The organism is Candidatus Chromulinivoraceae bacterium (assembly GCA_035478595.1).
Classification (GTDB): domain Bacteria; phylum Patescibacteriota; class Saccharimonadia; order Saccharimonadales; family Saccharimonadaceae; genus CAMLKC01.
On the sequence record DATIJL010000013.1, the window covers coordinates 1 to 47,979 of the forward strand.

54 protein-coding genes and 2 tRNA genes are annotated in these 47,979 nt (G+C 46.4%); 10 read left to right on the plus strand and 46 right to left on the minus strand.

Annotated features, from left to right (window positions below):
• Positions 1–184: 184 nt before the first annotated feature.
• From VLG36_04125 to VLG36_04140, 4 genes are all read left to right on the plus strand, one after another.
• Positions 185–766, plus strand: coding sequence for a hypothetical protein (locus VLG36_04125; GenBank protein HSW77960.1), 582 nt, complete (start codon positions 185–187; stop codon positions 764–766).
• A complete protein-coding gene (locus tag VLG36_04130) occupies positions 766–1,332 on the plus strand; it encodes a hypothetical protein (protein HSW77961.1) in 567 nt (188 codons plus the stop codon). The genes VLG36_04125 and VLG36_04130 overlap by 1 nt, the downstream gene beginning before the upstream one ends.
• A complete protein-coding gene (locus tag VLG36_04135; protein HSW77962.1) occupies positions 1,325–1,909 on the plus strand; it encodes a hypothetical protein in 585 nt (194 codons plus the stop codon). The genes VLG36_04130 and VLG36_04135 overlap by 8 nt, the downstream gene beginning before the upstream one ends.
• A gap of 202 nt (positions 1,910–2,111) precedes the next feature.
• Positions 2,112–2,681 carry a hypothetical protein gene (locus tag VLG36_04140; GenBank protein HSW77963.1) on the plus strand — a complete coding sequence of 190 codons (570 nt, stop codon included), beginning with the start codon at positions 2,112–2,114 and terminating at the stop codon, positions 2,679–2,681.
• On the opposite strand, the gene VLG36_04145 is transcribed toward VLG36_04140, so the two are convergent.
• The 10 genes from VLG36_04145 to VLG36_04190 form a co-directional block, all read right to left on the minus strand.
• Positions 2,678–3,139, minus strand: a complete 462-nt coding sequence (locus VLG36_04145; protein ID HSW77964.1) for an NUDIX domain-containing protein — start codon at positions 3,137–3,139, stop codon at positions 2,678–2,680. The two genes, VLG36_04140 and VLG36_04145, sit on opposite strands and share 4 nt — an antisense overlap.
• Positions 3,140–3,185: 46 nt before the next feature.
• On the minus strand, positions 3,186–3,761 hold the full coding sequence (gene ruvA / locus VLG36_04150; GenBank protein ID HSW77965.1) for a Holliday junction branch migration protein RuvA: 576 nt from the start codon (positions 3,759–3,761) through the stop codon (positions 3,186–3,188).
• Between the two features lie 50 nt (positions 3,762–3,811).
• The gene (locus VLG36_04155) at positions 3,812–4,159 is read right to left on the minus strand and encodes a hypothetical protein (GenBank protein HSW77966.1); all 348 of its coding nucleotides are present in this window, start codon (positions 4,157–4,159) and stop codon (positions 3,812–3,814) included.
• 115 nt (positions 4,160–4,274) lie between these two features.
• Positions 4,275–6,581: a PBP1A family penicillin-binding protein gene (locus tag VLG36_04160; protein ID HSW77967.1), complete on the minus strand. Its 2,307-nt coding sequence runs from the start codon at positions 6,579–6,581 to the stop codon at positions 4,275–4,277.
• A gap of 59 nt (positions 6,582–6,640) precedes the next feature.
• The gene (gene purF / locus VLG36_04165; protein ID HSW77968.1) at positions 6,641–8,074 is read right to left on the minus strand and encodes an amidophosphoribosyltransferase; all 1,434 of its coding nucleotides are present in this window, start codon (positions 8,072–8,074) and stop codon (positions 6,641–6,643) included.
• 63 nt (positions 8,075–8,137) lie between these two features.
• A complete protein-coding gene (gene ruvC, locus VLG36_04170) occupies positions 8,138–8,614 on the minus strand; it encodes a crossover junction endodeoxyribonuclease RuvC (protein HSW77969.1) in 477 nt (158 codons plus the stop codon).
• A gap of 14 nt (positions 8,615–8,628) precedes the next feature.
• Complete coding sequence (locus VLG36_04175) at positions 8,629–9,354, minus strand: YebC/PmpR family DNA-binding transcriptional regulator (GenBank protein HSW77970.1); 726 nt, start codon at positions 9,352–9,354, stop codon at positions 8,629–8,631.
• A gap of 102 nt (positions 9,355–9,456) precedes the next feature.
• A complete protein-coding gene (locus VLG36_04180; GenBank protein ID HSW77971.1) occupies positions 9,457–10,155 on the minus strand; it encodes a G5 domain-containing protein in 699 nt (232 codons plus the stop codon).
• Between the two features lie 427 nt (positions 10,156–10,582).
• Positions 10,583–11,764 (minus strand): cyclopropane-fatty-acyl-phospholipid synthase family protein, encoded by a 1,182-nt coding sequence (locus tag VLG36_04185; protein HSW77972.1) that lies wholly within the window; start codon positions 11,762–11,764, stop codon positions 10,583–10,585.
• A gap of 114 nt (positions 11,765–11,878) precedes the next feature.
• A complete protein-coding gene (locus VLG36_04190; GenBank protein ID HSW77973.1) occupies positions 11,879–12,295 on the minus strand; it encodes a VOC family protein in 417 nt (138 codons plus the stop codon).
• A 76-nt stretch (positions 12,296–12,371) separates the two neighbouring features.
• Between VLG36_04190 and VLG36_04195 the strand changes: the two genes are divergently transcribed.
• Entirely contained in the window at positions 12,372–13,145 is a 774-nt protein-coding gene (locus VLG36_04195) for a hypothetical protein (GenBank protein HSW77974.1), read from the plus strand.
• Positions 13,146–13,198: 53 nt separating this feature from the next.
• Here the strand turns inward: VLG36_04195 and VLG36_04200 are convergent.
• From VLG36_04200 to dnaJ, 9 genes are all read right to left on the minus strand, one after another.
• Positions 13,199–13,275: transfer RNA gene (locus VLG36_04200), tRNA-Lys, on the minus strand.
• Between the two features lie 316 nt (positions 13,276–13,591).
• Positions 13,592–14,068, minus strand: coding sequence for a hypothetical protein (locus VLG36_04205; protein ID HSW77975.1), 477 nt, complete (start codon positions 14,066–14,068; stop codon positions 13,592–13,594).
• A 5-nt stretch (positions 14,069–14,073) separates the two neighbouring features.
• Complete coding sequence (locus VLG36_04210) at positions 14,074–14,559, minus strand: DUF192 domain-containing protein (GenBank protein ID HSW77976.1); 486 nt, start codon at positions 14,557–14,559, stop codon at positions 14,074–14,076.
• Between the two features lie 56 nt (positions 14,560–14,615).
• A complete protein-coding gene (rimK, locus tag VLG36_04215; GenBank protein ID HSW77977.1) occupies positions 14,616–15,527 on the minus strand; it encodes a 30S ribosomal protein S6--L-glutamate ligase in 912 nt (303 codons plus the stop codon).
• The gene (locus VLG36_04220; protein HSW77978.1) at positions 15,527–15,973 is read right to left on the minus strand and encodes a RimK/LysX family protein; all 447 of its coding nucleotides are present in this window, start codon (positions 15,971–15,973) and stop codon (positions 15,527–15,529) included. Before VLG36_04220 ends, rimK begins: the two co-directional genes overlap by 1 nt.
• Before the next feature lie 39 nt (positions 15,974–16,012).
• Positions 16,013–16,999: a hypothetical protein gene (locus VLG36_04225; GenBank protein HSW77979.1), complete on the minus strand. Its 987-nt coding sequence runs from the start codon at positions 16,997–16,999 to the stop codon at positions 16,013–16,015.
• A 10-nt stretch (positions 17,000–17,009) separates the two neighbouring features.
• Positions 17,010–18,362: a tyrosine/phenylalanine carboxypeptidase domain-containing protein gene (locus VLG36_04230; protein ID HSW77980.1), complete on the minus strand. Its 1,353-nt coding sequence runs from the start codon at positions 18,360–18,362 to the stop codon at positions 17,010–17,012.
• 32 nt (positions 18,363–18,394) lie between these two features.
• Positions 18,395–18,904 (minus strand): GNAT family N-acetyltransferase, encoded by a 510-nt coding sequence (locus VLG36_04235; GenBank protein ID HSW77981.1) that lies wholly within the window; start codon positions 18,902–18,904, stop codon positions 18,395–18,397.
• Between the two features lie 25 nt (positions 18,905–18,929).
• Positions 18,930–20,033, minus strand: coding sequence for a molecular chaperone DnaJ (gene dnaJ / locus VLG36_04240; GenBank protein ID HSW77982.1), 1,104 nt, complete (start codon positions 20,031–20,033; stop codon positions 18,930–18,932).
• A 121-nt stretch (positions 20,034–20,154) separates the two neighbouring features.
• On the opposite strand from dnaJ, the gene VLG36_04245 reads away from it, so the two are divergent.
• Positions 20,155–20,490 (plus strand): helix-turn-helix transcriptional regulator, encoded by a 336-nt coding sequence (locus VLG36_04245; GenBank protein ID HSW77983.1) that lies wholly within the window; start codon positions 20,155–20,157, stop codon positions 20,488–20,490.
• Between the two features lie 63 nt (positions 20,491–20,553).
• Here the strand turns inward: VLG36_04245 and VLG36_04250 are convergent, their stop codons facing one another.
• The 8 genes from VLG36_04250 to VLG36_04285 all read right to left on the minus strand — a co-directional run bounded on the left by VLG36_04250 (position 20,554) and on the right by VLG36_04285 (position 27,418).
• A complete protein-coding gene (locus tag VLG36_04250; protein ID HSW77984.1) occupies positions 20,554–22,200 on the minus strand; it encodes an FAD-binding oxidoreductase in 1,647 nt (548 codons plus the stop codon).
• Positions 22,201–22,485 (minus strand): hypothetical protein, encoded by a 285-nt coding sequence (locus VLG36_04255; protein HSW77985.1) that lies wholly within the window; start codon positions 22,483–22,485, stop codon positions 22,201–22,203. It abuts the gene before it with no gap.
• Position 22,486: 1 nt separating this feature from the next.
• Positions 22,487–23,233, minus strand: coding sequence for a DNA repair protein RadC (radC, locus tag VLG36_04260; protein ID HSW77986.1), 747 nt, complete (start codon positions 23,231–23,233; stop codon positions 22,487–22,489).
• Between the two features lie 47 nt (positions 23,234–23,280).
• On the minus strand, positions 23,281–23,865 hold the full coding sequence (locus VLG36_04265; protein ID HSW77987.1) for a metal-dependent hydrolase: 585 nt from the start codon (positions 23,863–23,865) through the stop codon (positions 23,281–23,283).
• Between the two features lie 64 nt (positions 23,866–23,929).
• Complete coding sequence (gene dnaK / locus VLG36_04270) at positions 23,930–25,813, minus strand: molecular chaperone DnaK (protein ID HSW77988.1); 1,884 nt, start codon at positions 25,811–25,813, stop codon at positions 23,930–23,932.
• A 141-nt stretch (positions 25,814–25,954) separates the two neighbouring features.
• Complete coding sequence (locus tag VLG36_04275; GenBank protein HSW77989.1) at positions 25,955–26,212, minus strand: hypothetical protein; 258 nt, start codon at positions 26,210–26,212, stop codon at positions 25,955–25,957.
• An 18-nt stretch (positions 26,213–26,230) separates the two neighbouring features.
• Positions 26,231–26,698 carry a nucleotide exchange factor GrpE gene (locus VLG36_04280; protein ID HSW77990.1) on the minus strand — a complete coding sequence of 156 codons (468 nt, stop codon included), beginning with the start codon at positions 26,696–26,698 and terminating at the stop codon, positions 26,231–26,233.
• 15 nt (positions 26,699–26,713) lie between these two features.
• On the minus strand, positions 26,714–27,418 hold the full coding sequence (locus VLG36_04285; protein HSW77991.1) for a hypothetical protein: 705 nt from the start codon (positions 27,416–27,418) through the stop codon (positions 26,714–26,716).
• A gap of 73 nt (positions 27,419–27,491) precedes the next feature.
• Between VLG36_04285 and VLG36_04290 the strand changes: the two genes are divergently transcribed.
• Positions 27,492–28,136 (plus strand): nucleoside monophosphate kinase, encoded by a 645-nt coding sequence (locus VLG36_04290; protein ID HSW77992.1) that lies wholly within the window; start codon positions 27,492–27,494, stop codon positions 28,134–28,136.
• A gap of 1 nt (position 28,137) precedes the next feature.
• Here VLG36_04290 and lepA read toward each other — a convergent pair whose 3' ends face one another.
• The 9 genes from lepA to VLG36_04335 all read right to left on the minus strand — a co-directional run bounded on the left by lepA (position 28,138) and on the right by VLG36_04335 (position 37,592).
• Entirely contained in the window at positions 28,138–29,916 is a 1,779-nt protein-coding gene (gene lepA, locus VLG36_04295) for a translation elongation factor 4 (protein HSW77993.1), read from the minus strand.
• 18 nt (positions 29,917–29,934) lie between these two features.
• On the minus strand, positions 29,935–31,563 hold the full coding sequence (gene murJ, locus VLG36_04300) for a murein biosynthesis integral membrane protein MurJ (GenBank protein ID HSW77994.1): 1,629 nt from the start codon (positions 31,561–31,563) through the stop codon (positions 29,935–29,937).
• A gap of 19 nt (positions 31,564–31,582) precedes the next feature.
• On the minus strand, positions 31,583–33,439 hold the full coding sequence (ftsH, locus tag VLG36_04305; protein HSW77995.1) for an ATP-dependent zinc metalloprotease FtsH: 1,857 nt from the start codon (positions 33,437–33,439) through the stop codon (positions 31,583–31,585).
• A gap of 70 nt (positions 33,440–33,509) precedes the next feature.
• Positions 33,510–34,349, minus strand: coding sequence for a tRNA lysidine(34) synthetase TilS (gene tilS / locus VLG36_04310; GenBank protein HSW77996.1), 840 nt, complete (start codon positions 34,347–34,349; stop codon positions 33,510–33,512).
• A gap of 6 nt (positions 34,350–34,355) precedes the next feature.
• Entirely contained in the window at positions 34,356–34,529 is a 174-nt protein-coding gene (locus tag VLG36_04315; protein HSW77997.1) for a hypothetical protein, read from the minus strand.
• Positions 34,530–34,549: 20 nt separating this feature from the next.
• Entirely contained in the window at positions 34,550–35,185 is a 636-nt protein-coding gene (locus VLG36_04320) for a type II secretion system protein (protein ID HSW77998.1), read from the minus strand.
• Between the two features lie 30 nt (positions 35,186–35,215).
• Positions 35,216–36,454, minus strand: a complete 1,239-nt coding sequence (locus VLG36_04325; GenBank protein ID HSW77999.1) for a hypothetical protein — start codon at positions 36,452–36,454, stop codon at positions 35,216–35,218.
• A complete protein-coding gene (locus VLG36_04330) occupies positions 36,447–36,713 on the minus strand; it encodes a hypothetical protein (GenBank protein ID HSW78000.1) in 267 nt (88 codons plus the stop codon). Before VLG36_04330 ends, VLG36_04325 begins: the two co-directional genes overlap by 8 nt.
• A 246-nt stretch (positions 36,714–36,959) precedes the next feature.
• On the minus strand, positions 36,960–37,592 hold the full coding sequence (locus VLG36_04335) for a pentapeptide repeat-containing protein (GenBank protein ID HSW78001.1): 633 nt from the start codon (positions 37,590–37,592) through the stop codon (positions 36,960–36,962).
• A 104-nt stretch (positions 37,593–37,696) separates the two neighbouring features.
• Here VLG36_04335 and VLG36_04340 point away from each other — a divergent pair.
• Positions 37,697–37,773 (plus strand) — tRNA-Met (locus VLG36_04340).
• A gap of 63 nt (positions 37,774–37,836) precedes the next feature.
• Here VLG36_04340 and VLG36_04345 read toward each other — a convergent pair.
• The 6 genes from VLG36_04345 to VLG36_04370 form a co-directional block, all read right to left on the minus strand.
• Positions 37,837–38,211: a hypothetical protein gene (locus tag VLG36_04345; protein ID HSW78002.1), complete on the minus strand. Its 375-nt coding sequence runs from the start codon at positions 38,209–38,211 to the stop codon at positions 37,837–37,839.
• Between the two features lie 163 nt (positions 38,212–38,374).
• Positions 38,375–38,908, minus strand: a complete 534-nt coding sequence (locus tag VLG36_04350) for a hypothetical protein (protein ID HSW78003.1) — start codon at positions 38,906–38,908, stop codon at positions 38,375–38,377.
• A 124-nt stretch (positions 38,909–39,032) separates the two neighbouring features.
• Entirely contained in the window at positions 39,033–39,503 is a 471-nt protein-coding gene (locus tag VLG36_04355) for a hypothetical protein (GenBank protein HSW78004.1), read from the minus strand.
• A 70-nt stretch (positions 39,504–39,573) separates the two neighbouring features.
• Positions 39,574–40,170, minus strand: coding sequence for a hypothetical protein (locus VLG36_04360; protein ID HSW78005.1), 597 nt, complete (start codon positions 40,168–40,170; stop codon positions 39,574–39,576).
• 671 nt (positions 40,171–40,841) lie between these two features.
• Entirely contained in the window at positions 40,842–41,465 is a 624-nt protein-coding gene (locus VLG36_04365) for a class F sortase (protein ID HSW78006.1), read from the minus strand.
• 21 nt (positions 41,466–41,486) lie between these two features.
• Positions 41,487–42,419 carry an ice-binding family protein gene (locus VLG36_04370; GenBank protein HSW78007.1) on the minus strand — a complete coding sequence of 311 codons (933 nt, stop codon included), beginning with the start codon at positions 42,417–42,419 and terminating at the stop codon, positions 41,487–41,489.
• A gap of 389 nt (positions 42,420–42,808) precedes the next feature.
• Here VLG36_04370 and VLG36_04375 point away from each other — a divergent pair, with 389 nt between their 5' ends.
• Positions 42,809–44,419 carry a glycosyl hydrolase family 28-related protein gene (locus VLG36_04375; GenBank protein HSW78008.1) on the plus strand — a complete coding sequence of 537 codons (1,611 nt, stop codon included), beginning with the start codon at positions 42,809–42,811 and terminating at the stop codon, positions 44,417–44,419.
• Between the two features lie 13 nt (positions 44,420–44,432).
• Here the strand turns inward: VLG36_04375 and galE are convergent, their stop codons facing one another.
• The 3 genes from galE to VLG36_04390 all read right to left on the minus strand — a co-directional run bounded on the left by galE (position 44,433) and on the right by VLG36_04390 (position 46,275).
• Positions 44,433–45,455 carry a UDP-glucose 4-epimerase GalE gene (gene galE / locus VLG36_04380; GenBank protein ID HSW78009.1) on the minus strand — a complete coding sequence of 341 codons (1,023 nt, stop codon included), beginning with the start codon at positions 45,453–45,455 and terminating at the stop codon, positions 44,433–44,435.
• Between the two features lies 1 nt (position 45,456).
• Positions 45,457–45,987 carry a DUF2127 domain-containing protein gene (locus VLG36_04385; protein ID HSW78010.1) on the minus strand — a complete coding sequence of 177 codons (531 nt, stop codon included), beginning with the start codon at positions 45,985–45,987 and terminating at the stop codon, positions 45,457–45,459.
• A 117-nt stretch (positions 45,988–46,104) separates the two neighbouring features.
• Positions 46,105–46,275 carry a hypothetical protein gene (locus VLG36_04390; protein HSW78011.1) on the minus strand — a complete coding sequence of 57 codons (171 nt, stop codon included), beginning with the start codon at positions 46,273–46,275 and terminating at the stop codon, positions 46,105–46,107.
• Positions 46,276–46,573: 298 nt separating this feature from the next.
• Here VLG36_04390 and VLG36_04395 point away from each other — a divergent pair, with 298 nt between their 5' ends.
• On the plus strand, positions 46,574–47,389 hold the full coding sequence (locus VLG36_04395; protein ID HSW78012.1) for a hypothetical protein: 816 nt from the start codon (positions 46,574–46,576) through the stop codon (positions 47,387–47,389).
• A 129-nt stretch (positions 47,390–47,518) separates the two neighbouring features.
• On the opposite strand, the gene VLG36_04400 is transcribed toward VLG36_04395, so the two are convergent.
• A complete protein-coding gene (locus VLG36_04400; protein ID HSW78013.1) occupies positions 47,519–47,668 on the minus strand; it encodes a hypothetical protein in 150 nt (49 codons plus the stop codon).
• Between the last annotated feature and the right edge of the window lie 311 nt (positions 47,669–47,979).

Sequence of the window (47,979 nt, forward strand, 5' to 3'; positions counted from 1 at the left end):
ATTGGTAGAATAGGCCATGGCAGGCCTCCTTTCTGTATTTATTTAGTCGTAAACACAGTATACGGAGTGCCTGCTTTTTTGGGATAGATGGCTAACGCCATCTATCTTCTTTTTATGTTGCAAAGGTGGTGAGTTAGTACGTCGCTATTGATAAAAATATAAAGATATTTTAAAATATACTTACATGATTATCCAGATTATCGGTAACGCAAGCAATCTTACGGGAGACCTTCCCTTCTACCATACTATTCTTGAGGTTATTCATGATAGTGGTGCGGTCATTGCGCGCGATTGGATTAGTGCTGCTCAAAACCGCATCGATAAAAATATCATCAGAGATGACACAAAAGTCGAATGGGATGATGTTCATAAAGAGAATAGCGAAGCTATTACACGCTCTGATGTTGTCATTATCGAAGCCACCAACTACGGTTTTCAGGAGGGATTCTACACTGCACAAGCCTTGCAACAAAAAAAGCCCATACTTCTCCTCACACGCGAGAATATTCGAGGCAAGCTGGTATACGGTATTAAGCATAAACTTTTAACCACCGCACACTACGACAATAGCGATGATCTCAAAAAGATCGTAGCTAAATTCGTAAAAGCAAACACTATCAATACAAAGGATCTTCGGTTTAACTTTTTTATTGATCGACAAATCTATGGGTATCTACGTGAAGTTTCCTACGAAACTGGCAAAAATAAGTCAGAAATTATTCGTGAACTGCTAGAACAGGAAATCGATAAGCAGGAACCGGTGTAGTGATCGTTCATATTGCCGGTAGTCTTCGAGATTCAGAAGTTGACACCACCTATCTTCAGCAAATCATCGAGACGGTCCACGATCATGGTGCCGTCCTTGCCCATAGCTGGCTAGAAGCCGCCATTGCCCGGCAAAAGGAATCTATCGTTATTCCCGACTGGACGCCTTACGTCGAGGCAAATCTAGACGCTGTCATTCGAGCCGACGTCGTAATTGTAGAACTTACTCACTATTCGTTTTCCCAAGGATTTCTTATTGCCGCAGCTTTTGAACATAAAAAACCGGTGCTCGCAATATCTCGACACTCCACACACGGCGATACAGTTAGCGGCATTACCAATCCTCTTTTTACTTATAAACGATACTCCGACGGCACTGACTTGAAACAAACCGTCGATGAGTTCTTACGCAAGAATACCGTTTACACCCAAGATCTTCGGTTTAATATGTTTCTTACTCGTCAAATTTTCAAATATCTCGAGGAAGTCTCGCACGAAACTGGTAAAAGTCGCTCTGAGATAATCCGCGCGATCATTAAACGAAAGGCAGAGGGTAATCGTGGTTAACTTTACGACACAAGTACATGTCACCGGAAGTGCTCGTAAATTTGAAGACGACGCAATCTATCTGCAGGCGATTGTACAAGCGGTATACGACAATCATGCGATAGTCTTTAGGAACTGGCTTGAAGCAGCCGCAAGCCGCACTAAGAATAAGATCCATGATGATGACGTAGACTGGGAGAGCATCCTCAACGATAACCTAGATGCGATCGTAAAATCCGACCTTGTTGTTGTAGAGGCTACCCAAGCTCGTTCTAGTCAAGGCCTGCAAGCATACATAGCGGCCCAACATAAAAAACCAACGCTTATTGTTACCCGGTCACAAATTAAAGATCGATTTATTTCAGGTGTAGAGAATAAGTTTATAACCGTCCACCAGTACTCTAATACCGACGAACTGCAGACTATTGTCGCAAAATTCATCAAACAAAATAGCATCCCTGAAAAGGATCTTCGGTTTAACATGATCTTAGACCGAAGAATTTATAAATACCTTCGCGATACCTCTTACGAAACTGGCAAAAATAAGTCAGAAATTATCCGTGAACTTTTGGAGCGAGACATTAGTCGTCGTAAATAACTCAGAATCACTCAAGCAGCACTCACGCATCATGAAATTTGTTTTTATTCGACATTCAAAAACCGACCGTATGCTTGCCCATATTCTTCGAGAGCCAGCGAGGGTTGAAATACAGGAAACTCGACTATAGTAACAAAAAGCCCCTGTACGTATGACTATGTATGGACTATAATCATACATACAGTATAAGTGGAGTGATAGCATGAACATAGCCACGCAAATCAGCGGCAACATTCGACCCGGTAATAAGGCGCTTTTTGCGCTCAAAACCATGCTTGCTCATATAGGCATTAAAGTGACTCAATCCGTCCAGGATGAGTCACTTTTTCATAAGACCAATATGAAGGTTGCGTGGCAGCACTACGAAAAGGAGGTGGACTTTTACAAATCCATAGAACACTCGGCATTCCATATCATATACAATGACGGCCCGATCAGTAATGAGATCGGCCTTCAAGTTCTTTATGCAATGGTAAAAGATCGACCTATCCTTATGACAGGCCTGCCTTTATTCGCAGATGACCTCAACCTACTCATTCGAGACACGCTCACAAAACATGTACGTGAGTTTCACTCCATCAACCTTCCAGAGCTTGAACTTACCGAGCTAAGCAGACTACTTACAAAACTCAAACCTGTAAGCTATAGTCTATCGAAAAGCGAGAAGATTCTTATCAATGCTCGTATCAAGGGCTTCTTTCGAGATTTGGTCACCGAAACAGTAGTTCAAACAAGTTCCAGTGGGATTACGACACCCGCTCAAAAGGCCTAGATTATTCGTTTGAAATCCGGGTGTGCTTGTAAAAAATCGTGTACCTCTGCAAAATCATCAAATGCATGATGATACTCCGCAACTCTTTCAAGCGGCACAAATGCTCGTTCGAAAATCTCTAGCTGTGGAACATATTCTTTTACATTTACTACTCGCGAAACAAAAAGAGGCTGATATGCTTCGAGTGGATACCCGGCGTTCTCCGGTGACTCAAATAGCTTTTTAATTCGCCATCCGCCGACGTGGATAAGATCACCTAGCTCAACTGCAGCCTCTTCCATTGCTTCGCGTCGCACACACTCCTCGGCCGTTTCACCCTCTTCGCGGTGTCCGCCTAGTAGCCCCCAACCACGTTCTGGACGTGACATAACGAGTGCACTCTCATAAATTGCAGCAACCATACACGCCGTTATAAGTTCAACAGCCGGCATATCGCTGCCAGCTTCGAATTGAGCCAACGTTGAACTATCACTTCCCCAATATATTTTCTTAAATTGTTGCACTCTAACCCCTCAATGCTTGCGTTACGCGGTCGGCAGTAGAAAGATCCATAGGCACGCTTTCGAGTGCGCGGGTAGCATCGTTAAGGTTATAGCCGAGTGCCATAAGCGCTTCGAGCGCTTCGTCGGTATGTAGAAGAGTTTGTGATATGCCAACTGCGGACACATCAGTCCTCAGCGCTAACCCAACCTTATCGGTCAGATCTACGACTACACGTTCGGCGATTCGCTTACCAACACCGCTTGCTTTGGTTATGTATGTGCTGTCACCGTTCGCGATTGCATTACGCACCTGCTCACTATCTCCAAGACTCAAAATCGAAAGCGCAGCCTTAGGACCAACGCCCTGCACGGTAATCAGCATCTCAAACAATTTTTTAGCAGCTAGACTGGTAAAACCAAACAATTCCTGCGACTGTTCGCGAATGTGATGATAGGTATAAAACTTCATCGGTTCGTTTAGTAGCGCTTGTTCATAGTCACCCACCGCAACACTTACTTCATATCCCACGCCATGAACATCTACAATAACAGAGGAACCAAACTTTTCAGCAACAACTCCAGAAACATGTGCAATCATAGATACTATTATGACACACCCTCGCGCAAGTCACACATACTCTCTAATCCTCACTTGTTCCAGTCTGCTCGTTTCGCCTGCAGTTTCTCTAAAACTCCATCGATTAAATCTTGTTCCTTAAACCCAGCATACGCAAGAGTGGTCAATAGTTGAATTTGCGTATCTACAATCTCCGATAAAAGATCCTCTGGTACGACTTCCTGATCTTTCCACTCCCGACGGGGAAGTTCACGAACGACTTCCCATGCCTCCTCTTGAGTGTGATAGGCAAAGCTAAGGCACGCTTCCCAGTCACGTACAAGTGGCTTCATAAGGCCACGGTCCACACGCCTCTGTTGAGCCTCAAGTACAGCGGTAAATAATGACATGCCTTCACTATGGTTCGTCTGTTGATTCATATTTGCATGCTGCTTTCCGATGAAGAGTTTTTAATCATAACCTTATAATACATAAACATACAAACACGTGAAAGCATGCGTATCGTTTAATAAGACTAGACAATGAGAGTTCGTGTTATGGTTTTACCGGAAGTATGCCCGTACCACCAGATCCAGATCCGCCTGTGCCGGTTCCATTCGCACCACCAGTTCCAGTTCCTCCGGTTCCAGTCGAGCCCGTACCTGTTGTTCCGCCAGTATCCGCGCCGGTCGTCCCCGTACCCGCTGTTCCTGTTCCGCCTGCACCGCCAGATGTTGTCGTAGTATCGTTAGTTGTTGTCTGACTACTATTGGCGTTGTTGGATGGATTACTGGTCGTTGTATCCTGTGTTTGAGTTTCGGTTTTTTGTTGAGTCGTATCGCAAGTTGTAGTAGGCAATGCCGAAGCCAAGAAGTATTCGTTATACGTATTGGAACTCGAGCCGCTCGCGAGACTACCAGTGCCATAACAAACCGGTTTTTGAATTACACCAGAAGGAATCGGGAACGCAGTATTCGGAATTCCTTTCAAAGCCGTCTTCATCGTATTCACCCATATAGGACCAGCCATACCAGAACCACCATTCAACATTGGCTGATTATTATTATTCCCGACCCATACGCCAACTGCTAGTTGCGGTGTATAGCCAATCGTCCAAGCATCGCGGTCATCGTCGGTCGTACCAGTCTTAACCGCTGCAGTACGTCCAGAAACAGTTAGGGATGATCCGAAGATAGGCGCGCGTGCATTGTAGTCCGACAAGATACTCGATATAAGATACGCAGCCTGCGGACTAACCACCTGTTTACTCTTTTCGTCAGCCGTAAAAATCTTCTGGTTGTACTTGTCATTAATTTGCTGGATAAGAGTTGTGTCGAACTGCTGTCCTTGATTGGCGAACGCCGCGTAAGCATTAGTCATTTGCGTTAGCGGAGCCTCGGCTGCACCAAGCGCCAGTGACAATCCGTAATTTTTACTCGCATCAATACTACTGATTCCCATACGGTTAGCCGCCTGCACAGCCTTGTCTATGCCAAGCTTTTGTAATACTTCAACACTTGGAATATTGAGAGATTGACTAATTGCTTGCCGAACCGTTACACTTCCACGAAACTTCTTGTCAGCATCGAGTGGTTTGTAGCCGTTAAAGTCGGTCGGGACATCTTGCAGGATAGTGGCCGGCGTAATCACGCCTTCAGCCAATGCTTCACTATAGTAAATAGATTTAAAGCTCGATCCCGGCTGACGCGCCGTTGTGGCCATATTCACCTTACCCCAATCTGGGTTATTGTAATCAGCACTTCCCACGAGCGCGCGCACTTCACCCGACGTCGGATCTATTGCAACCGCACTGGCATTCGAGCCACCGTTGCGCTGAATATATGCCAGGTGATCATTAATATTGCCTTCGATGGTATGTTGTAAGGTTAGATCAAGCGTTGTCTTTACCTGATAACCAGAACGCATCACTTGCTCTTCACCGTATTTATCGTACAGCTGTTGCAGCACCATCTGGCTGAATGCCGGCGCCTCACCAGCCGCCTGAGCCTGGACGGGGGCGTAGGTCAGCTGTTCATTCAAAGCCGCTTGCTGTTGGGCCGCTGTAATATAGCCATTTTGAACCATCTGTTTTAACACATAGGTTTGGCGATCTTTCGCATAGGTGGGATTGCCTGTAACCGGCGAGTACGCGTTAGGCGCTGGAAGCACCCCGACTATCATTGCACTTTCAGCCAAGTCAAGATCTTTTGGTGCTTTATTGAAGTACGTTTTAGCTACTGACTGGATACCGAAGTCAGTTCCGCCCCAGAATACCGAGTTAAGGTACATATCAAGAATTTGATCTTTAGAATACCGCTGTTCAATGGCAATCGAGATTGTCAGCTCTTGGTATTTACGTAAAATCGTTTGCTGGTTAGATAGTAACGTTGCCCTTGCAAGCTGCTGTGTGATGGTTGAACCACCGCCGGCAATACTTCCCGAACTCACGTCACTAAATAGTGCGCGCAACGTGCCTGTAATTGAAAAACCGCCATCACTGTAAAAATTTTTATCCTCAGATGAAACGAGTGCTTGTTGCGTGTACTTAGAAATCTGGTCAAGCGGCACGATATCGCGATGTTCAGCCCGGCCTACGCTGTAAATAACCTGACCATTCTTATCAGTAAGCGCAATGCCGGTATTATTACTATTCATCAATCGCGTTTGATCACCGATATCGTTGTAGTAGTAAATGTACGTAATAAGCGGCGTCAAAATCAAAAACGCCAATATGGGCGTCCCAATCAATAATGCCTTTTTCTTTTTAGATAAACTCTTAAACCAGCGCCACGATCTTTTTGCCGATCGTTTTATGCGAGTAACGCGAGATACTCGCTTTGTATATCTTCCTCTACGGACCATGCACTTATTATAATACGTTAACCTTAAAGAACACTATAGCAAACCGCCGAGCGGTTATATTATACCGTAAGGGCTACTCGTTTATCTGTAGTAATTTCTCGTTGGTGGCTGCCAATCTCTATCGGATATTCGCCAGTAAAAACCGATACATCGAATGATTCAGGCGAACACTTGGTAGCCATGAGCATACCCTCAACCGAAAGATACCCAAGAGAGTCTGCCCCAATAGCCTCACAAACCTCTTCTATCGTCCGACCGTGTGCAATAAGTTCGGCCTGTGACGGCATATTTATGCCATAAAAGTTAGGAAACTTCACCGGCGGTGAACTAATCCGCACGTGGATCTCGGCCGCGCCGGCCTCGCGTAGCATCTCAATAAGTACGCCCAGTGTCATGCCACGTACAATAGAATCTTCAATAAGCACCACTCGTTTGCCGTTCAAAACGGTAGGGTCGGGGACTAACTTTTCACAGACAGCCTGCCTTCGCTCCTCTTGGTCAGGCTTAATAAATGTACGTAGACGACTAGAACGTTTAATTCCCTCCACGTATTTTAAGCCACTTTCCCTTGCATAACCCTCTGCTGCCGGGATCGCTGATCTCGGAACAGGCACTACAATAGTCGACGTAGTATCTCCCCCAACGGGCTGCTCACGCGCCAGTTGTACACCAAAGTCATACCTCACGTCTTCGACTATCCGTCCATATAAACGACTGTCACCACGCGCAAAATACACTAACTCAAAAATGTCCAACTTTGGGTTGGACTGTACTATCCGTACAGTCTCTATGCCCGCGCTACTAAAAACGATCAGCTGGCCTGGCGAGATGTCCGTTTGGTCAGTAGCCCCAAGCGCATCTAAGGCACGAGTTTCCGAGGCAACTGCATAACCACCGCCAGGTAGCTTGCCATACGAAAGCGGACGAATGCCATACGCATCACGAAAAGCCACGAGTTTTTCCTCGTGCAGTGCCACGCATGAAAAGGCACCAACCAAAAGAGGGAAGACGCGTTCCACTGCCTCCACTACTCCACTTCCCGCTTGCAGGTAATAACCTATAGCCGCATGCATCATGCCAGAATCATTCAACAACTCTATCGGCATATTTTTAGAAACCAAAAAATCAGCCAGTGATTTAATCACCGATAAATTACCATTATGAGCCAGTGCCCAACTCGTCTTAGCATCAGCAAACGGTTGAATATGCTCAAGGTCAGAGGCACTACCACTTGTGGCGTACCTGTTATGTCCAATCGCTGCCCTACCCTCAAGACTTTGGAGCGTAACCTCTGGATATGCTTCCACTACCAACCCTAGCTTTACATGGCGCAACAATTCGCCTTCATTATCCCACGTTACAATCCCCGTCCCATCCTGACCACGGTGTTGCAACTCTTCTAACATAGAAGCCGTGAGTCTGGCAGCAGCATTACTCCCCCATACTCCAGCTACGGCACATTTTTCGGATAATTCGGCACTCAGTCGGACCATTCAAAATTCCCCTATAAAAGCGTTAGAGTTTCATGGTAACATGCTTTAGTTTATATAGTAAGTTTACTGCCCCCGGCTCATCATAGAATACGTAATAGCTGCCGCTAGCGCATCAGCACAGTCGTCTGGTTTTGGTACTTCTTTTAGACCCAAATGTATTCGTACCATTTCTTGCACCTGCTTTTTATCTGCCTTACCATATCCAGTAAGAGTTTGCTTAATTTGCATTGGCGTATATTCCGCAATCGGCAGCTTTGCCTTACGACCAGTAAGTATAGCCACGCCCCTTGCCTGCGCTACGCTAATTGCCGTCGTTACGTTACGCGCAAAAAACAGCTGTTCTATCGACATTACCTCAGGTTTAGTCTCAGCAATAATCTCAGTAAGTCCATCAAAAATCTCTTCAAGCCGCTCGTCTATCGGTGTATGTGCCGGCGTAGTAATGACACCCGCCGTTACCATGCGTGCCTTACCCTTTATCACATCCACAACCCCAAAACCTAAAATGCCCGTGCCGGGGTCGATACCGATGATTCTCATAGCTTTAGTATACGTTACTCTTCAACATCAACAGTAATGTCAGCGTTGGTATGTACGTTTACAACGTCGTCAAGATCATCAAGCGCGTCCATAACTTTTAGCGCCTTGCGAGCAACTTCTGGATCACTAATTTCTACTTGTGCATTTGGAACGTACTGCAGTTCCGCTTCTTTTACTTCAAGCCCAGCAGCCATAATTGCTGTACGTACTTTTGCGAGTTCTTTTTGGTCAGTATAAACAATAAGCTCACCCTCATCTTCTATCGCATCTTCTGCGCCAGCATCAAGCACGGTCAAAAGTGCGTCCTCGCCACTTGCTGCAACACGAATTACACCTTTACGAGCAAATTGAAACGCAACACTGCCAGGTTCTGCCATTGTTCCACCATTTTTAGTAAGTGCAGAACGAACTTCTGGGTAGGTACGGTTTTTGTTGTCAGTTGCGGTCTCGATAATAATACCCATACCACCCGGGCCGTATGCTTCGTAGGTTGCTTCTTCAAGCGTTGCCGCATTTTTATCTGCAACGCGGTCAATAGCACGCTGAATATTAGCGGCTGGCATGTTTGCTTGCTTTGCTTTTTCAATTGCAAGAGCAAGTGCCGAGTTCATAACCGGGTCGACACCACTACGAGCAGCAATGGCAATTTGGTTACCAATTTTAGTAAATACTGCGCCACGCTTGGCGTCTTTAGCGCCTTTTTCGCGCTTAATAGTTGACCATTTACTGTGTCCTGACATTAAGATCTCCCGTGGTTACATCGAGTATATATTTTCTTTATTATAACAGATATAAACCACTCTTTCTAGAGGATCTTAGCTTACTTCTTGCAGCGTTAAACCCTACCCATACAACCAATGAGCCACACCCCCATGATGTGAACATGCGCCGCTACCAGTTGCGTTACTATGTGAACCGTCGTTACAAGTAGCCCCTATCCTACTAGTGGCTTGGGCAGGAGGTGTGTAAGTATTCGTACTAGGTGACGTGTATGTCTGAGCTGTCGGTGGAGCTACGTATGTTCCAATAAGTGTTACCCTTGCAACGGGCTGTGTAGTAATTTCGTTTTTCGTTTCTTTTCGAGCCGTTTCCTTTCCCTGTACATAAGTCACTTCGTAAGTAATAGTACGTGTACCATCAGCACCTACAACAGAAACCTTGGTTTTACCCGAAGGTAAAGTGTCTGTCTGCTGCTCGATAGAGCCAAACGGCACGACCTCTGTTTTGGTTTCAATTTTAGCGATCGGCTTTTTAGCGTCTTCTTCGATTCGACGCTGCTGATCAGCAGTAGACTTTGCCTGCTGCTGAGCCTGCGCGTCCGCAGTGTCTTGGGCTAACCTTGCCTGCTTAACACTAGCGGGTTCAGTGGCAGCCATAACAGTACCGAAGCTAAACATTGTAACTAGCATGACAGCAAGAGCCACCATAACAATAACCATACGTGAAACCGGTTTGTTAATATGTTTTGACTTCTGAAGATGGTGCGGTTTTATGAAGAAGAAAATGGTCGCTACGACAAGACCTATAAGCGTAAACATCATTAGTGTGCCACTTATATAGTAGATAGCATCCATGCTTCTTTGATCTCCCTTAATACACCGTTATAGGGGGATTATAGCATGAAGAATAGCTGCTAGAGGAAATCTTCTTATTTTTTAGTTTCACTAATACTTGAAGATCATTTGCTTTGGCTAGATAATCAGAGCATATGGAAATTATACAAATCAGATCTGCCGTAAATATAATCTTTTCCAGTCTTTCGGGATCAAGCCGCGTTAGTTATACTGCGTCAAATAATTTCTTAATTTTTATCGGTATTATTCTTTTACTCGCGCTAGCGAGTATCATCATTGTTTCTATCGTAAAAAAGATTCGTAACAAGAAAAAATAACTCCCGGGTGGAACTCTCACACCTTTCGGCGGAGAGTCCCACCCCATCCCACGTTCTCGGATGAAGGAGAGAGGACCTCAGTACAGATAGGCCCGAGTGAGGGGCCACTCGCCGTCGGCGGGCTTTCCCTTGGTGAATACCACTTGCGTCAGACCAAGCTGACCATAGCGGAACCCACCCTCGGACCCTGCGAGCCAGAAGTCCCGCATGCGGTAGAACGCCTCGTCGAACATCTCGACGATCCGCGCACGGTTCTTGCGATGTGCATCGCGCCACATACGCAGAGTCTCCGCGTAGTGCTGCCACAGGTTCTCACGGTCGACCGACCACAAACCGTGCGACGCCAGCCCGTCCTCGATCTCGGCGACAGTCGGCAAGTATCCTCCGGGGAAGATGTACTTGTCGACCCATGCATCCACAGGCCGAGACCGTTGCTGTGTGATCGTGTGGAGCAGCGAAACGCCACCGTCAACCAGCAGCTCCGCAACCTTACGGAAGTACTGATCACGGTTGCCGCGCCCCACGTGCTCGAACATGCCGACGCTCACGATCCGATCGAACGGCTCATCCATCGGTAGGTCCTGGTAGTTCATGAGTTCGAATCGCACCAGGTGCGACACACCCTCACGCTCCGCCAGTTCACGTGCGCCGGCCAGTTGTGCCGTGCTGAGCGTAATGCCCAACACTCGCGCCTTGTACTGCTTGGCGGCGGCGACGGCCAGGTGACCCCAGCCGCAACCGATGTCAAGCAGCCGCATGCCGGGCTGAAGCCGCAGCTTGCGGAGCACGTGATCGATCTTTTGGTGCTGCGCCTGCTCCAGGCCATCCTCCGAGTCCTTGAAGTACGCACACGAGTACGTACAGGTCGGGTCGAGGAACAGCTTGTAGTAGTCGTTACCCACACTGTAGTGGGTCTCGATGTAGCTCTGCTGAGCCTCCTTGTGGTTGCGGTGACGGCGGAACGGCTGACGTACAGCCACCGTAGGCTGATTCCGAGCCACCAGCTCGAAGAACAGCGGGAGCTGGTCTTCACTGATCTGGAGCTGCCCGTTGGTGTAGGCCTCGCCGATGGCGAGGCTTGCGTTGACGAGCATCCGTCGAACCATGCCGGGGTCCTTGATAGCGACCCGCAGCACCGGTTCGTCGACTCCCCTCACCCCCGCATAGCGACGAACTGAGTCGTCCCAGAACGTCACCTCCACGTTTCCTCGGCGCAGAAGTGTGCGGAGTACCTGATGTGCCAGATTCTTCTCGAGCACTGTTTTGCCCTTTCCTCATCCAGTCGGACATACTAAGTATAACTAAAGATGACTGGATAATAAATTACCGCAAAATCGAAACATTGCGGTAATTTACAGACTTGAGTGACCCGACTATTTTGCTGCGGTAATATTAACCATCCAAAATACACCAAATTTATCTATACACATACCGAACATGTCACCCCAAGGTGCTTTGCTAAGTGCTTGCTCTACTTTGCCACCTCCTACCAGCTTGTCGTAGTAGCCAGTTAGTTCCTCTTCGTTCTCACCGCTAAGCGAAAGACTCATATTTGTTCCGGCGATAAAGTCACGCATGCCAGTTGCAGCATCTGCAGCCATAATGGTGATACCGTTATCTGCAACAAGAGCGGCGTGCATAATTTCATCTGGTTTAACGCCATGGTCGGTCATGCCAGCTTCTCCGAATGTAGAGAGAGTGAGTTGTCCACCGAAGACTGTTTTATAAAATTCCATTGCCTCACGAGTGTTACCTTGAAAACTAATATATGGGTTGAGTTTTGATTGCATGCTTTTCTCCTTATTATGTTCATGTTTAATTATACTCGACTGGGCGATTTGCATCTGATTAGATATGATAAGAGATATGAACATGACACAGCACGAGGCCTGGCAAGTCCTTACAAAAGTACCCAAGCTAACCATATATTTTTGGATTATTAAAATTATTACCACTGCACTCGGTGAAGCAACTTCGGATTATCTGGTCAATACAATTAGCCCCTACATTGCAGTTGGGCTAGGATTTATTCTCCTTGTTATAATGCTTGCTTGGCAATTGACAACTAAAAAATATACTCCAGCGATTTATTGGCTCACCGCCTTAGCTGTAAGTATAGCGGGCACAATGGGCGCTGATGTCGTACACGTGGGATTTGGTATACCGTATGCAATATCGACCGCTTTCTATACGCTCGCTCTCGCTGCAGCCTTTACTCTTTGGTATCGCAGTGAGAAAACGCTATCTATTCACAGTATTTACACAAAGAAGCGCGAGAGTTTTTACTGGTTAGTGGTACTCCTAACTTTTGCACTTGGAACAGCCGCAGGCGACCTTACGGCCTTCACCTTTAATCTGGGATTCTTATTATCAGGTATTCTATTTACAGCCATTTTTGCAGTTCCATGTCTTCTTTACTGGAAGTTTAAACTAAACCCTATCGTAACTTTTTGGTTTGCGTATATTTTTACCCGACCAGTGGGCGCATCGTTCGCAGATTGGTTTGGTAAACCGATCTCGATCGGAGGCCTTGGCTACGGAGATATTGCAGTTTGTGCGTTTTTAATTACATTGTTTGTAATTTTTGTCGCATATGTTTCGATAACTCGCACCGACAGATTCTCAAAACTCGAAGGATAGCCAGCGATAAATAAAAAGACCTCCAAATAAAGGAAGTCTTTTTTATAATTTCATGGAGGGTCCAGTGGGGCTTGAACCCACGACACCCTGCTTAAAAGGCAGGTGCTCTAACCAGCTGAGCTATGGACCCATGTAGTAAGTACTACCAACGCGTTGGTAACTTTAAAAAGATATCACTTTTAAGGGGTGTTTGTCAATATTTAGACAAAACGCGCCTACTCATTTTCAAGTATTTGTTGCTGAAACGGAGAGATCTCGGCTTCTTCAGAAGCCTCCTCTAAGTGCAGCTCACAGTAGAGCTGACTTAGCGCTAACGCGCCTTGCAGTTTTTTGGGCCGCTCTTCTACCGTGGATTGATCACAATTTTCATGTATACATATAGACATAACATAACCATGATACTACACATACGATATGCGTAGACTGTGATCTGAGTCACAAAACGTCTAATGCTCCTTGTCTTTGTGATGACGGCGCGATGTTTTGGTAAAGAGAAGGTCAACTACCGCGAAGATAAGCCCGGCCGTCACGATAACAGCGCGGTACTGTACGAAGAATTCATATACTGGTTTACCAGTAGCGTCTATCACCAGAGCCGAACCAAGTGGCTCAAGTAGCAGCGCTATCGCCAGTCCGGCAAACGCCAGCGCACCAACCACCCGTTGGATCATATTTTTATATGTCGGACCGCTCGAAAGTAGCAAAAGAGCCGGTAGCAAGATAAGTACCGCCGACACCACACTCGAAAGAGGCGGTTTAATAATTTGAATACCAGTGTTGGCAATGATAGGCGTTAGGTCGCCCACCCATAGCGTACTGAGCATCGCTCCGGCGGCAAGCGCCAAGCTTGGTGCACCAAATCGTCGCTTAGTAAAAAACACGACAGCGAATAGTAGTGCAATAACGATCAGAAAAATCGCCACAAAGCTCAAAATTGTATCCCCTGTAGGTTGTTTTCATCAAACTGCGCAGTGGCGTTTATATCGATGGATTTTTGCCCTACTACACCAGCTGCAAGTTCTACTACGTAACGTGCATCATCTTTGGGCGCAAACTGTTGATACGGATAGCTTTCTGGTGGCACATTCTTGACGATGTATATCACCTGCTTGTCTTTATTGAGCCACACGATATCTATGGGAAAATTCATATCCTTCATGTTGATAGGCCATTTGCCGTCCGTATCATAAACAAAGATCATAGCGTTATCCACGCTTAGGCTTGGTGTACCTGTTAGGCCTTTATCGCGCGCAGCTTGCGTTTTAGCCACTTGAGCCGTGAAGATTCCATCACCAAGATGTAACGTCGTGTGCGGCTGTAGCTGCGGCCACAGGACGTACACAGCGGCCATAGACACGAGCATCAATACCAAGGCAATTACACCCCAGGACATGGCGTCTCTTCGTCGGCTCATATGCGCACAGCCCGCATTATCATAAGCCTTATTATAGCAAAGAAGCTAAAAAGGGGTTACGCGCCGATTTTATCTTTTTTGGTACGACGTTTAGCGTTCATCTCGACATATTCGATAATCGGACCTGCGACATCACGACCAGTTACCTTTTCGATGCCAAAGCCAGGACTGGCATTCACTTCAAGAATAAGCGGACCGCGCTCGCTACGCATCATGTCGACACCGGCAATATTAAGACCCATAGCCTTTGCAGCACGGATAGCCATTTTGCGTTCTTCTTCAGTCAGCTTAATTGGAGTGCCTTCGCCACCTTTGTGTAGATTAGAGCGAAAATCATCATCCAAGCTCTGGCGTTTCATACTAGCAACCACGCGGCTACCAACCACAAACACACGGATATCCGTACCAGCAGATTCTTTTACGAATTCTTGCAATAGTACGTTCGTGCCATCTTCATTAGATAGATAGAATGCCTGAAGTACTGATTTTGCAGCTTTTTTGCTTTCAGCTAGAACGACACCATTTCCATGAGTGCCACTGGCCAGCTTAATAATAACCGGCATACCACCCACTTTGTCGATGAGGTCATCAATGTCCGTAGAGTTGCGTGAAAAAACCGTTTTTGGAATGCCGATACCTGCCTTGGAAAGCAGTTGCATACTACGTAGCTTATCACGCGAACGGTTAATTGATATCGAGCTGGAAACGGCGTAGATACCCTGCATTTCAAGCTGACGAACGATAGCCGTACCGTAACGAGTCATATTTGCTGCAATGCGTGGAATAACTGCATCGAAACCACCGAGGTCTTCTCCGTGGTAGCTAATTGTTGGATTGTTTTGTTCAATAGACGCGTAGCAGTCACGGTATTTGATAACCGAAACTTCATGACCACGCTTAATAGCCTCTTCTTTGAGACGCTTTGTCGAGTAGTTACCTGGACCATTAGAAAGGATTGCAATTTTCATTAGTTTTCTCCGCCATCTGTATCATATTCTTGATTAATCTGTACGTCGACCAGAATGCCTTGTTCCCGTAGGAATCGGCGACCGATAAGTATCTCGCGCTGCATCTTTGACCTATTAGAGAGGCCAATGGTGATCGGATAAGCCTTACCCTGGATCGTAATTTCAGTGGTAATAATATACCGCCTAACAAGATGTCCCGTTGAGCTGCGTACCTGCGTCACTTCGTAATCTTCTGTTTCTTGTGTAAAAGATTCGTTTTCCGACGGGATAAACCGCAGCACCCGTCTCCCATCAGATTCCCGTTTATGCTCTTTAACATACGAGCAGTGCATTGCCCCAGAATAGGCACCAGTATCTATCTTTGCGACACAGTCAATAATGCCGTACTGCGGCAACGATACGTGTTCTACACAGCCAAAGATAGTGGGAGTATGGGTATTTGACATTCTAATACTTTAGCACATTTTGATGTAATAGTCAACTATCTACCCCTGTTGAAGAAATAGATCAATTTGGTCAGCCAGACGTGAAACCACGTCGAATTGCCGGCCATCGCGACAAGCATAGCACAATTTAAGTACCGGCGCAGTATTAAATTCTATTAGCCAGTAATTTTGGTCGTTTGCCGGCTGCGTGTAATCTTTACAGAAGACATCGGCCACAATAAACCCTGCTCCGAGCTGTTGCACTAGTGTCTCAACTTTTTTGATATATGTTTTATGCACTTCAGGGAACACATTGTAGATTGATGCACCGCCGCGAACCATTGTAGAGCGGTTAAGCTCTACAATTTCTCCTCTTATTGGGATGCGCTCGCTTGTCAACAAGGCCTCGTCAACAATTTCCTCCGAAAGAGATGGATACGTAATACGCTCCAGTTTGATCTGAAGGCGGGACTCGTTTTCCTCTCCAATAAGTTTGGCGATTGTTGAGATACCGTCACCAACAACCCTGGCAGTTTGGCGCAGTAATACTGCCTCGACCTTACCGTTCATCACAAGAAAGCGTAATTCCTCACCCTCGACTTGCTGCTGTACTAAAATCGTATCCGAAACTTGCTGTGCTTTTTTAATCGCTTCTTTAAGCGTTTCCAATGTGGTGATATTAAGCGTCAAACCACGACTCAACGACGAATTTGATGGCTTTACAATCACCGTACCGAACTCAGCCAATAAGGCTTCCGATATACTATCACTTGGTTCAGTCCTAACCAGCTTTGAATAAGGCGTAGGAAACTCATACGCAACAGCAAAATCATATGTCTCTTGCTTATTTACAGATACATCTTGTACATATTTAGAGTTGAAGGGGTACGTAATAAAGGAGGCTTTGGTTGTCCAACGCTTTTTCGTTGGACTCTCATAGGATACTACCAGGGGATTGTGGGACATTTCGCTCATGCGATAGCCTTTAGCTTGTAACGCTTTGTTGAGCAGCTTAAAAGAGGCAAATTGGTCGTCTTGGACTGTCATAGATCCTCCTTTATTTTGACGAGGTTTCGTACACGATTCGTTCGTGTGCTTTTGATGATGGGTCGTTTTTACCAAGGAGGACAAAGGTAAAACGAAGGTCGTCGCCTCTAATTTCTTCGAGATAGCGCCAGGTGTTCACAGCACCATTGTAGTATGCGAGGTCCTTAAACCAAGGGAGCTCATCTGTACCTCGGAACATACGCATCGTACCACCGTACGCGCTGTCTTGTGCTTTGTCGCGAGCTGTGCCCGTTAAATCATCACCCTTTAGAGAACCGAGAGCAGCGAGACGCCATTTAATCTCAAACGTATCTCGAAAATCTTTATTGTCATGATACGCAAGACCAGCTGTAATGTAATGATCAATACCCGCCTCGGAGAATTTCCCTTTAAGAGCTTGCTCCATAACAACTCCTAGACCCTCTTCAGCGTCATAGTAGTCGCTAAGACCGTTAGCAAGAGGTTCAAGATCTGTTTCTTCACCCATAACAGCGCGTAACATATGTACACCAAGTTCATGAACAACTAGTCCGCGCAACTGGTCTTGGCTAAGCTCACCGCGATCGTCCGGAATAACGATTCGCTTTTCAGTCGACTTAACATTAATTGACTTTGCAGACTCAACATCTACCTTCCAGTCCTCCGCTGCTTCGCCAAATTCGTCACGAATAATCTCTTGGAAAATCGCTTGAGTCTCTTTAACAGAAAACGTTTCTTTTCCTTCAGGAACATGGGCTAGCATGCCACCATATAAACCTTCGACAATTCCTTGAACCCATTCGATAGTTTCCTGTGAAGGGTGAAAACGTTCTGGTATTTCACCGCCCTCCGAAAAGCCCGTCAATGAGAAGAGCTCGTCACGAAGTGTCGCAGCTTCACCTATCAGATTTTTCTGGCTAATGGCGGCGAGTTTCTCTTGTAGCAGCGAACGGTAAGTAGCTTCATCCGGCGTACCATAGAGTTCAATATTAAGCTGCATATACTCTGAGCGAAGATGCAATTTTTCGGCTTCATCCTCTGTATTGTTTAGCTCATCGGCAAGCTCCATTAAACGAGTTCGGGCTTTGTAGCCCTCGATAAACTGATCATAGGCGACAGTAAATTTAGGATTAAGATCCCTCGCAGCGAGGATAGAATTTCCTACAGCCGCTATCTCTGCAGTTCGCTCGGTAAAATCAATCGCATCAAGTTTGTCATATGTATGATCGGGGTTTCGAACTTCACCTGCCAAAAATGCAGCCTTTTGCTCCTTAGCGTCTTGGGGTACAAAGTTGGTAATAAGCTTCGGCTCGAGCTCAAGCAACGCCTTGTAGCGCTCCGACAATGTTGTTTGCGGTTCTTTCTGCTCGATTGTCATTTCCATTACCTAAATTTTACCATTTTATAGATAAAAAGTCAACCAACCGTAAGCTCCATCGTTATCATTTTTGCCCCATAGAAGTCATTTTTGGTATAACCTGTCTTTTTAAAACCATACTTTCTGTAGAGAGTCTGAGCTCTAAAGTTATTCTCTACGACCGAAAGATAGAGTGTATCGCCTGGTTTTGCGACACTTAGCGACTCTTTAAACAAAGCCTTACCGATTCCCCTACCCTGATAATCAGGATCAACGAAGAGTCCCCTTTTGCGAATCGTACGGTCGTCGGCACGGACCTCTTTGGTGTAGCCAACTATCAACCCATTTGCTACAGCAACCCAGATATACCATGCAGGATCATCTAACTTGGGTAAGAAAAAATCGAAACGCCGCTGGCGAGCCGACTTCGACATTGCAAAATATTGGAGAAAAATCTTACGTTCTTGCTCGGGAATAAGATCTGTATACGAGATCTGGTGAACCTTACATGACAGACGGTATATTCCATCTATATCTTCTTTAACCGCTCGTCTGATGATTGGTTTCACTATACGCTCTATTGTAGAGATACGTTTAGAAAAATCCAGCCTTTTTACCGCTCTTAAATTCCTCGAGGAGGGCTTTCTGCTTTTTGTTCAACTTTGTTGGAATGTCTACGATAACACTAACAATATGCGCACCGCGAGAGTTAGCGCGCATATGCGGAACACCATGATTAGAGAGTTTAAAATCGGTTCCACTTTGGGTACCAGACGGAATTTTCATCCTGACCGTTCCGTCGACCGTTTCAACATCCATTTCGGTACCAAGAGCGGCATCTACCATAGAAACATGCTCTTCGCTAAGGATAATATCGCCTTCGCGCGTAAACTTCTTGTGTGCTTTTACGCGAATATGTACATACAAATCACCCCGCGAACCGCCCCCTATAGCCTCTCCACGTTCCTTGAGGCGAATTGTTGAGCCGTCGTCGATTCCAGCGGGAACCTTAAGCGTAATAGTTTGCTTACGGCGCTGCGTCCCCTTGCCCTTACAGACACTACAAACTTTTTCAGGGACTTTACCCGTACCCCTACAGTTCTCACATGTAGCCGCCTGCTGAATAGGACCAAAAACAGTATTCATAACGCGTGTTTGCTGACCCGCACCCTTACAGACCGGACAAGTTTTCATACTATGACCAGGTTCTACTGTTGTGCCATGGCAATGTTCGCATTCGTCATCCATATCGAGTGTTATTTCTTCTTCAACACCAAACACGGCGTTCTCGAACGAAAGTGCTATTGTCGTCTCTACATCGCGGCCGCGTTTAGGGCCTGTGTCTCGCTGAGCACCACCGCCAAAGAATTGACCAAAGATGTCACCAAGACCACCGTCACCAAAGTCAAAGTGGACATTTTGACCACCAAAACCTTCAAATGGATTACTACCGGTATAACCCCCGCCACCGCCAGGATTACCGCCCACTCCAGCATGACCAAACTGGTCGTAACGCTGACGCTTTTGCTGGTCTTTTAGCACCTCATAGGCCTCATTCGCCTCTTTAAACTTAACTTCGTCGCCACCCTCTTTATCTGGGTGATATTTAACGGCAAGCTTACGAAACGCCTTTTTTATTTCATCGGCGCTGGCGCTCTTAGACACACCCAAAACTTCGTAGTAATCTCGTTTATTCATCTTATATTATGATACAAAACTAGCACTTGGATGTCTAGAGTGCTAAGACAATTTGACATATAATATTGTTTATGTTATAATCCATAAGTTGTTACCGTCTTCTCTAGGGAGAGAACTGTACATGCACAAGATTAAGTTGCGCCGCCTGGAGCTTGACCTGTCGATCAGCGACGTGGCCGTCCTGAGCGGCGTAGCACCTGGCACTATCGGCAGCATCGAACGCGGTGGGCGTGTCTTCAAGATCAACTTCGAGACCGCCAGGACTCTCGCGTACGGCCTCGATACGCCACTACACACGCTGTTCTGCGAGACTGAGCTCTCCGATCTGGGAAGGCCTGCACTGACAGGAACCAAGATTGGCAAGCCCAAGACCGCTCGCATGGGTGTCATCTGCATCTCGTGCCACCTGGAGATCCCCCGGGCGCACAACACCTGCCCCACCTGCATCGCCGCCTGAAATACGGCGTGAGCTAGTCGGGGCACCCCCGCACTTCATGTGCGGGGTTTTCCCTTTTAGATGCTAAAAATGTTCGCGAATGTGACTAAAGCTAAAATCCCAAGTTGCGTCCGTCTTTTTGTGTGGATTAAAGATATCCTGCGGGTCGTAAAGGTGTTTAATCTCTCGCATATATCCAAGCACATTCGGGCTGTACATCTGCTCAAGCCATGGACCACGAATCAAACCATCTCCATGCTCACCAGAAACAGAACCTCCATACGATATAACTAGTGTATTTACTTCTTTCATGGCTGGCTCGAACTTAGCACGCTCTTTAGGGTCTTCGATTTTCATGAGTGGAATAACATGAAAGTTACCATCACCCATATGACCAGCAATGGTCGCAAATAGGTTATATTTTTTAATGATAGCGCGAAGTTGCGGCAAAAATTCGGTTAGGCGATTGGGCGGTACGACGAAGTCATCAATAAACGGTGCAGTATGCTTATCTTTAACCTTTTTACGCAGTAGGTTAAAGCTTTCGCGGCGCATAAGCCAGAATTTTCGTGACTTAGCCTCTGTGCTGTCTTCCTCCATGTAGGTAAATCCAAATCTCTTAAGATCAAGCTTAGCTTCGTGAATTTTCTTTTTGACTTCTTCTGGCGTAGCGCCAGTAAACTCAATCAGCAAAATAAGCTTTGGTATGCCACGAGCGATCATAAGACCATCTGGCAGTAGTTGCAACGCTGTTTTAATCCACGTCCACAGGCCCAACTTAGCGATAAACAAGAAAAAGAATCTGAAGCTAAGCCATAATGTATTGTCATCAAAGCTTTCGAAGGTTGCAGGCTTACGCGCAAGAACAGCCGGAATGACATCGCCAAGATTATCGAGTGTGTGCATATAGCAAACAAGCGTACCAGAGTGCGGTGAATGCGGCACTAGTCTGACTTTTGCCTCGGTAGTAATACCGAGCGTTCCTTGGCCTCCAATAAACAACTTGGTTAGATCGAAAATACCAGTCTCACGCTTCCAGACATTCCACAAATGATAGCCGGTTGAATCTTTCGTAACGTGAGGTGCAGCAGCCTGAATTTCGTCATAGTGAGAATCGAGTAGGTCGAATGTCTGACGGTAGAGGTTACCCTCAAAATCATCCTGCTCCATTTTGGCGTTCAACTCAGCTCGCGTAAGCGGCTTGAGCGTATACTCATTGCCATCACTTAGCACGACTTTCATTTCAGTTACAAAATTATCGGTTTTACCATATTCGAGCGACTTTTCACCACCCGAGTTGTTATTGACCATTCCACCCACTGAGGCAAGATCACGACTCGCTGGGTAACATGGTAGAAGACTACCATGTTTTAGGGTTTCCACTTCAAAATCCTTATACATAAGCCCTGGTTGAAAGTGTGCTGACTTTTCATCAACCTCATAGAGTTGATTCATGTGTCTACTCACATCTAAAACAATTGATTCGCCGATGGCACCACCAGACATGTCCGTGCCCCGGGAACGGGGCGTAATACTAAGATCCGGCATGATTGATTTGTGTTGCATAACAAAAGAAACAGCTGCTTTTATGTCCTCAGTAGCCTGCGGAAACACAACGACCTGAGGTTTCAGTTCAAATAAACTTGCGTCGTGACTGTAAAACTCACGAGTCTCTTCTGAGGTGTCGATTTCTCCCTTAAAAATTTTGGCAAGCTCTTTTGCTATATCCATCTATTGCTCCGATTGTTCGTTTTTGATGATCCGGAAATTATCCTGGAGATATATCAGGTCGGATACGATATCCTCGAGTTTAATCTTTAACTCGTAGCTTTCGGTGTCACGACTAATATCATCCAACTTGGTAGCGACAGTTACAAAATAATCACCTGAGACGACTTCAGCATCTAGTTCGAGTGCTTCACGGCGACTAATCTCTTGATCACGGACGAAGCGAGGCGAGCGCCAATTGCTTATACGACCAATAAAATTAGATATTTGATAAGTAGATGTATCCATACTATTCTTTCTCCTTACAGCTTATAAATGTGTCACCGGCAATAATCAGATGATCAAGCAAATCGATGCCAAGCACTTGACCGGCATCTTTTAATTGGGCAGTTGCACGTCTATCATCTTCTGTCGCCTCTAATGATCCTGATGGATGATTATGCGCTACGATAACAGCCACCGCACCATATTCGATAGCCGGCTGGAATACCTCACGCGGATGTACGATGTTTGCCGTCAAGCTACCAATAGAAATAATCTCCTCATGGATAACTTGGAAGCGACTATTAAGATACAGGCCTCTTAGTTGCTCTTTTTGAAGGTGCCCCATACTCTTAAGATGTTCGAATGCCTGCTCTGCCGTACGGATATAGACTGGCTTTCCACCTTTTTGTTGATAGGCACGACGACCAAGTTCAAAACTAGCCACAATCTGACATGCTTTTGTAATTGGGATATCAAGCGTCTCGGCTAACCGTTGCGGATTTCTTTCGTTTACAATTGCCTGTTCGCCGTACTCACGCACAACACGATGTGCCATGCTCATAACTTCTTCTTTACGAGTGCCGACGCCGAGCAGTACAGCAATTAGCTCAGCATGCGTAAGATTACTCGGACCCGCGCTTAGCAGCTTCTCTCGGGGCTTGTCCGCTAATGGCAGGTCGCGAACCCGCAAAACGTACCGCGTGTCACCCTCGCCGATAACCATATCGTTATCAACCATCGTATAGGCATCTGTTTCAATAAGCATAGGCATAATTATCTCTAACTATACCTCCACAAAGTGTAAATGTGAAGAGATAGCTAATATATGATGTGATTATGTAAAAAAGAAAGAAGCTGTGCGTAATGTGTACTCACAAGTACGCTAGCGATAATAAGAAGTACAGGAATAACAATCAGTGTTTCTGTCCATTTTCCCGTGGTCACACGAAGTTGTTTAATTGGTGGAAACCCAAACTTTACGGGGATAGGTAGTAGCCATGGAACACCCTCTTTGGTGATAGTATCCATAATCAGATGCGACAGCATACCGATCATAAGCGCCCACCACACGTACGTAACTTGCATGCTCGGCAAGAGAGGCTGCAGAAAATTCAGAAGCAGACGTGAGAGAAGACCGACAAGTACCAATCCCAGTAATGAGTGTGTTAAGAATCGATGGCCACCAAGCATTTTGCCGATGATTTTGCCAATAACCCCTCCTATAGGAAGATTACGCCAGAACGGTGCTGTTGGCTGATCTATATCTGGAATAATACCACCTATTTGATTCGCTAGTATCGCTATAACAGCCGTGGCAAGTGTAATAGTCGGGAGTTCTGGTAAAACTACAATAACCGCCAAAAGTGAGGTGGCTGCGGCAATGTCATGTGTACGAGCTTTCATATCTCTTTATTGTAATCTAAAAGCCCCACATTATGCGGGGCTTTTAGCAAGGCTACGAGAGAGATTATTTTTTCTCTTCGTCAACGACTTCGCCTTCTACAGGTTCGTCGCCCTTTTTGTCATCTTCTGCTGGTTTTTCTTCTTTAGCGGCAGCTTCGTAAAGCTTAGCGCCAACCGTTTGAAGTTTCTCCATCAATTCCTTAGCTGCTTTTTCAAGCTCTTCTTTATCATCTGAGTCTTTGTGCTTTTTAGCTTCGTCAGCTGCATCCTTAATGAGTTTTACGTCATCCTCAGAGATTTTATCCTTGTACTCGTCAGGCATTTTATCCGCTTGATAAATAGTGTTTTCGAGCGTATTGCGAGCATCAATAACTTCGCGCTTTTTCTTATCATCTTCAGCGTGCACCTCAGCTTCTTTTTGAGCCTTTTCGATGTCTTCTTTGCTCATATTGCCACTATCCTGGATAGTTACTGAGTTTTCCTTACCAGTCCCCTTATCCTTAGCGGTTACATGGAGAATACCGTTGGCATCGAGGCTAAAGGTGACTTCAATCTGTGGAACGCCACGAGGTGCTGGTGCGATACCATCAAGCACAAATTTGCCAAGACTCTTGTTGTCGGCAGCCATTTCACGCTCACCTTGCACAACATGAATCTCTACTTGTGGCTGGTTGTCGCTTGCTGTCGAGAATGTCTCACTCTTTGAAGTTGGAACGGTTGTATTGCGCTCAATAAGCTTAGTTGCAACACCGCCCATTGTTTCGATACCAAGAGATAGTGGCGTTACATCGAGCAGCAGTACATCCTTCACGTCACCTTGGAGCACACCACCCTGAATGGCAGCACCGACGGCAACAACCTCGTCTGGATTAACGCCCTTTAGTGGCTCTTTGTTAAAGATAGTCTTTACTTTCTCGACGACAGCTGGCATACGGGTCATACCACCAACAAGAACGATCTCATCAATCTCACTCGCCTTAAGGTTTGCATCTTTTAGCGCCTTTTCGACAGGATCGGCTAGACGAGTAATAAGATCACCTACGAGGTCTTCGAGCTTAGAACGGGTTAATTTGTATTCAAAGTGCTTTGGACCTTCAGCATCGGCAGTAATAAACGGCAGGTTAATGTCAGTTTCGGTCGTGCTTGAAAGTTCCTTCTTAGCTTTTTCAGCTTCGTCCTTAAGACGCTGCATTGCAGCTTTGTCACCCTTAAGATCAATGCCCTCTTGGTTTTTAAATACATCAATAAAGTGGTTAACGATGCGGTTGTCGAAGTCTTCACCACCAAGGTGAGTATCGCCGTTGGTTGAGCGAACCTCGAATACACCATCACCTAGTTCAAGAACTGACACATCGAACGTACCACCACCAAGGTCGAAGACAACGATCTTTTCGTCTTTTTTACTTTCAAGACCGTAAGCAAGCGCAGCTGCAGTAGGTTCGTTAATGATACGCTTAACTTCAAGGCCGGCAATTTTACCAGCATCTTTAGTTGCCTGGCGCTGTGAATCATCAAAGTAGGCAGGAACGGTGATGACCGCTTCTGATACCTTTTCACCAAGAAATGCCTCGGCATCTGCTTTGATCTTTGAAAGAATCATCGCGCTAACTTCTTCTGGCGTGTATTCTTTATCACCAAGTTTTACGGCAACACCATCGCCTTTTTTAATGATCTCGTATGGCATTATGTCGAGGTCTTTCTGAATTTCAGTATCAGACCATTTGCGGCCAATGAGACGCTTTACACCATAAATGGTATTCTTAGCATTTGTCACACGCTGGCGCTGTGCAACCTGGCCGACTAGACGTTCGCCGTTCTTGTTGATGGCAACAACACTTGGCGTCGTACGGTTACCTTCAGCGTTAGCAATGACTTCAGGCTTGCCAGCCACCATGTAAGCGAAAGCGCTGTTGGTTGTACCAAGGTCGATTCCGATGATTTTACCCATAGTATTAATACTCTCCTTTTGTTAGAAATCAATCTGTATATCTGGATTTATTTTAGCACTCCACATTGTAGATTGCCAATATATTCATTGTAAATAAATTAGCACTCTCATGTCAAGAGTGCTAATTAAGTTATCGTCGTATTAGCTCAGAGCCTCGAGAGCCTTGCCACCAAGCGATCGCGTTAAATGCTTGTCTCCTTGTAACCATTCATGCCAGATAGGGGTATCTTCAGGAGGGATACTCAATCTACCGACAGTCCCAAGATCATACTCTGTTCCAACAGCCGCCACATTACTTTCCGACTCTACCGAACGTAGAGGGCCACCTTTCGATATAAAGTCAACTTTGCCGCTATAGTAACTAGTAGAGTGATTCATCATTTCGTGATCTGCAGACATATATTTTCCTCGCTTAGTTTATTGACGTGTTACTTTTACCATAGCATGACGAACTGGAATACCGTTAAGTAAATAGCCAGCTTGAAGTTCTGCCTCGATTACTTCTTTTTCCCCTTCGGCTGTCTCATCGAATTGAATAGCTTCGTGAAGCTCGGGATCAAACTCAGTGCCAGCAGTTGCGTCAATGCGCTTGAGATTAAGTGCCTCTAGAGATTTCTCAAGATTTTTAGTAAGGCCAGCGACACCTTGTGCCCATTTATTGTCTTTTAGATCATCAGGGATATGAAATGCGGCACGTTCAATATTATCAATGACAGGAAGAAGCTTTAAAATAGCCCCTGCCTGTCCAGCCTCGCGTGCACCAATCTTCTCAGCCTCTACGCGTTTGCGATAATTTTCAAAATCAGCACGTGTACGCTGTAAATCGGCGGTTAGTTCAGCAATTTGCTGTTCATATTCGTCTGTTTTTTTACCTTTTGCTGGCACGTTTCTCTCCTTAAACTACAAAACTTCTTCTAGCATAGCACCCGCGTGACGAACGAGGCGCATTACCCGACCGTAACTTTGACGCGTTGGCCCAAGTACACCGATATAACTATGGTCAGAGTACGGCGAGCGAAATCGACTGATGATAAGGCTGGCTCCGCTACTCTTACCAATAGGATTCTCAGCCCCAATGTATACATTGAGCGGTTCGTTTGGCGCCGCCTCTCGTAGCCACGGCTCGAGATTATCAAGTAGACGTGCTACTGCTTGCGTGTGATTGCTCTGCATAAACTCGGGCTGACTAAACAGATTACCAATACCGCTCATATAGAGTTGATCGCCAATGGTAGCTAAGCCGAGGTTTTGCGTCAAGTCGACCAGGCTATCAACCGCACTTCTAATTGCTCGCGCGCTTGAATCATTATTGGAGACTCGCGCTTCAATCGCTCTCGCACCACGATCGAAACCAGGAGTATCCGTCTCCTGAGCCTCGGTAATACTGTTGACGTACAATCGATAGCCCTTATCAGTTGGAATACGACCAGCACTAGTGTGTGGTTGCATAATAAGCTCCATCTCCTCGAGTCGAGCCATTTCGCTGCGAATAGTCGCGCTAGAGACACCAAACAATTTGGCCAATATTACGCTGCCAACAGGCGCCGCAATTTCGGCGTACTGTTCAATAATAGCGGCAAGAATAGCGATCTGACGGTCGGTCATATCCATATTCTAGCACTCTTTTAATACGAGTGCCAGAGTTGCATCACAGAGGTGCATACCGTATACTGTGCCCATGGAAGACATCTTGCTCGCTCAAAAACCGCTCTCTACCATCAAGCAATGGCTTGAATCCGGTTCTATAAACATCTTTGGCCTGCCCTTTGCTGGAAAGGACACACATGGTGCGACCCTTTCGCATTTATTCGATGCTCCACTCCTCGGAGGGGGAGATATTTTACGCAATAGCGTTATTCCTCCAGAACTCAAGAAAGACCTCGATGCGGGTCTCCTTTTTCCTCCAGATAAATATCTAGAGATCGTTACTCCATACCTTAGTAAGTCAGAATTTCAAAACAGACCACTCATTCTTAGCTCGGTTGGCCGTTGGATTGGTGAAGAAGAAGGAATTTTGCGCGCTACAGAGGCAAGTAATCACTCTATTAAAGCAGTAATCTACCTACATTTAAGTGACGAAGTCGTATATAGGCGTTATGAGAAATCCCAGGAAAAAGGCGATCGTGCCGGACGTGCTGATGACGCTCGTCATATTCTCGCCACGAGAATCGAAGAGTTCAACACCAAAACCTTACCTGTTATCGAGGTGTACCGTCAAAAAGGTCTTTTAATTGAGGTGAATAGTGACGCCGAAAAACACGAAGTAATCGAAAATATCCTCGCACGGCTCTTTCTCAAAGCGACACTCGGTTCAGAAAACTAAACTACGACTTTTTAAGTAAAACCGTAAAGGCTTCAGATGGGATATCCACTTTACCAAAGCGCTTCATGCGCTTTTTGCCTTTTGCTTGCTTAGCGAGCAGCTTTTTCTTACGTGAGACATCACCACCATATAGATAGCCAGTCACATCTTTGCGATACGCAGAAAGATCGGCACGAGCGATAAACTTACCACCGATTGCCGCCTGTAAACTAACCTGAAAGTTTTGGCGTGGAATCACCTCTTTAAGTTTATCTACCACTTCTCGACCAACACGTTGTGCCTCCGAGCGATGCATCATAAGACTTAATGCGTCTATGATCTCGCCCGACACGTAAAAATCTACTTTCACAAGGTCTTCTGTTTTGTAACCAGATAGTTCGTAATTAAAACTACCAAATCCGCTAGTGACTGATTTCAATTGATCGTAGAAATCAGTCAGTAAGTTAGCAAGTGGGGCTTCAAAGGCAATGAGAGCACGCTCATCGATATAGCTCAGATTCTTTTGTTGACCACGCTTAGAAACGATTAGTTGAATAACCGCCCCAATGTATTCTTGTGGTACAACAATTTCTCCGTCAACCCATGGCTCACGAATCTCCGCCACCTTACTAGCATCTGGCATTTCACTTGCCGACTTAATGTCAATTTCTTCACCACTACTTAGGCGTACCTGGTAATCAGTTGAGGGATTTGTAACCACAAGGTCAAGATCATATTCGCGTTCAAGGCGTTCACGAATGATGTCCATGTGGAGCAAGCCCAAGAAACCGATTCGTACGCCATAGCCAAGTACGGGTGAGTTTTCCGGCTCGAATTGAAGTGCCGAATCACTCATCGAGAGTTTTTCTACCGCTTCCTTAAGATCATCGTAGTTCTCGTTTGAAACTGGGAAAAATCCTGCATACACGAACGGTTTCACATTTTTATATCCCGGTAAGGCCTGTTCAGAACGAGCTCGGCGAACCGTTACCGTATCACCTACTTTTGCATCACGCGTAGTCTTAAGGTTGGTCACAATATAGCCAATTTCCCCCGTGCTAATATCAACTCGTGAACTCATGGTTGGGCTTAATGCACCCACTTCTAGCGCTAAACCATTAGCACCTGTCGCAAGCATTTCAATCGTGTCGCCTTTTTTAATAGCGCCGTCGACAACGCGTATATACAGAATGACTCCGCGATAGTCGTCATAGTAGCTATCAAAGATAAGCGCACGCGTTGGTTTTTCTGGATCACCCTGTGGTGGCGCCATACGTTCAATAACGGCATCAAGTACATCCATGACACCTTCGCCGGTCTTGGCACTAATCTTGAGAATGTCCTCCTCACGACACCCAAGCAGATTCATAACTTCAGCAGAAACGCGTGGAACATCGGAAGCTGGAAGATCAATCTTATTAAGCACCGGGATAATTGTAAGATCGGCAGCAATAGCCAGGTAAACGTTTGCGAGTGTTTGCGCCTGGATTCCCTGACTTGCATCTACAACCAGGATCGCCCCTTCACAGGCCGCCAAACTACGCGAAACCTCGTAGCTAAAATCAACATGTCCCGGTGTGTCGATAAGGTTAAGGTCGTGACTCTTATACTGCATGCGAACCGGGGCAAGTTTGATAGTAATCCCCTTCTCGCGTTCAAGATCCATAGTATCGAGCAACTGTGATTTCATATCACGATGCTGAACAGTACCTGTCATCTCGAGCATACGATCAGCAAGTGTCGACTTACCGTGGTCGATATGAGCAATGATACAAAAGTTTCGAATATTAGACTGATTCATGTTCTAGGGGTAATTATATCAGTTCACCGAAGCGCGCCCAAACAGCAGCTTTTTCAGACGACCTAAAATTGGATCAACTTCAGCCAGTCTTAGCACTTTACTTGCCAAGAAGTACGTAGCCAAACTAATAACAACGATCGTAACGAACTTAGGGAACGTCGAAAGAAAGCTCTGGTCATTAGCACCAAATTGAAAGAACAGCACGGCGATATAGCTTATAACTCCCATAAAGAGCGTTGCACCAGCCATCCGCCAAATTGCCTTCATAAACGGAATATCAAATAAACCACCAATACGTCGTGACATAACATTAAATAAAATCATAACTTCTACAAAGGCTACTATCGACTGCGCCCAGGCAAGGCCGTACGCTCCCATATGAAGTTTCATCGTAAACCAGATTGCGAGAAAAATATTGAGGGCAATAGCAAAAATAGATATATAAAGCGGTGTTTTCGTATCTTGCTGCGCATAAAAACTACGGGCGGCAATATAGTAAATCGACCGGAATAAAATAGCTACGACAAGCGTACCAAGTAGACCAGCAATTAATGAATCACCGCCGTTAAAAATAAAACTTACGATATAACCTCGAGTGAAGAATGTAATTGTGGCGACAGGCAATGCAAGCCAAATAATAACGCGAAGAACCGATTGTAGCTCCGACTTAAAAAGATCCGGACGTCCCTGACTTAATCGCTCGGTCATTTTAGGAAATGCCGCCGTGCTAATAGCAACGCCAATAAGGTTGATTGGAGCCAAGTGTAATGTGGTAGCCTGCTGGTAGGCTCGAACTGTTCCCGCGATCATGCGCGATGCCAGGTTCATTTCTACTAAACCATTCAAGTAGTCCGCTCCCTGATCGAGTGATCGTGGTGGCAATAAATGTAATACCTGCCTAAAGCCTTTATTTTTCCAATAAATTTTAAACTGATAATCAAAACCGAGTCCCATCAATCCGACGGAGCTCACCACAAGTTGCATAATAGAGCCCAGCACGACACCAAGTGCCACACCCATAATTCCTCCATCAAACACTTGCCATCCAAAAATATTGATACCTCCTGTAAAAAAAACGGTACCAATAATAATGCCGACGTTATAAATAGTCGGCGCAAGTGCGTAAAATGTAAAGCGCCCCACCGCCTGTTGCATACTAGCAATAACTGTTGCTACCGCAAATAAGAACGGGTTAACAGCGATTACACGCATCATACTAACCGCAAGGCTGCGGCCAGATTCATCCAAACCAGGGCCAACAACATAGTGTACTAATTGATCAGCAAAAATAATGATAAGAATACTGGCAATCAATGTGAGGATTGCCATGAAGTTTACCAAACTTGTAGACAGTTCCCATGCCGATCTCTTATTACCCGTTGCTAGACGCTGATTAAACACAGGGATGAATGTCACACTTAGTGCACCAGACACTAAGATAACAAACATAAAATCCGGTATAGTAAATGCCACAGTATAGGCATCAATTCCAACCGGATATGTTTTTAGGTAGTAACCATTTAGTAAGCGGTCGCGGAAAAATCCTAAAAGGCTCGAAAGAAGCATCGAACCGGCGAGCAGCGCTGCTGCGTGCCGGATCGATAATCGCATGTTAGCTTTAGCAACGACGCTTCGTACTCGTCCCATAGGGTTTCTTGCCTAAAGCTTAGTGAAGCTTAGCCTCCGTTGGTAAGGTTGTATCTTTAAGGATTTGCTTAACTTGAGATTCTTCGATGGTCTCATCTTCAAGCAGCGCTTTTGCAAGTTTATCCAGACCTTCACGGTTGTGTGAGATAACTGCCTCAGCACGCTTAGCCGCCTCTTTAATGAGTGCCTCAACTTCCTTGTCGATCTCTTTAGCAGTATCGTCGCTGTACGGGCGCTCGTGGGTAATCCGGTCAAAGACCATGCCCCCGTTATCTTCGTGGAAGACTTGGTCACGCAGCTTACTTCCCATACCCTGTTCAATTACCATGTCGCGCGCAATTTCAGTTGCCTTGCGAAGATCCGAGCCAGCACCAGTGGTAATGCCGTCTGGACCGTAAAGGAGCTTTTCAGCCACACGACCACCCATAGCGCGAGCAAGGATGTCTTTAAATTCGTAGACATTTGTGTAGTTTCGGTCTTCAGGCGGCAAGAACCATGTCACACCACCAGTACCGCCACGAGGGATGATCGTTACCTTGTGAACAGGATCACTATCTGGAAGCACATGACCAACAATAGCGTGCCCAGCTTCGTGGTATGCGGTCATTTTCTTCTCTTCTTCGTTCATGATCTTGGTCTTACGCTCTGGACCAATTGCAATTTTTTCGAATGCTTCAGTTAAATCTGCGTTGCTAATTTTTTTAGCGTTGCGACGTGCGGCAATAATTGCAGCCTCGTTCACCATATTGGCAAGGTCCGCACCAGATGAACCGGCAGTTTTAGCGGCAAGTGCCCCGATATTTACCGATTCGTCCACAGGCTTGTTTTTAAAGTGAACCTTAAGGATCGACTCACGATCGCGTCGTTCTGGCAACATAATGTTCGTTCGGCGGTCAAACCGACCCGGACGAAGTAGTGCTGGATCGAGTACGTCTGCGCGGTTAGTTGCCGCTAGCACGATAACATTCGTACCAGTTTCGAAACCATCCATTTCAACCAAAATTTGGTTGAGCGTTTGTTCGCGTTCATCGTGTCCGCCACCCATACCAGACCCACGGCGGCGACCAACTGCATCAATCTCATCAATAAAGATGATAGCCGGTGAGTTCTTTTTAGCCTTTGCAAACAAATCACGTACACGAGATGCACCCACACCAACAAACATTTCTACAAACTCTGAACCAGAGATAGAAAAGAATGGTACGTTAGCCTCGCCTGCGACAGCGCGAGCAAGCATTGTTTTACCAGTACCTGGATTACCAACAAGCAATACACCCTTAGGGATCTTAGCTCCAAGACTCTCATACTTCTTTGGATGTTTCAAGAAATCTACAACTTCCTCAAGATCCTGTTTAGCAGAGTCGTTACCTGCAATATCATCAAAGACCACTTTCTCTTTGTCGATGCCATACAGTTTAGCCTTAGACTTACCAAAGCCCATGGCTTGGTTGTTTTGACCTTGTGCCTGGCGCATCATAAACATAAAGAAGCCAGCAATTAGAAGGGTAGGCACGATAATAATCGCGAGGTTCCAGATAGTATTGCCAACATCAGATGGCTGGGTAACGTCAACCTCAGTCTTATTGTGCTGCAGTCCCTGCTCATAGAGACTACTACCGCCTTCTTTGACAGACTTCTCTGTTGGCTGAGTTTGATCACTCGGCGTAACTTTAATGTCATTACCCTGAATCTCGATACGCTTAATTTGTCCGTTGTTTGCCTCTTGTATAACCTGTGAAATCGGCACGGTTTTTAGATCGCCATGTGGCGATACGAGTGCGACGACGACTAGTATTACAAATACTAAGATGGCCCAAAAAAGACTCAAGCGAATCATGTTACTCATCTTATTCTTAGGCGATTGTGGCTTTGGCATAAAAAATCAATTAATCCTTCCTAGGTTCGGTGCTTATAAGAAAATCCCACTCTTTTTATAATAGCATTCCTCAAGAGGTTTTAACAACAAAAGAACGCTGCGTGAAAGTTATAACAGACCCTTCCGAGATATCTTGTGAGCTGCCCGGCCGGGCTACCTTAATAGCAAGGAGTGTATGCTCTAATTGCGGCCGAGTTGCTGATACACCCTCACTTGCAATAATTATCTTCAGTAGTTCGGTCGCAACTGGTGGATCGATCTGAGTGAAAAAATAGCGAGAATGCTCAGTGCCCCGAGCTAATACGTTCGCTTCTCGCTCGATAGCATTTTTTATAACAAGCTGGCTGCGCCAAAGATCAAGCAATCCTTGCTTGTTTTCCAGAGGCAGTAGGGAAGTGATAGCCCGACGAACACGGTTACGCAAGTACTGTGTTTCACTATTAGTACTGTCCTCTACCCATTCGAGTCGTTTTATACGAGCGTATGTGCGAATATCCTGCTTGGTAAGTTGTAGTAGTGGTCGTGTAATATCCGGTGCGTCTAATACAGCAAGTCCTCGCCAACCCGTTCCGCGGAGTATATTGATAGCGATTGTTTCTATAATGTCGTCAGCATGATGCGCCGTTACAAGTTGAGCTTGGTGCTTTTTAGCTTCTCCGCGTAGGAAGACATAGCGCCGATCACGCGCCAGCTCTTCACTCGCCTTTTTTCCCAGTTCTTCCCGCTTAGTTACAAATGACAAACCGTATTTTTTAGCCAGTTGTTCAACAAACCGTGCGTCCGCAGCTGAATCATCCCGAATACCGTGGTCAAAATGTGCTACTAGTAATTCGTGACCACCATCTGCCACGAGCATATCCAATAGCACGACCGAGTCTATACCACCACTAATTGCTAGAAGGTAACGCACGTGCCACTAGCCCCACCGTTTTGAAACGCACACGCCCAGCCAAATGCCAAAGATGCCACCGATAGTGCCACCAAGGATTCCCCAAATATCCAGCAAATTACCGTCACCAAACAAGATAGGTAGGTAGCCACCCAAAAAACTAAAGACAGTCGCAAACAATAGGATTAGTCGTTTACTCATATTCTATAGTATATACGATCTTACGCGCCTGATGGCGGCGTTTCATTACACGTCAGGCCACTACCGCTGCTTGTAATATTGGAGAGGGTAATGGAGTGTTTGTAGTAATCTTGGGCAATATCGTATGTCCCCGAGCCCGTACCTCCGATTGTACCGTTAAAATTGCATAAATAGAAAATTGCATAGGTATGCGACGGATCCATTTCACGAAAGCCTAAGCGTCGATACGATACAGTATTCTGTGGCTGGGTCAGCATATTCCAAGCAGAAATAATATAACTTGTGCCATCGCTTGCGTAAATATAACAACCGGGGTAATGGCCCACACCGGTTGATGGCGTACTTTGCGGAAGTGATACACCAAGCCCAGGTACCCAATCGGACGTATGCGTTCCAATACTACAGTTAGCATCTGTCCTAGCTGTTGTAGTTCCCCAGTCAGGGTTTAAGTTAGACGCCGTAAACGGATAACTACCATGTTGTGCAAAGTAATTTTCGACGAGCTGACGGACATTCGTAAGGTCGGCCTGGATCTTAGCCTGTTGGGCCTTATTTTGCGCTCCATTATAGGACACAATAACGATGGTTGCCAAAATAGCTATCACTACAATGACAATGAGAAGTTCAACAATCGTAAAGCCACGTACTTTTTTCATAATGCTTATGATTAAAATTGTAACAGACTTTTATAGATAACGCGTGCTCCCAAACGGAATCTTTTGTTTTACTTCTCTACTCGTACCTAGCGTATTAGCAACGTGGATTGTTCGATCACCAAACCGTGAATTAATAGCGTCAATCGCCTCGGTGACATATTGTTCCCTAGCCAGCTGATCACCAAATAAGCTCAACTGGTCGTCTTCATCGCTATCGCTCAATTCATAACAACTTACACCAATTTCATAACAACCACCAGGTACCTGCAAAAATAGCATGCGAGCCTGCGCATAAATTGCCGCATCACTAAAAAACGGTAGATCGCACATATGACGCGCATGCCAATAGCCACGCTCCTCTGTTTTTGCATACACCAATACACCGCGAGCATGCTTATTTTGCGAACGGAGTTTTCGGCCAACTGACTCACACAGATTATGAAGTCGCTGTAGCACCTGCTGATGTGGCATATGTTTTTTCTCTAGCACATATTGACGACCAACCGTTTTGAGATCATGCATGACATCATCTACTTCGTAGCCACGTAGACGCTGGTGCCACTGCTCACCTAAAATACTTTTAAAAACCATCGTTCGCAAACTATATGCATCAGCGTCCAGGAACTGAAGGGGAGTGTAGATCCCAACAGCGTTTAATCGATGTTCGTTGTGCTTAGCGATACCTGTCAGATCGGTTAGTTTTAGTGTTGAGAGCGTCGAGCGCAAATTTAAGTGATCAATTACATCCAACCCATCAGGCTTATGCAGACCGGCGGCGGTTTTTGCTAAAAATCGGTTGGGTGCTATTCCCACATTACAGCGCATCGCCTTACCTATCTCATTACGTAATCTGTCTTTCATTTCGTAGCCAATATCCACTAATTCTCGCCCACGGATCACCTCGGTTGTTTTATGAAAATCGATCACCCCTTCATCGATGCTTTTCATAGTCACATGTGCCGAGTAATCTTTCATGATAGCCAACAACTTGTGGTACACAAACCGGTACTTTGGCGGATCACTCTCAAGCGCTATCAAATCAGGACAAAGTACGCGCGCCTCTTTTACACGCATACCCACGCTAACACCTAGTGCCTTAGCCTCATAACTGGCCGTCACGATAGACGTATTTTCCGTGCGACGGTTAACCACGGCGATAGGGCGGCCTCGGAGTCGTGGTCGAGCTTGTTGCTCAACGGTTGCAAAACAAGAATTCAAGTCAATGTGCATGATGAGCGGACGCTCAATATTGTACGACCCATTATTCATAATGGTCAGCCTCCATCGTCAAGTGCCATGTCAACCGCTCAGCATCAAATTCTAAACGATAGTCAGCGCCACCGTCTGTCACGTCAAAAATATGAACCGTCCGCGTTCCCTTGTTTGACGGATGTCTGAGGCCAAGCTCCGTCACCTCTATTTCCCGACCATTCGGCCGCCTAAACCGTAGCGGCATACATAGCTTTAGTCCATCCCCAAAGCTCGTTAGTACTTGTACACGTTCGTTTAAAAAAGTTTCGTCATTCATCATCAAATCCTCTAAAAGTTTTATTAGAGAAACGCTTTATCAGATTGTTCGCCCGTCCTTTTGCCCGTTTCTTAGCAAAAACCCGAAGACGATGAATGACCAATCGTGAGGGACGCTTAACCATAGAAGATCAGTGAGTATCACGCGGATACCTTTATTATACCACTCCTGCATTTTAAGCGATCGTTCCAATGCTGTTGTTATTTTTTCAAACCGCAAGGGCAGGGGAGAGGGGAGTTGTATCTGTTAGGAGACCGTGATGCCTAGTTCGCGTGCCAAATAGGGCGCAATCCTGGCCAACTGTACAGCGTCAATCGTCGCATCTTTTAGGTATTTCCACCCTATTATTTCGATCAGCTCCGACGTTCTAAAATCTACCTTCTTGCAACTCGCTCGCTCAAATATTGTCTTTTCAAGCGTACTTGCCTCAAACGTCACATCCACGAGTCGTGCGTTTAAAAAGTCCGTCTCCTGTAATGTACAGTCTATGAATCGTACCCGCCGAAGATCTGAAAATCTCAGATTAGCCATATCAAGTTTACAGCCACGAAAAATAACGTCATGTAAAGAGGTTCGACTAAAGTCCAAACCAGACATGCGGCAATCGGTAAACTCAGTGCGATTAAACGTACCATTAGAAAGGTTTGCAGCCGAGAGATCCGTTTTGGTTACCATAAAATCACGCGCATTGCAGCGCTCAAACTGCGCTGTGGTAAATTGAGAGTGTTCTATTTTTGTGCTTGAAATATCTAGGGAAGTTGCACTGTAATTTATCGCATCAGCATATTGTAAAACTGAGTTTTCAACGTCCCCATCTAGAAACTGTTCTATTTCTATAGGTTCAAGTTTTGCGAGAAGTTGTGGCAGACTGACTTTCATACACTCTATCGTATCACTTCCCTGGCCTATCTTGCCAAGAGATGGACAGATAAAAACCTCTAGAAAATAAGATAGCAATCTGCTACAATCATCGAGGTAAACGTGGCAGCGTAGCTCAGTTGGTTAGAGCGTAGGACTCATAAGCCTAAGGTCACAGGTTCGATCCCTGTCGCTGCTACCATAAGCATTATCATAAGAGACCCTTGAGGGGTCTCTTATTTTGTACGCGGAATATTACTTATATTCAAAACCTATAAAATAATGCGAAAGTAACTATCGTGAATAGGTATAACAGCATACCGAGCAGTATGACGGTTCCCGCTAAGCTAACCATGTAACGTTTCCATACTGGAGTCGTACTTCTCTTTCCACTGATACTAAAAGTGTCACCTATGCGATACATCACCGGAAATATGACCATGGTAATGGGAGCTAACAAGATAATAGCAATAATCGGATAACTATTGTTGACGCTCCACCGTTGCAGCATGCCTCCTAATAAGTCGCCGTTACTTAGCAAGATGACCAGCGCGAACCAGATTATTACGAACAATGATCTTAAGCCTAGATATGTCTTTTTTGTTTCAGACGATGGGTTATACTTAACCTTTTTTACCATGCATTTATTCTATCATGCCAAATAGTAATATCTGGAGCTCGTACATTAGAGACAGATGACCGTTAGTCAACAACCATTTGACGATGCCACCGCAACAAGCTATAGAGACGGGGACTTTTATTTTGTAATCCCCTCTAATTGAATTCGTTGCAACTGGCTCTTACTACTTCAGCTTTCGAACCAACAAGACGATACCGACAGTCGCCAAGACACTCCATAGAAGATCGGCAAATGGATTCATGAGAAGTAAGGCACCGAGAGAGAAGGTATTGGTCGTTGCACAGGACAGCTCACCACACATTTGTTCAATTCCTGGAACTGCCGCAAAGAGAAAACACACTGCTACTGCGGCAAATAACCAAGTGACGACTGTCGCAAATCGCCCGATACGACGGGCCGTAAGAAGTAGATAGATCGCGAGGCAACAAAATATGGCAATGAGCAGCATCGGAAGTGATGGAGTTATTAAGATGGCAAGGAACGATGGCGAGAAGAGGATCGCTCCGATATCACTTAGAAGCGAGGGGCTTTGAACAAAGAGATACACGCAGCTGATGAGCACAATAGCAAGTGGAGCTAAGAGTAGTTTGTTTTTGCTAGACACGCCTCCTTTAGCTGATGTGTTAGTCTTAGGTTTTTGAACCCCTGATGCTTTAGAGTCTTCTTTCTTGATCGCCGCGTTTTTGCTGTTAGCCATATGGCTTCATGATATCAATTACCCGACCTGAGAGCAACCTACATTGAAGAGCCCCCCAACCACGAGCTGCCTTGCGGCAATTCAAATGGTTGAGGGGTGTACTCTTCAGCGAGACGGATTTATGTTAGACCCCACCCGTGATCGCGTAGGCGAACACGTTGCTGAGATCCAGGTGGCCGTTCGCGTTCGGGTGGAACACGTAGGCCCTGTTGTTGCCCGCCTGGTCGACGTTCTGGAAGTCGGAACTTCCCGTATCGCAGACGGTGTGCCCCACGAACGGCGAACCTGTCCCGTTCATGGGCACATAGTGCAGCCGCGACGCGTAGTCGCTGCTCTCCCCCTGCACCAGCGTGATCTCGCTGCTGATGGTTGCGTCGATTTGGCCGACGATGTATCGCGCAGCCTGAGCGTTTGCCCAGTGTGTCGATCCGTTGTAGAGGTAGAAGCAGCCCGTGTTCTCGGGGTCGCTCGCGCTCTCCACCGGCATCATGTACGGGTAGTCGGCGACGTAGATCTGAGCGTTCGGAGCATCCTGGAGGATCGTCTCGTAGGTGCTCTTCAATGCCCCCGGAAGGGCGTTGGTGATCTTGTCCACCGTCGTCGCGTAGATGGAGGTGGAGGAGTCACACGACGAACCAAGTGGCCAGACGCACGCCGTTGCGTAATCAACCGAACCCTACGTCATTTCCTCCGATCGTAAGCGTCACCTTTTGGGTGCTGTTGGACAGCGCAGCAGCCTGAGGCACCTCGTTGTTGTATGCACTAGTGATAGCACTGGTCGTTGCCCCCGAGCACGCCACAAAGGCCGTCGTTCCCAGGTTGAGAGACGCATCGTTTTGCAGCAGGCGCGGATATGCCACCGAACTCTGGTGACATGTGTCTACGTTCGGTATATCAGTACCGTACTCGAAGGGTGAGTTGCCCTCGCCGCTTGAGAACGAGTCGCCCATAGCAACGTACGTCGCCATGGGCTGGTCGGTCGGAATCACTGTACCGTTGTTGCCGAAGCCGTGTATGAACAGCGGCCTCTCGGTGTATCCCAGTGACGACGATTGCGATGTGGACACCTTGTACGAGTGAAGCATGCCAGTCGCACCTACTACGGGAGTGGAGGGTCCACCACCGTAGTAGTAGTTTTGGCATACGACATCAGTGATGTGGATGTTTGCACCAGTTGTCGTGGTGGTGATGTCCACTCCGTCAGCCGACCACTCCAGGTGGGCTGACGAGTCTTCAGTCCACCAGAACTCGACTACGCCCACAGAGCTGTTCGTGTACTGGCTGACACCCCACGCACCGTTCGTCACGTCAGCCTGAGCTGCGAGAAACGATGCTTTGTCGGCGAAGTGATCCGAAACGCCGTACCACTTCGAAGCGTCCGTCAGAAACGACGACCAGTCGAAGGTGATGTCGGTCGGATCGCACGTCTGACCAGATAGGGTGGAGCTGGTGTGCAGGTTGGTTGCGACCGGGTACGAATCGGTTGCCTGGGCGACACCCGGCGTGATGATGCCGAGCACCAACGCGAAGGCGGCGAGCAGCACCAAGATGCCACTGTTTCTCACCTTTTTCAAGGGAGTACCTTTCTGTTAAAGGTCGTTCCTTTGGATGGGAATTACTGGTTGCTCGCTGAAGAGCATTTTTACTATATATTTAATAGGTTATATTGCAAAGCGTGAGCAAAAAAGAAGAGTGCGGACGTCCAAAAGGATGATTGTATCATAGACTGAAATGGCATACCCGTTCTATCCTTGCAGCGTAGTAGCTAAGCCGCTAGACATTCTTAGACTTGATATGATTTCATCCATTCTAATCAGTTCGCGTCTTATACGGTTCCAGTTGATTCCTGCATTGCCTACCAATAAATTATGTCTTAAAAAGAAGTCTTGTATGGCTTCTTTTTGTATCCGTCTAAACAACGTATGGAGAATGACTACTCCAAAACGCTAAACACCACCAGTCGGCTTGAGTCACTATCCGTAGCGTTAACCCAAGCACCATCACATGTAATTAGGTTTAAGTGGCTCTTACCATCCGAAGATTGAAAGACTGAAGACGCATTGGCCGTTGGGCTATACTGCTTGCTATCAGTTACGGCAAATGTTTTCATATGCCCCTTTTGGTCAAGCACAGAAATCTTATCGCCTTTTTTTAGTTTATAAATATCATTAAATACAGAGCCATGCAATCCAGTCCAGCCTGAATGTCCTGCTATTACTGCGCTCCCCTCATCCCCCGGACGGGTACCAAACTGATACCAGGCTGTCTCATCCGGGTTCTTTTTTATATCCATAGTACCATCCGCCTTTAGACCGGCAAACGCAATAGAGGCACTCACGCCGATAGATGGAATGGTGATAGTCTCTGGTAACGCCGATGGCGGCTTTTGTTGGCCTATGTACGTAGTCGTAGTAGTAAATGGAAGTGGGTTACTCTGAGCCATATCTTGTAAGATAACTTGTCCTACAAGTATGCAAAGTCCACTTACAACCACCCGCATGAGCCGAGAAAGCTCTTGTAACCTTCTGAGGTTCTTATGGGTGCGTTTGATACGCATAGATTGTCCCCAAAATCGGAATTAGTTGGTGCGTTTTTTACGGATAAAGAACATTACCAGGATAGCAGCAGTACTCGCGCTTAACGTGCTAACAACAAGTGGCAGCACGTTTTGGTTAGAACCCGTGTTGGGTAACCCTGGCACACTGGTAGATCCGCTACCGCCGCCAGTGGTGGATGCACATGTAGGCACCGTAATCGTATCAGTATTAAGCGTCACATTTCCATTTCTCGCCAAAAGTCGCCCCTCAATAGTGGCGCCGTTATTAACTGAGATAGAGTTTAAAGCGAGGATCGTGCCCTTAAAATTAGCCGTTGTATTGATAGAAGCTGTATTAACTCGCCAAAAAACATTACAAGCCTGAGCTCCATTTATGAGCGATACGGTACTACCCGATCCAACAGTTAACCCGGTACCATTAAAATTTGCTTCAAAAATAAATACAGATGATGGATCGTTTTGACCATCTAGCACAAGCGCACCGGCACCTGCGGTAATACCAAACGTTGTCGAGGCAGAGTCGTAAACGCCAGCCGTTTTAGTAGTTCCACCAAGCTCGGTTGGCACCGTCGTAACCGGCGTACGACCTGATGCGTCCGTATAAGCAGTGGTAAGGTCATTCTTCGCTCCCACTAACAGTGGGCCATTCGTTATCCGACATGGGAGAGGACCGGCTGCATCAACCGAATATATCGTACCAGTCACTTGCGAACAGTTAAGTCCAATGCCTGCACCCGACGCAGGACTCAAGCCTACATTACCAAGAATCACCGATGCATTTCCAGCGTCAGTGATATTAGGAGTACCAGCCAATATAGCGAACGGCGTGGCGGTTCCTAGACTAACAGTGGACTGCGCCGCGCGTGCTGTTGATGCACTCGTTATAATGCCGGCCGCAACAACCGCTCCGCTTACAAATAAACTATTAAGTATTTTCCTACTAGTTTTTCCCATGATCTTTTCCTTTGTTAGTTAATGCTTCTGAACGAATCGTGTGCATCAGTTCCAACCAGGAAAATGTATAGATGGTTGAGTGATATATGTCCCGGGAGACTAAGGCTAGGTATACATCTCTAGCCTACGTTCTCATCCTTTTGTACATAGTGTCTGTGGTAATACTATCAAGCTAATGGTTAATAGGCAAATCAAAATTGTAACTTCTACTACACTAGCATAGGAGCACCTGTGTTTAGCGAATAACTTACAAGAACTACATTCACCTTGCAACGCTTATGTTTTTCCTATTAAATAGACCTACAGCAACCTAACAAGGATACGCCGTGGCACGATTGCCTGTTCCAGGATCAGATAACGATACATAGGGAAATGTCCTCAACGATTTTTTGACGCAATCGCATAATGCCGATGGTACACTAAAATCCTCTGCTATTACCTCAAGTGGGGCTAATGCCACCACAACCTCGACCGGTCTTATCCAGTTGGCTGGTGATCTTGCTGGAACTGCCACAAGTCCTACCGTTCCCGCTCTCGCCTCAAAAGCCAATGACAGTGCGGTCGTCCATAAAAGCGACTTTACCGCAAAGGGTACCTTAATCGGCGGAACTGGCGCGAGTATTTACGCCAGCCTGTCCGTTGGTTCTGACACGCAGTTACTCACCGCCGATTCCACCCAAACAACCGGACTCAAATGGGTTAATAAGCCTACTTCTGGTATTATATACGCAGTCGATTATGGTGCTGTATTTAATGGTTCTACAGATGACGCAGCAGCATTACAGTCGGCGATTGCCGCGGCGGTAAGCACGGGCAAACCGCTCATGCTTTCACCTGGCACGGCCATTATTGGCACGTCTCTCTCTATCAGCGCGCCTATCACGATAGTAGGAGCCGGAAGCGCCGCAACAATCTTAAAAGCTAAAAACAGCCTAAACGACTTTATTATCAAGTTTACCGGCGGCTCAGCTGGCGTTGGCATAGTGAGTGCCGTCTTTATGGATTTTACACTTGACGGCAACTTAGCAAACCAAACAGCTGGTGGCGGCATTTTAGCCAGCGGTGCGGTACAGTGTGTTTTTGAGCGACTTCCTTTTACGAGCTGTTACAACTGGGGTCTTGAGCTTGGTCCTATTACTGGTGGCGCCTTTGGACACCATAACCGTGTTTTCAACTGTCTGTTCGACAATTCCGGTACTAGCACTGGGTATGGAGGAGGTACCTGGACAACCTCAAGCGACGAAAACTGGTTTATTCTCTGTGACTTTGAAAACCTCGGTGGCGCTTCCGCTCCTACCGGCACTTCACCCATCATGCTGTACGATCTTGCTGGTCTACAGTGTATTATTGGCTGTAATTTTGTAGGCGGTTCGAACAATTGTATTGCTGTGAGAATCCAAAACTGTAAAGAAACAAAAGTCATCAGCTCCACATTCGATAATACCGCTGGTGATAGTGTTTTTATGGTAGCAAACAGCTGTACGGTTACTGGGAATGTATTTGCTGGACCAGGGACGGTTGGGTCAACCCCAGCGTCTGGCGTTAACCTCGAATTTAATACCCACTTTAATATTATCAGTGGTAACTCACTCGTCACTTCAGACATAACGGGTAAAACCCGTAGTCTCATCCGCGAGGAATCCACTGGTGGTGCTGGCGATAACCTACTAGAGGGTAATGGCATGAGTTGGGGTGCTTCTGGACCAACCGTCGCGCTACTTGAGACGGGTGGCACCAATACGATCGTTCGTAATAACATTGGCTGGAAAACCGAAAACACTGGTACTGCCACTGTACTGTCCGGCACCACGAGCATCGCAGTTTCGCACGGACTAGATACAACACCAGCGCTCGCTAATCTTAGCGTTACGCCTACCAATAGTCTGGGTAGTGCAACTCGCTTCTGGATAAGTGGCGTCACGAATACATCATTTACTATAAATGTTGATGTCAATCCAGGTGCGACCACGGCTACGTTCGCCTGGGCTGCACGAATGTAGAACTACTCAGTTTCTAACCTTCACTAAAGCCATTTGGATTCGATATTTGCCAGCGCCATGTGTCTGCGCACGCATCTTTGAGCGTTTTAGTCGCTCTCCACTCCAGCTGTGTATTCGCCTTTGAGACATCAGCATAGTACTCAGACAAGTCACCTGAGCGTCGTTTAATAATATCGTAAGGTATACTTTTTCCCGTAGCCTCTTCAAAAGCATGAATCACCTCAAAAACAGAGCTTCCCTTGCCAGTTCCTAAATTAAATACATCAAGACCGTGCATGCTTTCCATCCGCTTAAGCGCTGCGACATGCCCTTTCGCAAGATCAATCACATGGATATAATCACGAATACACGTCCCGTCAGGAGTGTCATAATCATTACCAAAAACGTGAAGCTTCTCTAGCTTGCCCACAGCAACCTGCGAAATATACGGCATGAGATTATTCGGCGTATTACGCGGATCTTCCCCAATCCTACCACTCTCGTGAGCCCCAATAGGGTTGAAGTAACGCAGTAAAATGACTCGCCATGAATCGTCTGACTTTGCGATGTCACGTAGGATCTGTTCCGTCATGTATTTTGTTTGGCCATATGGGTGAGGAATACCAATTCCTGTTTGAGTCGTCTCACTCCATGGCAATACAGGCGCATCTCCATAGACAGTAGCCGACGAGCTAAAAATAAGTTTCTTAATATTAGCTCGTTTCATTGCGCTGCAAAGCACTAACGTTGTGTCTAAATTGTTCTTATAGTAGGCCAACGGCACCAGTACTGACTCACCTACCGATTTCAGGCCAGCAAAATGGATAACCGCCTCTATATCGTTCTCAGTAAAGATCTCTTTCAAGAGTACTTCATCCCGCACGTCGCCAGAGTACAGTTGAACGCTCTTGCCGCTCAGTTCTTCTACTCGCTTGATAGCAGTTGGGTGGCTATTACAAAAATTATCAACAACCACTACTTCATATCCCTGCGCCAGTAACTCAATCGCTGTGTGAGTTCCAATATATCCAGCGCCGCCTGTCACCAAAATTTTCATATTAGTCTTCCAACGCCATTTCAGTTCCAACGGCAGATTCAGATGTAGAGACCTGCAACGTCTGCCGCGCCTTACCATATTCTCGCCATATCAGCCATAGCATGAATATGTCAAAAACAGTAAGCAAGATCATTCCTATGCCAGGATGAAGAATAATACTATATGTCTGATATATCATCATCATACCAAGAGTGATAAGCGAAAAAGGATACGCCCATAACTGATTTCGCAAAATCCCAATGACCGCGATTAGTTTTGTGGCAGCATGGACCCACAAATACGCAATAATAAATACTCTACCGCCATGGGCTAAGTGATCTGTCCATCCAAGCAGGGTTGTTGTCACCATATCGTGTGGGTCTTCAACGCGATCACGCTGTGTAATAAAAACGATAAAATCATGAATCGAATGAGGACTAATAAAAAGCAGTAAGAAACCGCCTAAAACTTCAAGAACGCCACCAACACCCTTGATAACTATGCCACCTTCAAATACCTTATCTAAAAGTGTGGATGGATGATACCAACTCATAGCCTCATTGTAGCATCTAGCGAGGTGTTTACCTCTTCTTTCAGAATGTGCCAGGGAGAGAACTAACCCCTGGCACTACATTATTGGTTCCGCCTACCTAAAAAACTCAAAAACGCACTATTTATTGCGATGGCTATTACGGCCACCTTCGCGCTTAGCTTCCAATGGCTGCGCTTTAGCTCCTGCACGCCCAGCCACCCTTGGGTCAGCACCGTTTTTACTCCCAAATTTACCGGTACTTGCCGCAGCGCCACGCTGTGCAATTTTGCTGACCGTCTTTTTATCCATTGCTGCAAAACCACGGTTGGCTGTACTATTATCGCTATTTTTAGCTGCTATACCCCCTCCTTTACTTATGGTTTGTAGCTATAAGTATGGTCTAATCTTGGAATGCGCGCCGTTAAGGTTTTCACGGAACTATTCAACAACATCGGAGGGCGATATTGCTTAAAAAGTAAAATTATGTTATAATAGAAGGGCTGCAGTAATGCAGCACCTTAACAACGCACTTACTTTTTCTCTGTAGGTGGCTCTCACTTTTTATACTTTAAAGATTGAGAGCCGTCTACATGAGAAGGGAACAACGATGGCGCGCCTCAAGTTCATGCTCAACCCCGACTCTCCCCGTTCACTCGATGTGAGTACGGGGAGCGTGACCAAGACGTACCTCAAGCAGACCCTGGCCACCCTCGCGGTGGTCACCGGGCTGTACCTCCTGTTCGGTTGGTGGGCGGATGCCCCGGGCTTCTTCGCCCCGCTCCACACCTACAAGCCGATGGGGTACGGACTGTCTGCGATCTGGTACGTGTTCGCCGCTGGAATCGTCGCAACCGCCTTCAAGGGACTGACTTCGGTCATCTTCAGGGCACCCCATCCCACCAGCACCAGCCAGTTCTTCACCCGAGGAACCTGGCTCGCACTCAACGCCGGTGTGTTCGAGGAGATCATGTACCGCTGGTTGCGCCTGATCGGCGCGATGGCTGTCCTGAACATCCTCAACGTGGTGACTTTCGGCCTCGTGCGACTGGTTGTCAGCTACATCCTGGCTCCTATTGTCAACTGGGCGAGTCTGGGCATCCTGGACCGCCCACTGACCGGGCACCTCGGCTGGCTGATCGCCGGCGGCATCGTGCTCGCAAGCCTGCGGTTCAAGACGATCCATCGCAACACGGAGGAGAGTTCTGAGTCCAAGCGGACCAGCTTCGCCAACATCCTTGGCGTGCTGACCTCATGGTACTTCGGCTTGATCATGTTCGGGCTCGTCTTCGCCTGCGGACTGTGGACGGCGATCGTCGCCCACGTGCTGTATGAGCTGTGCGTCTACTGGACACGCGGCGTCACCAACAGCATGCACCCGCAACCGGTCCACATTCGGCCCCCGGCGTCCATCTTCACCGAGTAAGTGCGTCGGCGAGTCTGTCCCTATCCGGGAGAGGCTCGCCAGCGTCACACAGTTGTCAAAAAACATTTGACCGTTGTGCAGCGTTCATTAAAAAAGAGAAGCTCTTGTCAGCTTCTCTTTTTACTAGTTTTATTCGACATCTATATCGTCTGGTAGGCGATCAGCATGGCTCGCGATAAAGCTTCGCAGCTCTTCACTTGTCCGCGGGCGGTTCCAAGTAGCTAAATCGAGGCTATTCGTAAGATTTACCGAACCGTCGTCGGAGGTGGTGATATCCATTTTTGCGTCCTTTTTGTTTCTATCGTTTTATGTATTTATTTAAGCATAAATATGATTAAAAAGCAATAGTATTTTATGACAATTTATCCGGCTCCCATACATCTTGGACACTTCGTCATATACTTTCTAATCTAGAAAGGAGTGAAAGTGAGAACAAGAACAATGACCAGAAACAACTCCAAGTGTATGGGGCTCGTATTCGACTGGCCTGGTTTTCGAGCTGCCGAGGAACTCGGCAGCGTGAGCGCTGCCTGTAAACACTACGGGATTGCCAGGAGTGAGTATTACTACTGGCATAGCCGGTGGGTAGC

Coding starts and splice junctions, on each gene's coding strand:
- VLG36_04160 (HSW77967.1), bottom strand. CDS start 6,581: ATGGTCCGTAGAGGAAGATATACAAAGCGAGTATCTCGCGTTACTCGC.
- VLG36_04365 (HSW78006.1), bottom strand. CDS start 41,465: ATGCGTATCAAACGCACCCATAAGAACCTCAGAAGGTTACAAGAGCTT.
- purF (HSW77968.1), bottom strand. CDS start 8,074: ATGGTCCGACTGAGTGCCGAATTATCCGAAAAATGTGCCGTAGCTGGA.
- VLG36_04315 (HSW77997.1), bottom strand. CDS start 34,529: ATGAGTAAACGACTAATCCTATTGTTTGCGACTGTCTTTAGTTTTTTG.
- VLG36_04345 (HSW78002.1), bottom strand. CDS start 38,211: ATGGTAAAAAAGGTTAAGTATAACCCATCGTCTGAAACAAAAAAGACA.
- VLG36_04180 (HSW77971.1), bottom strand. CDS start 10,155: ATGATGTTTACGCTTATAGGTCTTGTCGTAGCGACCATTTTCTTCTTC.
- VLG36_04350 (HSW78003.1), bottom strand. CDS start 38,908: ATGGCTAACAGCAAAAACGCGGCGATCAAGAAAGAAGACTCTAAAGCA.
- dnaK (HSW77988.1), bottom strand. CDS start 25,813: ATGGGTAAAATCATCGGAATCGACCTTGGTACAACCAACAGCGCTTTC.
- VLG36_04395 (HSW78012.1), top strand. CDS start 46,574: ATGGCGCGCCTCAAGTTCATGCTCAACCCCGACTCTCCCCGTTCACTC.
- ruvC (HSW77969.1), bottom strand. CDS start 8,614: ATGAGAATCATCGGTATCGACCCCGGCACGGGCATTTTAGGTTTTGGG.
- VLG36_04190 (HSW77973.1), bottom strand. CDS start 12,295: ATGCAATCAAAACTCAACCCATATATTAGTTTTCAAGGTAACACTCGT.
- VLG36_04330 (HSW78000.1), bottom strand. CDS start 36,713: ATGAATGACGAAACTTTTTTAAACGAACGTGTACAAGTACTAACGAGC.
- VLG36_04370 (HSW78007.1), bottom strand. CDS start 42,419: ATGGGAAAAACTAGTAGGAAAATACTTAATAGTTTATTTGTAAGCGGA.
- VLG36_04325 (HSW77999.1), bottom strand. CDS start 36,454: ATGAATAATGGGTCGTACAATATTGAGCGTCCGCTCATCATGCACATT.
- VLG36_04230 (HSW77980.1), bottom strand. CDS start 18,362: ATGGAAATGACAATCGAGCAGAAAGAACCGCAAACAACATTGTCGGAG.
- ruvA (HSW77965.1), bottom strand. CDS start 3,761: ATGATTGCACATGTTTCTGGAGTTGTTGCTGAAAAGTTTGGTTCCTCT.
- VLG36_04290 (HSW77992.1), top strand. CDS start 27,492: ATGGAAGACATCTTGCTCGCTCAAAAACCGCTCTCTACCATCAAGCAA.
- VLG36_04225 (HSW77979.1), bottom strand. CDS start 16,999: ATGACAGTCCAAGACGACCAATTTGCCTCTTTTAAGCTGCTCAACAAA.
- VLG36_04125 (HSW77960.1), top strand. CDS start 185: ATGATTATCCAGATTATCGGTAACGCAAGCAATCTTACGGGAGACCTT.
- VLG36_04140 (HSW77963.1), top strand. CDS start 2,112: ATGAACATAGCCACGCAAATCAGCGGCAACATTCGACCCGGTAATAAG.
- VLG36_04390 (HSW78011.1), bottom strand. CDS start 46,275: ATGGATAAAAAGACGGTCAGCAAAATTGCACAGCGTGGCGCTGCGGCA.
- galE (HSW78009.1), bottom strand. CDS start 45,455: ATGAAAATTTTGGTGACAGGCGGCGCTGGATATATTGGAACTCACACA.
- radC (HSW77986.1), bottom strand. CDS start 23,233: ATGCCTATGCTTATTGAAACAGATGCCTATACGATGGTTGATAACGAT.
- VLG36_04400 (HSW78013.1), bottom strand. CDS start 47,668: ATGGATATCACCACCTCCGACGACGGTTCGGTAAATCTTACGAATAGC.
- dnaJ (HSW77982.1), bottom strand. CDS start 20,033: ATGAATAAACGAGATTACTACGAAGTTTTGGGTGTGTCTAAGAGCGCC.
- VLG36_04320 (HSW77998.1), bottom strand. CDS start 35,185: ATGAAAAAAGTACGTGGCTTTACGATTGTTGAACTTCTCATTGTCATT.
- lepA (HSW77993.1), bottom strand. CDS start 29,916: ATGAATCAGTCTAATATTCGAAACTTTTGTATCATTGCTCATATCGAC.
- ftsH (HSW77995.1), bottom strand. CDS start 33,439: ATGCCAAAGCCACAATCGCCTAAGAATAAGATGAGTAACATGATTCGC.
- VLG36_04255 (HSW77985.1), bottom strand. CDS start 22,485: ATGGATACATCTACTTATCAAATATCTAATTTTATTGGTCGTATAAGC.
- murJ (HSW77994.1), bottom strand. CDS start 31,563: ATGGGACGAGTACGAAGCGTCGTTGCTAAAGCTAACATGCGATTATCG.
- VLG36_04220 (HSW77978.1), bottom strand. CDS start 15,973: ATGTCAAATACCCATACTCCCACTATCTTTGGCTGTGTAGAACACGTA.
- VLG36_04285 (HSW77991.1), bottom strand. CDS start 27,418: ATGACCGACCGTCAGATCGCTATTCTTGCCGCTATTATTGAACAGTAC.
- VLG36_04155 (HSW77966.1), bottom strand. CDS start 4,159: ATGAATCAACAGACGAACCATAGTGAAGGCATGTCATTATTTACCGCT.
- VLG36_04385 (HSW78010.1), bottom strand. CDS start 45,987: ATGAGTTGGTATCATCCATCCACACTTTTAGATAAGGTATTTGAAGGT.
- VLG36_04245 (HSW77983.1), top strand. CDS start 20,155: ATGCACAAGATTAAGTTGCGCCGCCTGGAGCTTGACCTGTCGATCAGC.
- VLG36_04195 (HSW77974.1), top strand. CDS start 12,372: ATGAACATGACACAGCACGAGGCCTGGCAAGTCCTTACAAAAGTACCC.
- VLG36_04210 (HSW77976.1), bottom strand. CDS start 14,559: ATGAGCCGACGAAGAGACGCCATGTCCTGGGGTGTAATTGCCTTGGTA.
- VLG36_04265 (HSW77987.1), bottom strand. CDS start 23,865: ATGAAAGCTCGTACACATGACATTGCCGCAGCCACCTCACTTTTGGCG.
- VLG36_04275 (HSW77989.1), bottom strand. CDS start 26,212: ATGTCTGCAGATCACGAAATGATGAATCACTCTACTAGTTACTATAGC.
- VLG36_04175 (HSW77970.1), bottom strand. CDS start 9,354: ATGTCAGGACACAGTAAATGGTCAACTATTAAGCGCGAAAAAGGCGCT.
- VLG36_04250 (HSW77984.1), bottom strand. CDS start 22,200: ATGGATATAGCAAAAGAGCTTGCCAAAATTTTTAAGGGAGAAATCGAC.
- VLG36_04335 (HSW78001.1), bottom strand. CDS start 37,592: ATGAAAGTCAGTCTGCCACAACTTCTCGCAAAACTTGAACCTATAGAA.
- rimK (HSW77977.1), bottom strand. CDS start 15,527: ATGAAAATTGCAATCCTTTCTAATGGTCCAGGTAACTACTCGACAAAG.